The sequence below is a fragment of the Streptomyces sp. NRRL F-5755 genome (assembly GCF_001279365.1).
Lineage (GTDB): Bacteria > Actinomycetota > Actinomycetes > Streptomycetales > Streptomycetaceae > Streptomyces > Streptomyces rimosus.
The window spans coordinates 1-57671 of the sequence record NZ_LGCW01000277.1 but is presented as its reverse complement, the minus strand read 5'-3'; the positions used below and the strand labels follow the sequence as shown (position 1 = coordinate 57671).

Annotated in this window: 50 protein-coding genes and 2 pseudogenes (1 of these 52 running past the window's edge); 30 read left to right on the top strand and 22 right to left on the bottom strand. The window is 71.9% G+C overall.

Features of this window, described 5'->3' with window-relative positions; translation table 11 throughout:
* From ADK86_RS26960 to ADK86_RS43340, 10 genes and pseudogenes are all read left to right on the top strand, one after another.
* A protein-coding gene (locus tag ADK86_RS26960) for a hypothetical protein (RefSeq protein WP_053698939.1) crosses the window boundary here: on the top strand, nt 1–147 show its 3' end. It extends 684 nt beyond the left edge of the window; the window shows 147 of its 831 coding nt (coding positions 685–831); its start codon lies off the left edge, out of view; it ends in the stop codon at nt 145–147.
* Nucleotides 148–293: 146 nt separating this feature from the next.
* Nucleotides 294–1094 carry a YcnI family protein gene (locus tag ADK86_RS26955; protein ID WP_078952294.1) on the top strand — a complete coding sequence of 267 codons (801 nt, stop codon included), beginning with the start codon at nt 294–296 and terminating at the stop codon, nt 1092–1094.
* A gap of 76 nt (nt 1095–1170) precedes the next feature.
* Nucleotides 1171–1821 (top strand): SCO family protein, encoded by a 651-nt coding sequence (locus ADK86_RS26950; protein WP_053698938.1) that lies wholly within the window; start codon nt 1171–1173, stop codon nt 1819–1821.
* Nucleotides 1818–2258: pseudogene (locus ADK86_RS26945) on the top strand (copper chaperone PCu(A)C); the annotation flags it as partial. The gene ADK86_RS26950 and the pseudogene ADK86_RS26945, both read left to right, overlap by 4 nt.
* A gap of 150 nt (nt 2259–2408) precedes the next feature.
* A complete protein-coding gene (locus ADK86_RS26940; RefSeq protein ID WP_078952293.1) occupies nt 2409–4577 on the top strand; it encodes a copper resistance CopC/CopD family protein in 2169 nt (722 codons plus the stop codon).
* Nucleotides 4577–5884 (top strand): iron uptake transporter deferrochelatase/peroxidase subunit, encoded by a 1308-nt coding sequence (efeB, locus tag ADK86_RS26935; protein WP_053698936.1) that lies wholly within the window; start codon nt 4577–4579, stop codon nt 5882–5884. Before ADK86_RS26940 ends, efeB begins: the two co-directional genes overlap by 1 nt.
* A 149-nt stretch (nt 5885–6033) precedes the next feature.
* The gene (gene pheA, locus ADK86_RS26930; RefSeq protein ID WP_030598982.1) at nt 6034–6960 is read left to right on the top strand and encodes a prephenate dehydratase; all 927 of its coding nucleotides are present in this window, start codon (nt 6034–6036) and stop codon (nt 6958–6960) included.
* Between the two features lie 850 nt (nt 6961–7810).
* Nucleotides 7811–9100, top strand: coding sequence for a serine--tRNA ligase (gene serS / locus ADK86_RS26925; protein WP_078952292.1), 1290 nt, complete (start codon nt 7811–7813; stop codon nt 9098–9100).
* On the top strand, nt 9097–9945 hold the full coding sequence (locus ADK86_RS26920; RefSeq protein ID WP_053698934.1) for an HAD family hydrolase: 849 nt from the start codon (nt 9097–9099) through the stop codon (nt 9943–9945). The genes serS and ADK86_RS26920 overlap by 4 nt, the downstream gene beginning before the upstream one ends.
* A 317-nt stretch (nt 9946–10262) precedes the next feature.
* A complete protein-coding gene (locus tag ADK86_RS43340; protein ID WP_159393972.1) occupies nt 10263–10985 on the top strand; it encodes a hypothetical protein in 723 nt (240 codons plus the stop codon).
* Here the strand turns inward: ADK86_RS43340 and ADK86_RS26910 are convergent.
* The gene (locus tag ADK86_RS26910) at nt 10879–11562 is read right to left on the bottom strand and encodes a rhomboid-like protein (protein ID WP_053698932.1); all 684 of its coding nucleotides are present in this window, start codon (nt 11560–11562) and stop codon (nt 10879–10881) included. The two genes, ADK86_RS43340 and ADK86_RS26910, sit on opposite strands and share 107 nt — an antisense overlap.
* On the bottom strand, nt 11559–12611 hold the full coding sequence (locus ADK86_RS26905; RefSeq protein ID WP_030598991.1) for an Lrp/AsnC family transcriptional regulator: 1053 nt from the start codon (nt 12609–12611) through the stop codon (nt 11559–11561). Before ADK86_RS26905 ends, ADK86_RS26910 begins: the two co-directional genes overlap by 4 nt.
* 128 nt (nt 12612–12739) lie before the next feature.
* Here ADK86_RS26905 and ADK86_RS26900 point away from each other — a divergent pair, with 128 nt between their 5' ends.
* Both ADK86_RS26900 and ADK86_RS26895 read left to right on the top strand, forming a co-directional pair.
* Nucleotides 12740–14266, top strand: coding sequence for an MFS transporter (locus ADK86_RS26900; protein WP_053698931.1), 1527 nt, complete (start codon nt 12740–12742; stop codon nt 14264–14266).
* Between the two features lie 211 nt (nt 14267–14477).
* Complete coding sequence (locus ADK86_RS26895; protein ID WP_053698930.1) at nt 14478–15500, top strand: LysR family transcriptional regulator; 1023 nt, start codon at nt 14478–14480, stop codon at nt 15498–15500.
* An 88-nt stretch (nt 15501–15588) separates the two neighbouring features.
* Here the strand turns inward: ADK86_RS26895 and ADK86_RS26890 are convergent, their stop codons facing one another.
* A complete protein-coding gene (locus ADK86_RS26890) occupies nt 15589–16413 on the bottom strand; it encodes a MerR family transcriptional regulator (protein ID WP_053698929.1) in 825 nt (274 codons plus the stop codon).
* Nucleotides 16414–16761: 348 nt separating this feature from the next.
* Between ADK86_RS26890 and ADK86_RS26885 the strand changes: the two genes are divergently transcribed.
* The 8 genes from ADK86_RS26885 to ADK86_RS26850 all read left to right on the top strand — a co-directional run bounded on the left by ADK86_RS26885 (nt 16762) and on the right by ADK86_RS26850 (nt 23445).
* Entirely contained in the window at nt 16762–17079 is a 318-nt protein-coding gene (locus ADK86_RS26885; protein WP_003978970.1) for an SAV_915 family protein, read from the top strand.
* 17 nt (nt 17080–17096) lie between these two features.
* The gene (gene lysA, locus ADK86_RS26880; RefSeq protein WP_053698928.1) at nt 17097–18488 is read left to right on the top strand and encodes a diaminopimelate decarboxylase; all 1392 of its coding nucleotides are present in this window, start codon (nt 17097–17099) and stop codon (nt 18486–18488) included.
* A 157-nt stretch (nt 18489–18645) separates the two neighbouring features.
* Nucleotides 18646–19356: a FadR/GntR family transcriptional regulator gene (locus ADK86_RS26875; RefSeq protein WP_053698927.1), complete on the top strand. Its 711-nt coding sequence runs from the start codon at nt 18646–18648 to the stop codon at nt 19354–19356.
* A gap of 244 nt (nt 19357–19600) precedes the next feature.
* Nucleotides 19601–20875 (top strand): CynX/NimT family MFS transporter, encoded by a 1275-nt coding sequence (locus ADK86_RS26870; RefSeq protein WP_053698926.1) that lies wholly within the window; start codon nt 19601–19603, stop codon nt 20873–20875.
* A 189-nt stretch (nt 20876–21064) separates the two neighbouring features.
* Complete coding sequence (locus ADK86_RS26865) at nt 21065–21499, top strand: nitroreductase family deazaflavin-dependent oxidoreductase (protein WP_053698951.1); 435 nt, start codon at nt 21065–21067, stop codon at nt 21497–21499.
* 65 nt (nt 21500–21564) lie between these two features.
* Nucleotides 21565–21987, top strand: a complete 423-nt coding sequence (locus tag ADK86_RS26860; RefSeq protein WP_053698925.1) for a MerR family transcriptional regulator — start codon at nt 21565–21567, stop codon at nt 21985–21987.
* 128 nt (nt 21988–22115) lie between these two features.
* The gene (gene mltG / locus ADK86_RS26855) at nt 22116–22910 is read left to right on the top strand and encodes an endolytic transglycosylase MltG (RefSeq protein ID WP_053698924.1); all 795 of its coding nucleotides are present in this window, start codon (nt 22116–22118) and stop codon (nt 22908–22910) included.
* Nucleotides 22911–22992: 82 nt separating this feature from the next.
* Complete coding sequence (locus ADK86_RS26850; RefSeq protein WP_053698923.1) at nt 22993–23445, top strand: VOC family protein; 453 nt, start codon at nt 22993–22995, stop codon at nt 23443–23445.
* Between the two features lie 66 nt (nt 23446–23511).
* Here the strand turns inward: ADK86_RS26850 and ADK86_RS41410 are convergent.
* From ADK86_RS41410 to ADK86_RS26830, 5 genes and pseudogenes are all read right to left on the bottom strand, one after another.
* Nucleotides 23512–23739, bottom strand: a pseudogene (locus tag ADK86_RS41410) (winged helix-turn-helix domain-containing protein); the annotation flags it as partial.
* 406 nt (nt 23740–24145) lie between these two features.
* Nucleotides 24146–24937 carry an ABC transporter permease gene (locus tag ADK86_RS26845; protein WP_234346049.1) on the bottom strand — a complete coding sequence of 264 codons (792 nt, stop codon included), beginning with the start codon at nt 24935–24937 and terminating at the stop codon, nt 24146–24148.
* Nucleotides 24938–24953: 16 nt separating this feature from the next.
* Nucleotides 24954–25865, bottom strand: coding sequence for an ABC transporter ATP-binding protein (locus ADK86_RS26840; RefSeq protein WP_053698921.1), 912 nt, complete (start codon nt 25863–25865; stop codon nt 24954–24956).
* Between the two features lie 70 nt (nt 25866–25935).
* Entirely contained in the window at nt 25936–26847 is a 912-nt protein-coding gene (locus ADK86_RS26835) for an ABC transporter permease subunit (protein WP_053698920.1), read from the bottom strand.
* Complete coding sequence (locus tag ADK86_RS26830) at nt 26837–27997, bottom strand: ABC transporter ATP-binding protein (protein ID WP_234346048.1); 1161 nt, start codon at nt 27995–27997, stop codon at nt 26837–26839. Before ADK86_RS26830 ends, ADK86_RS26835 begins: the two co-directional genes overlap by 11 nt.
* 289 nt (nt 27998–28286) lie before the next feature.
* Between ADK86_RS26830 and ADK86_RS26825 the strand changes: the two genes are divergently transcribed.
* From ADK86_RS26825 to ADK86_RS26810, 4 genes are all read left to right on the top strand, one after another.
* Nucleotides 28287–29165: a M24 family metallopeptidase gene (locus ADK86_RS26825; protein WP_030599030.1), complete on the top strand. Its 879-nt coding sequence runs from the start codon at nt 28287–28289 to the stop codon at nt 29163–29165.
* On the top strand, nt 29162–30940 hold the full coding sequence (locus tag ADK86_RS26820) for an SDR family oxidoreductase (protein ID WP_053698918.1): 1779 nt from the start codon (nt 29162–29164) through the stop codon (nt 30938–30940). Before ADK86_RS26825 ends, ADK86_RS26820 begins: the two co-directional genes overlap by 4 nt.
* Before the next feature lie 68 nt (nt 30941–31008).
* Nucleotides 31009–31956, top strand: coding sequence for a metal-dependent hydrolase (locus ADK86_RS26815; protein WP_053698917.1), 948 nt, complete (start codon nt 31009–31011; stop codon nt 31954–31956).
* Nucleotides 31957–31967: 11 nt separating this feature from the next.
* On the top strand, nt 31968–33029 hold the full coding sequence (locus tag ADK86_RS26810; RefSeq protein ID WP_053698916.1) for a MerR family transcriptional regulator: 1062 nt from the start codon (nt 31968–31970) through the stop codon (nt 33027–33029).
* Here ADK86_RS26810 and ADK86_RS26805 read toward each other — a convergent pair.
* The 4 genes from ADK86_RS26805 to ADK86_RS26795 all read right to left on the bottom strand — a co-directional run bounded on the left by ADK86_RS26805 (nt 33000) and on the right by ADK86_RS26795 (nt 36241).
* A complete protein-coding gene (locus ADK86_RS26805; RefSeq protein ID WP_053698915.1) occupies nt 33000–33623 on the bottom strand; it encodes a hypothetical protein in 624 nt (207 codons plus the stop codon). The two genes, ADK86_RS26810 and ADK86_RS26805, sit on opposite strands and share 30 nt — an antisense overlap.
* Before the next feature lie 167 nt (nt 33624–33790).
* Complete coding sequence (locus ADK86_RS43335; RefSeq protein ID WP_159393971.1) at nt 33791–34153, bottom strand: hypothetical protein; 363 nt, start codon at nt 34151–34153, stop codon at nt 33791–33793.
* Between the two features lie 130 nt (nt 34154–34283).
* Nucleotides 34284–35654 (bottom strand): carotenoid oxygenase family protein, encoded by a 1371-nt coding sequence (locus ADK86_RS26800; RefSeq protein ID WP_053698914.1) that lies wholly within the window; start codon nt 35652–35654, stop codon nt 34284–34286.
* Entirely contained in the window at nt 35651–36241 is a 591-nt protein-coding gene (locus ADK86_RS26795; RefSeq protein WP_053698913.1) for a hypothetical protein, read from the bottom strand. The genes ADK86_RS26800 and ADK86_RS26795 overlap by 4 nt, the downstream gene beginning before the upstream one ends.
* A 103-nt stretch (nt 36242–36344) precedes the next feature.
* Between ADK86_RS26795 and ADK86_RS26790 the strand changes: the two genes are divergently transcribed.
* On the top strand, nt 36345–36938 hold the full coding sequence (locus ADK86_RS26790) for a PadR family transcriptional regulator (protein WP_030599050.1): 594 nt from the start codon (nt 36345–36347) through the stop codon (nt 36936–36938).
* A gap of 236 nt (nt 36939–37174) precedes the next feature.
* Here ADK86_RS26790 and ADK86_RS26785 read toward each other — a convergent pair whose 3' ends face one another.
* The 4 genes from ADK86_RS26785 to ADK86_RS26770 form a co-directional block, all read right to left on the bottom strand.
* The gene (locus ADK86_RS26785; protein ID WP_063789095.1) at nt 37175–37888 is read right to left on the bottom strand and encodes a TetR/AcrR family transcriptional regulator; all 714 of its coding nucleotides are present in this window, start codon (nt 37886–37888) and stop codon (nt 37175–37177) included.
* Between the two features lie 56 nt (nt 37889–37944).
* The gene (gene pspAB, locus ADK86_RS26780) at nt 37945–38520 is read right to left on the bottom strand and encodes a PspA-associated protein PspAB (protein ID WP_053698912.1); all 576 of its coding nucleotides are present in this window, start codon (nt 38518–38520) and stop codon (nt 37945–37947) included.
* A gap of 49 nt (nt 38521–38569) precedes the next feature.
* Nucleotides 38570–39469: a zinc metalloprotease HtpX gene (htpX, locus tag ADK86_RS26775; RefSeq protein WP_053698911.1), complete on the bottom strand. Its 900-nt coding sequence runs from the start codon at nt 39467–39469 to the stop codon at nt 38570–38572.
* Nucleotides 39470–39785: 316 nt separating this feature from the next.
* A complete protein-coding gene (locus tag ADK86_RS26770) occupies nt 39786–40679 on the bottom strand; it encodes an LLM class flavin-dependent oxidoreductase (protein WP_053698910.1) in 894 nt (297 codons plus the stop codon).
* Nucleotides 40680–41081: 402 nt separating this feature from the next.
* On the opposite strand from ADK86_RS26770, the gene ADK86_RS26765 reads away from it, so the two are divergent.
* Entirely contained in the window at nt 41082–42023 is a 942-nt protein-coding gene (locus ADK86_RS26765) for an HAD hydrolase family protein (RefSeq protein ID WP_053698909.1), read from the top strand.
* Nucleotides 42024–42083: 60 nt separating this feature from the next.
* On the opposite strand, the gene ADK86_RS26760 is transcribed toward ADK86_RS26765, so the two are convergent.
* From ADK86_RS26760 to ADK86_RS26740, 5 genes are all read right to left on the bottom strand, one after another.
* The gene (locus ADK86_RS26760) at nt 42084–43247 is read right to left on the bottom strand and encodes a M23 family metallopeptidase (protein ID WP_053698908.1); all 1164 of its coding nucleotides are present in this window, start codon (nt 43245–43247) and stop codon (nt 42084–42086) included.
* 345 nt (nt 43248–43592) lie between these two features.
* Nucleotides 43593–45272 (bottom strand): GAF domain-containing sensor histidine kinase, encoded by a 1680-nt coding sequence (locus tag ADK86_RS26755; protein WP_053698949.1) that lies wholly within the window; start codon nt 45270–45272, stop codon nt 43593–43595.
* A gap of 250 nt (nt 45273–45522) precedes the next feature.
* Entirely contained in the window at nt 45523–49161 is a 3639-nt protein-coding gene (gene cydD, locus ADK86_RS26750; RefSeq protein WP_053698907.1) for a thiol reductant ABC exporter subunit CydD, read from the bottom strand.
* Nucleotides 49162–49232: 71 nt separating this feature from the next.
* On the bottom strand, nt 49233–50234 hold the full coding sequence (gene cydB, locus ADK86_RS26745; protein WP_053698906.1) for a cytochrome d ubiquinol oxidase subunit II: 1002 nt from the start codon (nt 50232–50234) through the stop codon (nt 49233–49235).
* 9 nt (nt 50235–50243) lie between these two features.
* Entirely contained in the window at nt 50244–51752 is a 1509-nt protein-coding gene (locus ADK86_RS26740; RefSeq protein WP_053698905.1) for a cytochrome ubiquinol oxidase subunit I, read from the bottom strand.
* A 228-nt stretch (nt 51753–51980) separates the two neighbouring features.
* On the opposite strand from ADK86_RS26740, the gene ADK86_RS26735 reads away from it, so the two are divergent.
* Entirely contained in the window at nt 51981–52355 is a 375-nt protein-coding gene (locus tag ADK86_RS26735; protein WP_053698904.1) for a cyclophilin-like fold protein, read from the top strand.
* A 15-nt stretch (nt 52356–52370) separates the two neighbouring features.
* Here ADK86_RS26735 and hisC read toward each other — a convergent pair whose 3' ends face one another.
* Nucleotides 52371–53450 carry a histidinol-phosphate transaminase gene (gene hisC, locus ADK86_RS26730; RefSeq protein ID WP_053698948.1) on the bottom strand — a complete coding sequence of 360 codons (1080 nt, stop codon included), beginning with the start codon at nt 53448–53450 and terminating at the stop codon, nt 52371–52373.
* A gap of 504 nt (nt 53451–53954) precedes the next feature.
* Here hisC and ADK86_RS26725 point away from each other — a divergent pair.
* The 3 genes from ADK86_RS26725 to ADK86_RS26715 form a co-directional block, all read left to right on the top strand.
* Entirely contained in the window at nt 53955–55055 is a 1101-nt protein-coding gene (locus tag ADK86_RS26725) for a LacI family DNA-binding transcriptional regulator (protein ID WP_030178622.1), read from the top strand.
* Nucleotides 55056–55526: 471 nt separating this feature from the next.
* Nucleotides 55527–56693 (top strand): metallophosphoesterase, encoded by a 1167-nt coding sequence (locus ADK86_RS26720; RefSeq protein ID WP_053698947.1) that lies wholly within the window; start codon nt 55527–55529, stop codon nt 56691–56693.
* Nucleotides 56694–56897: 204 nt separating this feature from the next.
* Nucleotides 56898–57671: hypothetical protein (locus ADK86_RS26715; protein ID WP_053698903.1), on the top strand; the 774-nt coding region annotated here is incomplete at its 3' end.

Below are 57671 nucleotides of genomic sequence, written 5' to 3'. Positions count from 1 at the left end.
GTCCTGTGCGCCGGGCTCCTGGGCGCCGCGGACGCCCGTCCCGTGGCGCGTTTTTCGTACGGCGATGACCAAGCCCGCCCGAAGGAACTCGCCCTCCAGCACAGTGTCGTCAGGCGGGGCCCGCCCGCCCTGGCCCTCGCGGCCTGACGACACACCGCACATCCCACCGCACATCCCGCAGCAGGGCCGGGCACGCCCCGGCGCACGGGAGGAGCCGGTGTGCGCCGTCGTCGCCGCACGCGCGCCAGCCGTTTCCTTCCCTCTTTCCTCCTGCCTGTGGAGTGCTTTCCGCCATGTCCGAGTACACCGCCGTACCGTCACAGCCCACTGCCGCACCGTCACCGTCCGCCGCACGCACCGCGGACTCCGGCCGTCGCGGCCGGCTCGCCCGCCGCCTGCCCGTCGTCGGCGGCCTCGCCGCGGGCAGCGTGCTGCTGCTCGCCGTACCCGCCTTCGCGCACGTCAGCGTGCAGCCGGGCCAGGCCGAGCAGGGCGGCTACGCGACGATCAACTTCAAGGTCCCCAACGAGCGCGACAACGCCTCGACCGTGAAGCTCGAAGTGACCCTGCCGGCCGACCACCCGCTGGCGTCCGCGATGCCGCAGCCGGTGCCGGGCTGGAAGATCGACGTCACCAAGTCCAAGCTGGACAAGCCCCTGGAGACGCACGGCAAGAAGCTCACCGAGGCCGTCTCGAAGATCACCTGGACCGCGGACGGCGGCAAGATCGCGCCGGGCCAGTTCCAGCAGTTCCCGGTTTCGGTGGGCCAGCTTCCCAAGGCCGACCAGCTCGTCTTCAAGGCCCTCCAGACGTACGACAACGACGAGGTCGTACGTTGGATCGAGCCGGCCAAGGAAGGCGCGCCGGAGCCGGACAACCCGGCGCCGGTGCTCAAGCTGACCCCCGCGTCCGGTGACGGCCACGGCTCCGGCGGCGCCGACGCGAAGAACGCCGGCGGCGACGCGGGCGGCACCCGGCAGGCCGCCGCGGACGGCAGCGACACCACGGCGCGCGTCCTGGGCGGCGCCGGCATCGCCGTCGGCATCATCGGCATCGCGTTCGGCGTGCTCGCCGGCCGGCGCCGTGGCGCCTGACCCGACCCCGTGCCCGGAACGGCGCCCGCGCGGCGCCGGTCCGGCACCCCGCTCCTGACCAACGGGACACACAGCAATGCGTAGTAGGAATCTGATCGCCGCCACCGTCGCGCTGGCCTCGGCGCTGACCCTGGCCGCCTGCGACGGCGGCGGCGACAGCGACAAGCCCGCCGCCAGCGTCTCCGGGGGCACCCGCTCCCAGCCGATCGTCACGCTCGATCAGCCCATGGAGAAGCCGGACCTGGTGCTGACCGACACCGAGGGCGAGAAGTACGACCTGATCGAGAAGACCAAGGGCCACCCGACCCTGATCTACTTCGGTTACACCCACTGCCCGGACGTCTGCCCGCTGACGATGAACAACATCGACGTGGCGATGCGGCAGCTGCCCAAGGCCGAACAGGACGATCTGCGCGTCGTCTTCGTGACGTCGGACCCCGAGCGCGACACCCCGGCCGCCCTCAAGAAGTGGCTGGGCGGCATCAACAAGAAGTTCGTCGGCCTGACCGGCTCGTTCGACACCATCCAGGCCGGCGCGCGCAGCGTGAACATCGGCATCGAGAAGCCCGTCAAGAAGAAGAACGGCGACGTGGTCTCCACGCACGGCGCGCAGGTGCTGCTCAGCTCCCCCAAGGACGACAAGATCCACTGGATGGGGATGCAGGACGCCGGCGTCGACCACTACTCCAAGGCACTTCCGAAGATCATCAAGGGACAGAACCCGTGAACCGCCGCACCACCCTCGCCGCCGCCCTCGCCCTGACCGCCGGATTCGCCCTCGCGGGCTGCGGCGGGGACAGCGCGCCGAAGCTCTCCGTCTCCGGCGCCTACATGCCGCAGCCGGTCGACCAGAACATGGCCGGCGGCTTCCTCGTCATCAAGAACTCCGGCGATACGGCCGACAGGCTCACCTCCGTCACCAGCGACGTGGCCAAGAGCGTCACCATCCACACGACCAAGGACAACAAGATGGAGGAGGTCAAGTCGCTGGACATACCCGCGGGCGGCGAGCTGGAACTCGCCCGCGGCGGCAACCACCTGATGTTCATGGGCCTGAAGAAGAAGCCGGCCGAGGGCCAGCGGGTCACCGTCGAGCTGCACTTCGACAAGTCGAAGCCGCTCAAGGTCGAGGTCCCGGTCAAGTCCGGCACCTACACCCCGAAGAACGACGGGGCGAAGACGGGCTCCGGCGGCGGGGGCTCGATGGATCACGGTTCCATGGACCACGGTTCGACGCAGCACGACGGCTCGCAGCACGAGGGATCCACCGAAGGCCACTCGCAGCACGACGCCAAGAAGTAGGGGGCGCCCGTCATGACCACCACCGTCCTCTGCGCACCGGGCTCCGGCGCCCGCGCTCCGGGCGCACGCCGCAAAGGCGCCCCGCGCACCCGCCGGTCCGCGCTGCGCCTCCTGGTGCTCGCGGCGGCGCTGCTCGGTGTGCTCCTCGGAGGTGCCGCACCGGCCAGTGCGCACGCCGCGCTGACCGGCAGCACCCCCGCGCAGGGGTCGGTGGTGCAGAGCGCACCCGAGCAGGTCACGCTGACCTTCTCCGAGGGCGTCGCGATGGACGACGACTCGGTACGGGTCCTGGACCCGCAGGGCAAGCGGGTCGACCGCGGCAAGCTGCGCGACCTGTGCAGCGGCGAGACGGTCAAGTACGGCGCGGGGCTGCCGCCGGGCCTGCCGGACGGCACGTACACCGTCGCCTGGCAGGCGGTCTCCGCCGACAGCCACCCGGTCTCCGGCGCCTTCACCTTCTCGGTGGGCGCGCCGTCCGAGACCAGCGCCCCGCTGCCGCAGCAGGAGGCCGGCGGCGGTGTGGTCGGCGCGCTGTACGGCATCGCGCGCTACATCGCGTACGCGGGTTTCGTCGTCCTGGTGGGCGGCGCGGCCTTCGTCCTCGTCTGCCGCCCGGCCGCCGCGCGCGTACGGTCCGTACAGCGCCTGGTCTCCCGGGGCTGGGCCGCGCTGACCGCCGCGACGATCGCGATGCTGCTGCTGCGTACCCCATACACCACGTCCGGGGACCTCGCCGACGTCTTCGACCTCGGCGGACTCCGGCAGGTCCTGGAGACCAAGCCGGGAGCCGCGCTGGTGGCCAGGCTGCTGCTGCTCGCTGCCGCGGCCCTGTTCGTGGCCGTCCTCTTCGGCGCGTACGCCCGCGCGCAGGGGAATGAGGGGCGTACGGGGGAGATCGAGCGCGCCGGGGAGGCCGAAGAAGCCAAGGCGGCCGAGGAAGCTACTGGACAGGTCGAGAAAAGTCGGCGGACCGAGGACGCGAACGCTTCGGCCGATGCCGGCCCGGACCACGCCACCCCCTCCACCCCTGACCACGGCAACTCCTCCACCCCCAAGCACCGCAAGGACCTCACCTTCGGCCTGGCCGTCGGCGGCACCATCGTGGCCGTGGGCCTCGCCGCGACCTGGGCGATGGCCGAGCACGCTTCGACCGGCCTGCAGACGGCGGTCGCCATGCCCGTGGACGCCCTGCACCTGCTGGCCGTCGCCGCCTGGCTCGGCGGGCTGGCCGCGCTGCTGGTCTCCCTCTACAAGGGCCCGTCCGTGGCCCGCTCCGGTGTCCGGCGGTTCTCGCGGCTCGCTTTCGGGTCCGTCCTGGTGGTGGTGGCGACCGGCGTCTACCAGTCGTGGCGGCAGGTCGGTACGTGGCGGGCGCTGACCGACACCTCGTACGGGCGGCTGCTGCTGATCAAGGTCGCGCTGGTCGTCGTCCTCGTGGGCGTGGCCTGGTTCTCGCGGCGCTGGACGGCGCGGCTGGGCGAGGGTCCGGCGCCCGAGGCGGAGGCCGCCGCCGTACTGGAAAGCGTGTCGGCGCGCGCGGAAGCGAACGCGGAGTCCACTGCCGCCGCCGGGGGCACCGGTGAATCCGCCCGCGATGTCGACCCTGTACGAGCAGCCCAACTGGCCCGCCAGCGCTCGGCGCTGGCCACCGCCCGTACCAAGCGCATCCGTGACGCCGACCCGGAGCGCTCCGGGCTGCGCCGCTCCGTACTCGCCGAGGCGTCGGTCGCCGTGGTGCTGCTGGCCGTCACCACCGTGCTCACTTCGACCGAACCGGCCCGTACGGAGGAGGCCGTGAAGGCGGTCGGCGCGGCCGGGCAGTCGGCCGACGCCAACCAGCCGCAGGTGCTGAACATCCCGTTCGACACCGGCGGCGCGCGCGGCAAGGGCACCGCGCGCGTCGACCTGGACCCCGGCCGCAGCGGCAGCGCCAACGCCCTGCACCTGCGGATCGCCGACCCGGACGGCCGGACCCAGGACATCCCCGAGGTGAAGATCTCCTTCACCCTCAAGGACAAGAAGCTCGGGCCGCTGCCGGTCACCCTCGACCACGTCAGCGAAGGACACTGGAGCGCGAGCGGCGTCCAGTTGCCGGTGCCCGGACAGTGGCAGCTCTCCCTGGTCGTGCGGACCTCCGACATCGACCAGGTCACCGAGACCAGGAACGTGAAGATCAACTGATGACGACCACCGCTTCCCCCTCCGGCGACCGCACCGGGACCGGTGCCGGTCCTGAACGCCCCGAAACCCTCGAACTGTCCCGGCGCCGCCTGCTGGGCACCGTCGGCGCCGCCGGCGCGGCGGGCCTGGTCGCCGGTGCCGCGGGCGGCGCGATCGGCGTCGCCGCCGCGCAGGACGACCCGCCCGCCGCGCTCAGCAGCATCGGCTCGACCACCGTCGCCTTCCGCGACGAACACGCCAAGCACCAGGCGGGCATCACCACGCCCCTCCAGGCGCGCGGCCACCTCGTCGCCTTCGACCTGGCGCCGGGCGCCGACCGCAAAGCCGCGGCGGCACTCCTGCGCCGCTGGTCCCGTACGGCCGAGGAGCTGATGGCCGGGCGCGCGCCGGCCGCGGACACCGGTGTCGCGCTGGACGCGGGCCCGTCCTCGCTCACCGTCACCTTCGGGTTCGGCCGCACCTTCTTCGACCGTACGGGGCTGACCGCGCGCCGCCCGGTCCAGCTCGAACCGCTGCCGGACTTCTCCTCGGACGCGCTCGACGCCGGGCGCAGCAACGGCGACCTGTGGGTGCAGATCGGCTCCGACGACGCGCTGGTCGCCTTCCACGCGCTGCGCGCCCTCCAGAAGGAGGCCGGGGACACCGCGCGGCTGCGCTGGCAGATGAACGGCTTCAACCGCACACCCGGCGCCACCGCGAGCCCGATGACCGCCCGCAACCTGATGGGCCAGGTGGACGGCACCAACAACCCCAAACCCACGGACTCGGATTTCGACGAGCGGATCTTCGTCGGCCGGGACGCCGGCAGCGGCCCGTACGCCTGGATGCGCGGCGGCTCGTACGCGGTCGTCCGCCGCATCCGGATGCTGCTGGACGACTGGGAGAAGCAGCCGCTCGCCAAGCAGGAGAAGGTCATAGGCCGCCGCAAGGCCGACGGCGCGCCGCTGACCGGCGGCGATGAGCACACCAAGATGGACCTGGACAAGAACGGCCCCGACGGGCTGCCGGTCATCCCGGCCGACGCGCACGCGCGGATCGCGGCGCCGGAGTCCAACCAGGGCGCGGCCATGCTGCGGCGGCCGTACTCCTTCCACGACGGGTTCCGCGACGACGGCGCTCCGGACGCCGGGCTGCTGTTCGTCTGCTGGCAGGCCGATCCGCTGCGCTCCTTCGTCACCATCCAGCGCAAGCTGGACCGCGGCGACGCGCTCTCGCCGTTCCTGCGGCACGAGGCCAGCGGACTGTTCGCGGTGCCGCCGGCCGCGGTGGCGGGCGGGTATGTGGGGCAGCCGCTGCTGGAGGGGTGAGGGGGCCCGATGGGTCTCTGGTCCCCGGTGGGTCCTCTGAGGTCCGTGGGTCTCCGGCTTCCGGCCGGGGCGGGCGGCCGGTGCGGGTAACGTGGCGAGCGGGTGATCGGTTCGGCGGTCCCCACCGGAGCGTGAGGGAGTCAGAGGGAATGTCGGTCAGCCGCTACACGTATCTGGGGCCCGAGGGCACGTTCACCGAGGCGGCGCTGCGTACGCTCCCGGAGTCCGCCACCCGTGAACTGGTCCCGATGGTGTCCGTACCGGCCGCGCTGGACGCCGTACGGGCCGGTGAGGCGGCGGCCGCGCTGGTGCCGATCGAGAACTCCGTCGAGGGCGGGGTGACCACCACCCTGGACGAACTGGCCGCCGGCGAACCGCTGATGATCTACCGCGAGGTGCTGCTGCCGATCGCCTTCGCGCTGCTCGTACGGCCCGGCACGGAGCTGACCGGCATCAAGACGGTCACCGGGCACCCGGTCGCCCAGCCGCAGGTGCGCAAGTGGCTCGCGGAACACCTGCCGGAGGCGGTGTGGGAGTCGGCGGCCTCGAACGCGGACGGCGCGCGGCTGGTCCAGGAGGGCCGCTACGACGGTGCCTTCGCCGGGGAGTTCGCGGCGGCGACGTACGGCCTCGAACCGCTGGTCACCGACATCCACGACGCGCAGAACGCGGCCACCCGCTTCGTCCTGGTGGGCCGCCCCGCCCGGCCGGCGGCCCGCACCGGCGCCGACAAGACCTCCGTCGTGCTGTGGCTGCGCGAGGACCACCCCGGTGCGCTGCTGGAACTGCTCCAGGAGTACGCGGCCCGCGGCGTCAGCATGATGCGCATCGAGTCGCGGCCGACCGGCGAGGGCATCGGCCGCTACTGCTTCTCCGTGGACTGCGAGGGGCACCTCACGGACCGGCGGGTCGGCGAGGTCCTGATGGCGCTCAAGCGGATCTGCCGGGAGGTGCGGTTCCTCGGGTCGTACCCGCGGGCGGACCGGGTACGGGCGAACGTGCGCCCCGACACGGCGGACGACGCGTTCACGGACGCGGCGGACTGGCTGACGCGCTGCCTGGACGGGCGGGGCTGACGGCTCGGCGCCGAGCCGGGTGACGCGGTGCCGCCCTCGGTGGCGCCTCGTGCCGCGATGGTGGCCGGGAACCGGTGGGCGGGCGGTGCCGTAGCAGGCCGCCGATGTCCGCCGAGCGGCCTGCGCGGGGTTGTGTGCGGCCTGGGCTGGGGCGTTGGCGTTGTCCACAAAGTTATCCACAGGCCCTGTTCTCGACCTGGGGACAAGTCGACACGACGGCCGCTCCAACTCGGACAGAGTCGACATATTGCTCTACCGACCCCCGGAGCCCTCCACAGCGCCACAGCCTGTCCGCGTCAGCGCAATTCACGCGAACAATCCTTTAGGGCGAGGAAATGCCACACGAAAGAGCGTCGGCAAAGGGTTTCGCCGGTGAATCTCTGGCAACGGTTTCTTGAAGTGGAACCAAACCTTCCGACTTCCACAGTTCCCACACACAGCCTGTGGATAAGATTTCGGAACTCCCCCAACCCTGTGGACAACCCTGGGTACAACCTCCGTCACCCACCACCGCCCACCACCCGCCAACTCCGGCCGTCCACAAGGGAAGCGGGTCGCCGCAAGCGGCGCGAATACCCCCGTACCGGCGACGGCGCAAGATTTCCTTGACGATTTTTTCCGCCACTTTCCGGCCGCCCGCACCACATCCCGTGACTCCCTCACCCCCCGCTCCCCCCCCGCCGACTTCCCGTCCGCCCCTTATGCTCCTCTCGCACCCCGCGCCATACCGCCGTATCGCATCGCATGGCGCAGAATTCCTAAAAGTTCCAAATATCCACAAACCGGACAAAGCGCCACGCGGGGAAATATGGCGTCGAGCGCCGGCGCCGCACCCCGGTAGCCTGGTGGGGTGATTGACCTTCGCCTGCTCCGTGAGGACCCCGACCGTGTGCGCGCGTCCCAGCGCGCCCGTGGAGAGGACGTCGCGCTCGTCGACGCACTGCTCTCCGCCGACGAGCGGCGCAGGACCTCCAGCGTCCGCTTCGACGAGCTGCGTGCCGAGCAGAAGTCGCTCGGCAAGCTCATCCCCAAGGCCACCGGCGACGAGAAGGCCGCGCTGCTGAAGAAGGCCGGGGAGCTGTCCGCCGCCGTCAAGGCCGCGGACGCCGAGCAGGACGAGGCCAAGGCCGAGACGCAGCAGCTGCTGCTCCGGCTGGGCAACCTGGTCCACCCCGACGTGCCCGTCGGCGGTGAGGAGGACTTCACCGTCCTGGAGACCGTCGGCACCCCGCGCGACTTCGCCGCCGAGGGCTTCGAGCCCAAGGACCACCTGGAGCTCGGCCAGGCGCTCGGCGCCATCGACGTCGAGCGCGCCGCGAAGGTCTCCGGCTCGCGCTTCTACTACCTGACCGGCATCGGCGCGCTCCTGGAACTCGCGCTCGTCAACGCCGCCATCGCGCAGGCCACCGAGGCCGGCTTCACGCCGATGCTCACCCCGGCCCTGGTGCGCCCGCACGCCATGGAGGGCACCGGCTTCCTCGGCCAGGCCGCGGAGAACGTGTACCACCTGGAGAAGGACGACTACTACCTCGTCGGCACCTCCGAGGTACCGCTCGCCGCGTACCACATGGACGAGATCGTCGACGCGGACCAGCTGCCGCTGCGCTACGCGGGCTTCTCGCCGTGCTTCCGCCGCGAGGCCGGCACGTACGGCAAGGACACCCGGGGCATCTTCCGCGTCCACCAGTTCGACAAGGTCGAGATGTTCTCGTACGTCGACCCCGAGGACGCGCAGGCCGAGCACCAGCGCCTCCTGGACTGGGAGAAGCAGTGGCTGACCGGCCTGGAGCTGCCCTTCCAGGTGATCGACGTGGCCACCGGCGACCTGGGCGCATCGGCCTCGCGCAAGTACGACTGCGAGGCGTGGATCCCCACCCAGGGCAAGTACCGCGAGCTGACCAGCGCCTCGAACTGCGACGAGTTCCAGGCCCGCCGCCTGTCGGTCCGTATGCGCACCAACAAGGACGGCAAGCAGCAGGTCAAGCCGCTCGCCACGCTCAACGGCACGCTCTGCGCGGTGCCCCGCACCATCGTGGCGATCTTCGAGAACCACCAGCAGGCGGACGGCTCGGTGCGCGTGCCCGAGCTGCTGCGCCCGTACCTGGGCGGCCGGGAGATCCTGGAGCCCGTCAACCGGTGACCACCGCTCCCGAGCCCGCACACCGGGCCGCACCGCCGGCCCGCCCGCTGCCGTACAAGCTCGTCGCGACCGATCTCGACGGAACGTTGCTGCGGCCCGACGACACGATCTCCGAGCGCACCCGCGCCGCCCTGGCCACGGCCACGGCGGCCGGGGCCGCGCACATCGTCGTCACGGGCCGCGCGGTGCCGTGGACCCGGCACATCCTCGACGCGCTGGACTACGACGGCATAGCGGTGTGCGGGCAGGGCGCGCAGGTCTACCACGCCGGCGAACACCGCCTGCTGACCTCGGTCACCCTGGACCGGCAGCTCGCCGGACTGGCCCTCGCCAAGATCGAGGCGGAGGTCGGCCCGCTGTTCCTGGCCGCGAGCCGGGACGGCCTGGACGGCGAGGTGCTGGTCACCCCCGGATACCGCGTCCAGGAGGGCCCGCTGCCCAACCTGATGGTCCAGGACCCCGGCGACCTCTGGGCAGCGCCCATCAACAAGATCTACATACAGCACCCGACGCTGGGCGACGACGAACTGGCCCGCGCCGCACGCGAGGCCGCCGGCGACCTGGTCGGTGTGATGATGGCCGGCGAAGGCGTCGTCGAACTCCTCCCCCTCGGCCTCTCCAAGGCCACCGGCCTCTCCCTCGCCGCCCGCCGCCTGGGTGTGAAGGCCGCCGACACGATCGCCTTCGGCGACATGCCCAACGACATCCCGATGTTCGGCTGGGCAGCCCACGGCGTAGCCATGGCCAACGCCCACGAGGAACTGAAGGCCGTAGCGGACGAGACCACCGCCTCCAACGAGGAGGACGGCATCGCGGTGGTACTGGAGCGGTTGTACGAGGGCTGAGCCCCGCCCGGCCACCCTTTCGGAACGTCCGGAACGGGTGAGCGAACTCCTGCCTGCGGACGGGTAACTGTACGTTTATCCGTTCGTTGTCCACTGTGCGTGGAGGCAACTGGAGTTCGAGGCGTCGAGAGACCGTGAAGTGCTGGGGTTTGCCGGTGACGGCCGTGATGCGGTGCAGCCGTACGACTGAGAACCGGACATAGAGGTAGTGGCATCCGTGAGCAGCCTCCGCTCCTGTAGCCCTGGATACGGGCGTTCAGTTGAAAGAGGCAGCCTGCCTCTTTCAAACCGTTCCGGTTTGAGTGGAGGGCATTCCCATGCCACCCGAAGCTGTACTGCTGGAGTCGCGGGCCATGCGCGACAGTGTGATGGGCCGCACCGAGGTCCTCGACAAGGTCAAGGCGCTCGTCCTGTTGCCGGATGGAGTCCATGCGACCACGGAGGGCGTTGCGGACTACTTCGTTGTCCACAAGGAGGCCGTGAGGAAGCTCGTCCAACGGCACCGGACGGAGTTGAACGCTAACGGGCTGCGCGTTCTCCGGGGGTCTGACCTGCAAGAGTTCCAGAGGGACAACGTGTCCCTCTGGGGGCGAGGTTATCCACAGGCCAAGACGAACCTCACCCTCTACACCCGCCGAACCATCCTCAACATCGCCATGCTCCTCCGCGACAGCGAGGTCGCGCGCGCGGTGCGTACGTACCTCCTCGACATCGAGGAGCGGGGCCGCGTCGGTGTGCCCCGGCAGGACGGGAACGGCCCGACGGTGGAATCCCTCGACCACCGCCTCACCCACGTCGAGTCGTCGCTCGCCGGCATCGGGCCGGTGCTCCGCGACCTCGCACCGGTGATCGGCCGTATCTCCGTACGGCTGGACCGGCTGGACCGGCGGCTGGACGCCACGGACCGGGTCGTGTGCGCGATGAGTCTGCGGCTCAGTGATCTGGCGGAGGATGTCCGGGAGTTGCGCTACGGTCCCCGTCCGCTGCCGCGTCCGCACCGGCATCCGGGGTCAAGGGCCAGGCGGCGAGACCAAGGGTGAGTGCGATGGCGTGTCCGATGTCGGTGAAGGTGGCGCCTGACAGGAGCGGGATGCCGAAAAAGCCGATGACGGACGCCAGGTAGAGGTAGCGCCAGGGCGGCGGCAGCCGGTAGGCGAGCAGGCCGGCGGCCGCTGCCAGGCCGTACGAGACGCCGATGTCGACGACGTGCGTCATGGAGCGGGGGAGCCGGTGGCCCTCGATGGCGAGCAGGACCAGTTCCTGGCTGGCGAGGGTGGCGGTGACGTGGGCGACGCCGATCGTCAGCAGCCAGCGCCAGGTGCCCAGCCAGCGTTCGACATGGGCGTGGACCAGTTCGAAGAGGGCGGCGTACAGGACGAAGGAGGGCGGGTTCTCGATCCAGAAGCCGCTGATGAGGAGGGAGGAGAGGGGGTGCCGGTTCAGCTCGTGGATGTTGCTGCTGGTGCGGTGGAGGAGGAAGTCCCCCAGCCCTTCGGTGGCCCCCGCGATGACGAGGCTGGTGATGCCGATGACCAGCAGCCAGATGTGGGTGCCGGGCGCGGACCGTACCCAGGCCGCCACCCGGCCGGCCGGTGCGGAGGACAGCACGGGCTTCATCGTGCGCGGCCCGGCGGGGCGGGGGTGAGCGGGCCGGAGACGATCCGGCCCCGGCCGTGCGGCCCGGCTCCCTTGATCCGGCGGATCAGCGGCGAGGACTCCATGTGCCGTACGCCGGGCAGCGCCGCGATGCGGGTGGTGAGGTACGTGTACAGGGCGCGTACATCGGGGCACAGTACCGACGCGAAGAGGTTGTGCGGGCCGGTGGTCGCGCAGGCGAAGGCCACTTCGGGGTGCTGGGCCAGCGCGGCTCCGGCGGCGGCCAGTTCGCTGGGGGCGACGGAGAGCCAGAGGGAGACCATGACGCCGAAGCCGAAGTACCGGGCGTCGTAGTCGACGTCGTAATAGAGGACGCCGTCCGCGCGCAGTTCGGACAGCCGGCGGCGGACGGTGGACTGGGACCAGCCGGTGGCCGTGGCCAGATCGGCGAGGCCGGCCCGGCCGTCCTCGGCGAGCACGTCCAGGAGGCGGCGGTCGGCCGCGGTGAGCGCGACGGGCGCGGTGCGCGTGGGCGGCGCGCCGGTCCGCCGGTCGGCCGCGGCGGACGCCGGGTGGCGCAGCCGCGCCGCCTGTTCCTCGGTCAGCGCGCCGGACTTGTTGACCAGGCCCAGCGGTCCGCCGAAGAATTCGTGCAGCATGCAGTGCGCGGTGACCCCGACCACGCTCGGGGTGCGCGGCAGCTTCTGGAGCAGCAGCGCGTCGCTGTCCCGGCTGCTGGCGGCGCGGCAGACGGCGCCGATCTCGGTGCCGCCGGACATCAGGCTCACCCAGGAGGTGTCGGTGCGCCGGGCCAGCGCCTCGGCGACCGCGACGGCCGCGTCGGGCGTGCACTGGACCCGTACCAGCCATTCGATCTCGCCGAGGGCCGGCGGGTCGGTGAGCCCCATCACCTTGATCATCCCGGCGCCGCGCAGCCGCCCGTAGCGGCGGGCGACGGTCTGGTCGGAGACGCCGAGGACCTCGGCGATACGGCTGAAGGGCGCCCGGCCGTCGAGCTGGAGGGCGTGTACCAGCCCCTGGTCCAGCTCGTCGAAGCTGTCGGTTTTCACCAGGAAAGGCTAACCCGTGTCGGATTGCGCCGCACGGTACGCCGTGGCTGGGAGTGGCGGGCGTTCCGCCCGGACTCTGGTGCGGGGGACGGAACGAACGACACCACCGATGACCACAGAGGATCTCGATGCACAACGGGCGGAGCAGATGGTGGCCGCTGGCCGCCATCACCCTGGGCAACTTCATGTTGCTCGTGGACGTGACGATCGTGAACACGGCGCTGCCGCGGATAGCCGACGGCCTGCACGCCTCCTTCACCTCCTTGCAGTGGGTGATGGACATCTACGCGCTGGCGCTGGCCGCGCTCCTGATGGTGGCCGGTTCGGCGGCCGACCTGTTCGGGCGCCGCAAGCTGTACCTGGCGGGGCTCGCGCTGTTCGCGCTGTCCTCGCTGGCCTGCGGCCTGGCGCCCGACGAGGGCGTGCTGATCGCCGCGCGGGCGGTGCAGGGCGTGGGCGCGGCGGCGATGTTCGCCACCAACACGCCGCTGCTGATGGCCGCGTACCAGGGCCGTGACCGGGGGGTCGCCTTCGGCATCTGGGGCGGTACGGGCGGTGCCGCGGCGGCGGTCGGCCCGCTGCTGGGCGGTGTGCTGACCCAGTACGTGGACTGGCGCGCGATCTTCCTGGTCAACCTGCCGCTGACGGCGGTGGCGATGTGGATCACCCTGCGGTCGGTACCGGAGTCGCACGGCGACCGTGCGGGGCGCATCGACTGGCCGGGCGCCGGCGCGTTCACGCTGTGCGCGGGCGCACTGACGTACGGGCTGATGCGTGGTGGCGAGGAGGGCTGGACGGAGTCCGGCACGCTCCTGTCGCTGGCGGTGGCCCTGCTGGCGCTGGCCGTCTTCGTGGCCGTGGAACGCCGCACGGCGCAGCCGCTGCTGGACCTGAAGCTGATGCGGCGCCCGGCCTTCGCCGTCCTGATGGCGGCGGCGCTGCTGCTCCAGGCCGCGGCGTTCCCGTACCTGACGTACGTGGGCCTGTGGGTGCAGAACATCCTGGGCCTGAGCCCGGTGATGGGCGGTCTCGCGGTGCTGCCGATGGCGGCGGCGTCGATGGCCGTCGGCATGTTCGGCGGACGGTTCCTGCACCGGCTGGCGCCGCAGGTGCCCATCGGCGTCGGCCTGCTGCTGATCGGCGCCGGACCGCTGCTGCACGTCCTGCTGCTGAACGACGACTCCGGCTGGGCGGTCCTCACGCCGGGCCTGCTCATCAGCGGCGTCGGCATCGGCATGGCCATGCCGGTACTGGTCTCGGCGGCGCTGGGCGCGGCCCCGCCGCAGCGCGCCGGCATGGCGAGCGGCGCGGTGAACACCTTCCGCCAGCTCGGCTACGCGCTCGGCATCGCCATCCTCGGCACGGTCTTCACCCAGGGCGTGCAGTCCGCGGGCGCGCACGCCGGACCGGGCGTCGGTTACGTCCACGGCCTGACCCGGGTGTCCCTGGTCGCGGGCATCGTGGCGGTGGCGACGAGCCTGCTGGTCCTGGCCGTCGTACGCAACCGCTCCGCGGACCGGGACCGACCCGCGGGCCGTACTGCTCCGGCTGCCGCGGGGACGACGGGCTCGAATTCCGGCACGGTCGGCACCACCGGTACGGCCGACCCCGCAACGGCCGCCGCTGGAACGGCGGTCGGCGCGGACCGGGGGTGACGGCAGCGTCGTACGACGGCGGCACCACGCGGCCGGCCCACGGCGGGCCGGCCGCGTGGTGCCGCCTCCAACGGGTCGGCCCCCGGAACCGTCCGGCGCCATGGCCGGTTCCGGGTGGCCGCCTGGCGCCGTGCCCCGATCCTCCTCGCGCCCGCACACCCAAGTCAATCCTCGGGTTTTCTTCCAAACCCCTTAGCTGTAGCTTGGGTTGGTGACTCTGGACGACCTCCGCGTCTTCGTCGCCGTCTGCGACGCGGGCAGCCTCAGCGCCGTCGCCCGCGACCTGGGCTGTACGCAGTCGGCGGTGAGCCAGCGCGTCAAGCGGCTCGAACGCGAGGCGGACATCGGCCTGTTGGAGCGACGGCCGCGCGGCGTGGCGCCCACCCGGGCGGGCCGCATCCTGCACCGCGCCGCGAGCGGTTCCCTCGGCGAACTCGACCTGGCGCTGCGCCGCCTGGCCGATCTCCGCCAGGGCGACGTCGGCACGCTCCGGATCACCACCGGAGCGACGACCGTACGGCACTTCATGTCGGCCGCCGTGGTGGCCTTCCGCGCCCGCCACCCGCACGTCGACCTGGAGTTCCAGACCGAGAACTCCGGCCGCCGCTGCTGCGAGGCGGTCGCCGACGGCACCGCCGAGCTGGCCTGGATCACCATCGGCCCGCCCGTACGCGGCATCGAGCAGCACCCGGTGCTGGAGCTGCCCTGGGTGCTGGCCGTACGCTCCGACGACCCGCTCGCCGCGCGCGACCACATCGAGCCGGACGAACTGGCCGGTGGCCTGAACGGCATCCGGCTCATCCGGCTCCCGGAGAACTCCGTGTCCCGGATGCGGCTCGACGGCCACCTGGCGCGGCCGGAGACCGGCCCCGCACCCGCCAGCTCCGCCAGCGTCGCCGACTGGGACACCGCGATGCTGCTGGCCGAACTGGGCGTCGGCCACGCCGTGGTGCCGGATCTGCCGGGGCGGCGCGGCGTCGACCACCCGGACCTGCGGCTGATCCCGGTCCCGGGGCTGCCGCCGCTGGCGACCGGCTGGGCGGTACGGCAGTGGGCCACGCTGAGCCCGGTCGCGGTGGAGTTCGCCGAGACGGTGAACGCCTCGCTCGCCGGGTGCGGGAACACGTACGGCTCTGACCACGAGTGCGGAAACCGGCCGGGACCCGCGCTCGCTCATGAGTCCACCCCCGCCCAGGAGTGCAAGAGCGAGTCCAGCCCCGTTCACAGGCGCTGAAGCACACACGCTCCCATGCGCCCCTCGCGCGCCCGGCGCACAAGAGGCGCGCACACCCCCGCCTCCGTACGGCCCGCGTCTCCCGCATTCACCCCTCGACAACCGGCTCCTGCAGCTCGGTCACCCACCGCTCCGGGTCCTCCGGGCACTCCAGCGTGAGTTCCCGCGGGTACCCGGCGGAGCGGTACGGGCTGTCGGCGAGCCAGCGGGCCAGGGTCTGCGCGGTGGGCAGCACCCGCTCCATCGGGCCACGGTGCACCACCGTGGCCGCCCGCTCGACGGCCGGCAGGTCCACGATCGCGAAGTCGTGGGACGGCCGCGGGGCGGCCGCGACCGGGACCGCCGCGTGCACCGTGATCCGGTCCCCGCCTTCCGGCGCGTCCTCGTAGTACGCGATCGCCGGGCCGGCCGGCTCGACGCCCGCCGCGGCCAGCCGCCGGAACAGCTCCGCGTACAGCGGACGGATCACCGGCCCGATGTCCTCGGGCCCGAAGCTCGCCGCGGTGCCGGTCAGTTCGGCGACCCGGACCGCCTCGACGTGCTTGACCACCACGTCCTCCACGGCCATCCGCCCCTCCTCCTCGATCGTCCGCAGCCGTGCCTCGACCCGGGCCAGCCGGGCTCCCGCCGCCGTGACCGCCGCCGCCAGCTCGGCCCGGCGCAGCCGCAGCATGCCGCGCAGTTCCGCCGCGCTCACCTGCTCGTCCAGGACGGCCGCGATCTGCTGGAGGGTGAAGCCGAGGTCCTTGAGGGCGATGATGCGGTTGAGGCGGGCGAGCTGCGCGGCCTCGTAGTAGCGGTATCCGGTGACCGGGTCCGTACGGGCCGGGCGCAGCAGCCCGATGGCGTCGTAGTGCCGCAGCATGCGGGCCGACACCCGTCCATGGCCGGCGAAGTCTCCGATGGTGAACATGACGTCTCCCAGTGCAGGGCTTGCCACAGTGTGAAGGTCAAGGGGGCGGCCGGCGGCCGGGACGGTCCCCGCGCGGCCCGGCCGCAACGATCCTCGCGGAAGTCCGGCCGGGGCGTCCCGGGGAATCGGGGTACGCGCGGGCCCGCGCCGGGCCGTGCGTCCCCGCCGTGCACCGGAGCGTGCGCCGGGGCACCAGCATTGCGTCAAGGGGCGTCCACGGGCCGTCAATGATGCGTCAGTACGCCGCCGACCTCCTGCCGGTACGGGCATAGCGTCGAGGAGGAGCCCCGGCACTTCCCCTTTCACCGGTCCGGGGCCGGTCCTGTGCGAGCAGCGAGGAGCGACGCCGTGTCCCAGCAGCATCTGTACGAGGAAGATCCCGAACCTGCCGAACGCATCCCGGCCGGGCTGCTGTTCGTCCCGGTCCGGCCGGGCCCCGCGGGCTGTACGGCCCGCCTGTTCCGCACCCCGCTCGGCGGCCGTACCGCCGTCGGCTTCACCTCCCCGCAGCGGCTCGCCGCGGCGCTCGGCGCCGACCAGCCGTGGATCCGGCTCGCCGAGCCCGCGCTGCGCGCCCTCGCCGAGCCGCTCGGCGCCGGCGTCCTGACCGTGGACCCGCGTCTCGCCCCGGGTAGCCGCCGTACGCCGCTGCTGCGGGCCGTCTGAGAAGGGCGAACGACACCATGACCGTGACGACCACGACACCGCAGCGCACCACCGGACAGCCGGCCGGCCCGGACCGCCCCGGCCTCCCGGGCAGCCCGCCCGACGACCTCCCCGACGACCTCTCCGTATGGCCCGCCTCGACGGCCGAACTGCCGCACGCCGACCTCTCCGTGGGCGGCGTCCCGCTCACCGAGCTGGCCGAGCGCTTCGGCACCCCCACGTACGTCCTGGACGAGGCCGAGGTACGCGCCCGCTGCCGCGCCTACCTGCGTGCCTTCCCCGACGCCGACGTCCTGTACGCGGCCAAGGCGTTCCTGTGCCGCGCCATGGCCCACTGGGTGCGGGAAGAGGGCCTGGGCCTGGACGTCTGCTCCGCCGGTGAGCTGGAACTCGCCGTCACCACCGGCTTCCCGCCCTCCCGCATCGTGCTGCACGGCAACGCCAAGAGCCCGGACGACCTGAGCGCCGCGCTGCGCCTGGGCGTCGGCCGGATCGTCATCGACAGCACCTCCGAGATCGCCCGGCTCGCCGCCGCGGTCCCCCCGGGTTCCCGGCAGCAGGTACTCGTACGAGTGGTTCCGGGCATCGCGGCCGGCGGCCACACCAAGATCCGTACCGGTACCGACGACCAGAAATTCGGCCTCTCTCTGGCCGACGGCTCGGCACAGCACGCCATCACCCGCATCCTGGGCCAGCCGCGGCTGCACCTGGTGGGGCTGCACTGTCACCTGGGCTCCCAGATCACCACCGTCAAACCGTTCCTGTCGGCCGTCCGGCGGCTGGTGGGCCTGCTGGCCCGTATCCAGGAGCAGCACGGCGTCACGCTGTCGCAGCTGGACATCGGCGGCGGCCACGGCGTCGCCTACCGGCCCGGCGAGGCCGCCATGGACATCGCGGCGCTCGGCGCCAAGGTACGGGCCGAACTGACCGGCGGCTGTGCGGCGGCCGGGCTGCCGGTGCCCCGCCTGACCGTCGAGCCGGGCCGCGCCATCGCGGGCCCGTCCGGCGTCGCCCTGTACCGGGTGCTGTCCGTCAAGCGGACCGGTGAGCACACCTTCGTGGCCGTCGACGGCGGGATGAGCGACAACCCGCGGCCCGCGCTGTACGGGGTGCGGTACGCGCCCCGGCTGGTCGGGCGCCGGTCGAGCGCCGCGCCCGCGCCGGTGAGCGTGGTGGGGCGGCACTGCGAGGCGGGCGATGTGCTCGCCGCCGGGGTACGGCTGCCCGGTGACGTACGGCCCGGCGACCTGATCGCCGTACCGGTGGCGGGCGCGTACCACCTGTCCATGGCCTCGGGCTACAACCTGGTGGGCCGCCCGCCGGTGGTCGCCGTCGCGGACGGGCAGGCGCGCACGCTCGTACGGCGGGAGTCGCTGGCCGACATCCAGGAGCGCGATATCGGGCTGTGAGACCGGGCTGCTTCCGGTTCGGCCCCCGCGATATGCACGGAGCGAAAGTACTCCGTGCATATTGCAGCGATTATTTGTAGGATGACTGGGCAACAGGGTGACCGGGCGCATGCCGGTTGCCCACGCCTCCGGCCGGAATCGAAGCGAGGGTGTGCGCATGGCATTGCAGGCAGCGGGACGACAGTCCCTCGTGGACACCGTCGTCGAGGCCCTGCGCGCCCAGCTGGCCGCCGGCACCTGGCCGGTGGGCGAGCGCATCCCCACCGAACACGCGCTGGCCGAACAGCTCCAGGTCGGACGCAACACCGTCCGCGAGGCCGTACGGGTCCTGGTGCACGCCGGCATGCTGCGCTCCCGGCAGGGCGAGGGCACCTTCGTCGTCTCCCGGACCGACCCGGGCGACATCATGCGCGGCGTGCAGCGGGCCGGTATCCGCGACGTACTGGAGCTGCGCATCGCCCTGGAGGCGGAGGCCGCCCGTCTGGCGGCCCAGCGGCACCGGCCGGACGACCTGGAGCGGATGCGGGCCGCGCTGGACGCACAGGCCGCCCTGGAGGCCGCCAACGGGCAGCCTTTCGGCGGCGACCTGGAGCTGTACGCCGATCACGACGTGGCCTTCCACCGGGCCGTCGTGGAGGCCGCGCACAACACCGCCCTGACCGCGACGTACGCCTGGTTCAGCAGCTCCGTGCGCGAAGCGCTGCTCACCTCGCTCGGCGACGAACAGATGCCGCGCATGGTGCACGGCGATCACCGGGCCGTCCTGGACGCCATCGCGTCCGGCGACCCGGAGGCGGCGGAGAAAGCCGCCCGCGCACTGCTGGAGCCCCCGAAACGGGCGGTGGAGAAGCTGCTCGCTGAGCGGTGAGAGGGCGGGCCGGCGGTCCGTGATCACGTGGCGCTGGAGTGCCGGCGTACCGGGGACGGTCACGCCGAACGGACACGGTCGCTCCGTACCGCCACAGTCGGCCTCTGCCTGTCGGACGCCGTCGCCCCGTACCGGACGCGAGCACGCCGTACAGCCGCCGCAGAAACGTTCCTCCTCCCTCGCCGCTCCCGCCCCACACGCCCGTACGACCACCCCCGCCCCCACGCAAGGAGAGTCACGACCCATGTCAGGGACCCGGTCCGAAGCACCACTGATCGACGCCGAGGAGGACCTGACCCCGGCCCCGCCGGTCGCCGCGGCCCGCCGCCGGCTGCGCGCGCACCCGGCCCTGCTCCTGCTCGGCATCGTGCTCGCCTCGCTCAACATGCGCGCCGCGCTGGCCGGCGTCTCGCCGCTGGTGAGCGAGATCGGCACGCACTACCACCTGGCCGCCACCGCGAGCAGCCTGGTGACGACGATCCCGCTGGTCTTCATGGGCCTCGGCTCGATCGCCGCGCCGAAACTGGCCCGCCGCTGGGGCACCGAGACGGTGCTGTGCGGCGCGCTGGTCCTGCTGTGCGGCGGCATCCTGCTGCGCATCGCGCCGCCGGTCGTCGCGCTGTTCGTGGGCTGCGCGGTGGTCGGTACGTCCATCGCCCTGCTGAACGTCCTGATGCCCGGCCTGATCAAGCGGGACTTCCCGGAGAAGGCCGCGGGCATGACCGCCCTGTACTCGACGGCGATGATCCTCGGCGCCACCGTCTCGGCCGCCTCCGCCGTGCCGCTGGAGAACGCGCTGGGCGGCTGGCAGGGTTCGCTGGCCTCGTGGGCGCTGCTGGCCGCGGTCGCCGCCGTCGTCTGGATTCCGCAGGCGCTGATCGCGCGGCGCGGTACCCGCCACGGCCAGGCCGCCGCGACACCGGCGCACACCACCGAGGACGGGCCGAAGCTGACCCGCTCCCCGCTGGCCTGGCAGGTCACGCTCTTCATGGGCTCGCAGTCGCTGATCGCGTACGTGATGATCGCCTGGATGCCGACAATCTTCACCGACCACGGCATGAGCAAGGCCACGGCCGGGCTGGTCTTCGCCTTCAGCACGCTGGTGCAGATGGCCGGTTCCTTCGTGGTGCCGATGCTGGCCGGACGGATGCGGCGGCAGCGGCTGCTGGCCGTCGCCGTCACCGCCCTGATGGCCTGCGGCATCGTCGGCCTCCTCGTGGCCCCGGTGGCCGGCGCCTGGGTCTGGGCGATCCTCCTGGGCATCGGCCAGGGCGGCGCGCTCGGCCTGGCCCTGACGATGATGGTGCTGCGCTCCGGCGACGCCCACACCGCCGCCCGCCTCTCGGGCATGGCACAGACCTGGGGCTACCTGCTCGCCGCCGCCGGCCCGCTGCTGCTCGGCGCGGTGCACCAGGCGACGCACGGCTGGACGGTACCGATCGTGCTGCTGCTGGCGGTCTGCGCGGGTCTGGTGCTGCTGGGGATGGGTGCGGGGCGCGACCGGAAGATCGGGGCCTGAGGCTCTGGCGATGCGCTGCTGATGGCAGGCCCCTGGATCGCTTGTTGTGGGCGCGATCCAGGGGCCCCGTCTGTAGCGGTACGGCTTGCTCTTTAGCGGCACGGCGTGACCTTCACGGACGGAGTGGGTTGCCCCTTACGAACGGCCTGGCTTGACCTTCACGCCGACGTGAAGGTCGAGGGTGCCTCCATGGACAGTCACCGGGTGAACCCCTTCAACCAGCGCGTCATCGAAGAGTTCCGGGCCAACGGGGGCCACGTGGGCGGTGAGTTCGCCGGGCAGTCGCTGCTCCTCCTGACCACCACAGGGGCGCGGTCCGGCCTGCCGCGGACCACTCCCGCCCTCTACCTGCCGGACGGCCCGGACCGGCTCGCCGTGTTCGCCTCCAACGGAGGCTCGCCCACCGCCCCTGCCTGGTACCACAACCTGACCGCCCACCCCCTGGCGACGGTCGAGGTCGGCACCCGTACGTACCGGTCCCGTGCTGTCGAAGTCACAGGCGAGGACAGAGACCGGCTATGGGCCCTCCAGGTGGCGGCCCATCCGCAGTTCGCTGCCTTTCAGGAGCGCGCCGGGCGGCGCATCCCGGTCATGGTGCTCACTCCGTGGAGCGCCCGCGCTTAACCTCCACGTCCACGGCGCGGAATATGCTCCCTCCCGTAGGCGCGCGTCGAAAGGGAGCACGCACCATGCGCATCGGGGAGCTGGCCCGCGCGACCGGCACGACGACCCGGGCCCTGCGCTACTACGAGGAGCAGGGCCTGCTGCGCCCCGACCGGTCGGCGAACGGCTACCGAAGCTACGGAGACGGCGCGGTGCGCGCCGTGGCGAACATCCGGCTGCTGCTGGCCTGCGGCCTCACCACCGACGACCTGCGTCTCATCGACGGCTGCCTGCGCGACGAGCTGACCGGGGACCACGCCTGCGCCGATCCCGCACCGAAGACCGAGGTCTTCGAACAGCGGCTCGCCCTGATCCAGCAGCGCATCGACGACCTCAGCGTTGTACGCGACCGACTTCTCGACCGGGTCTCCGAGCTGCGCCGACCGCCCGGAGCGAGCGACCGAGAGCGTTGCGCGGCGGTCTCCGGTCCGGGTACGGCCAAGCGCTGAGCAGCCATTCCCCAACCGGCCGACGCGGACGCGTACGCGGGCACGCGCTGCCGGTGATCCGGTGATTTACCGCGGTGCCCGCCGCGCACTGCCGCCTCCGCGGGCGGGCGCTGCCTTACCGTGCCCCCATGAGCGATGTGCTGCACACCGGCCACGGCCCCCGATCGCGGCTCACGCGCAGGGGCCGGCTCCTCCTGGCCGTCGGTCTCTGCGCCGTACTGGCGCTCATCGCGGTGCTGGTCACGCGCCTGCTCGGCGGTCCCGGCCACCCGCCGCTCACCATTCCGGAGGGGTGGCGCGCCACCCAGGTGTACGCGGCGGTCGACAAGGCCCTCGGTGTCGCGTCCGGCACCACGGAGAAGGCCGCGAAGAAGGCCCGGCTGAAGCTGCCGGAGGCGGCGAAGGGCAATCCGGAGGGGTTCCTCTACCCCGCGACGTATCCGGTGGACGACGACACCACGCCCGAGTCGCTGCTCTCGTTCATGACCGACACCGCCGCCGAGAAGCAGGCCGCCGACGGCATCCGTGCGTACGAAACGGTGATCATCGCCTCCGTCGTGCAGGCCGAGGCCGACCGGACCGCCGACATGGGCAAGGTCGCCCGGGTCATCGAGAACCGGCTCGACCGGGGCATGCCCCTCCAGATGGACTCGACCATCAACTACGCGCTCGGACGCAGCTCCCTCAACATCAGCCACGCGGACACCAGGCTCAACAGCCCGTACAACACCTACCGGCACAAGGGCCTGCCGCCGACCCCGATCGACAACCCCGGCCAGGACGCGCTCCGGGCCGCGGCCCGGCCGCCCGCAGGCGACTGGCTGTACTTCGTGACGGTCGCCCCCGGCGACACCCGCTTCACGGCCGATTACGCACAGCACCGCGCGAACGTACGGGAGTTCAACGAGCGGCAGGGACGGTAGCGGGCAGCACCGCCGCACCGGCCTCCGTACGCGGTAATGCGGTGCGGGGCCGTTGTCAGTGCTGCCCGGTATAACTCCTCGCATGGCACTGACGTGGAAGTTGGTCATCGACAGCACGAACGCGTCCGCCCTGGCGGACTTCTGGGCCGCGGCCCTGGAGTACGAGGTGGAGGACCCCACCGCTCTCATCGAACAGCTGCTGGCCGCCGGCCACCTCAAGGAGGAAGCGGTCGTCGCACACCACGGCCGCAAGACCTTCCGCGGTTATGCCGCGATACGCCACCCCGACGACCCGTACGACGAAACCAGCGGCATCGGCCGCGGACGCCGCCTGCTCTTCCAGGAAGTCCCCGAGGCCAAAACGTGCAAGAACCGCCTCCACATCGACGTCCACAGCGGCCCCGGCGGCTTGGAGGCACTGGTGACCCGGCTGGAGGGCCTGGGTGCGATACGCGTCCGGGAGGTGGATCAGGGACCTGCCGGGCACTGGTGGCTGATGCAGGACCCTGAGGGGAACGAGTTCTGCGCGGCGTAGGGCGGGGCGTGGTGGTCGCGCCGCTTCGGCAGACCGCTGGTTGGCACCCTCCGCAACGAAATAGCCCCGCCCACTCACCACACGCACAAGTCCCTCAGGGCGAAGACTGGCCACGGCACGAGTAGCTGTCGACTGAGACACGTCGAACTCGGCGGCAATTGCCACTGTGCCCGGCAAGCGTTCCCCAGGGCGATAGGTGCCGTTCTGGATTCGCCGCCGGATCTCCGCTGCGACTTGCGGCCCATGCGGTAGGGCTCTGTCGATCTTCACCTGGTCAGCGTGCGATGGCTTCATCCAGTTCGGTACCGAGGTATCTGCCGAGCCAGCTTGGCCATCCGGTGCGCGCCGGAACGAGAGCGCCCCAGGGCGACCGGGCAAGGGCCGGCACCTGGGGCTGAGCCGACTGACCAGGAGTCGGCATGAGCGACGCGACCGAAGGGGGCTTGACCGAGTCGGCGGCCGGCGTCCTGGGACTCGTGCGGGTACTGCTGGACGGGCCGCAGCTCACCGCCGATGAATCGAGGTGCACGCTGCAATGCCTGACAGGCCCCTGCATGTCGCTGAGCTTCGAGGCGAACGGTTGGCTGCGGCGGACAAAGAGCGACTCAGGACGCAGAACGTCCCCACCCCACCGGCGACCACCCCGACACGCTCGGCCGGAACCCCGGCCGAGCGCCCGCCTCCCAGACCGAACCGCCCCCTACTCCTCCCCCGCCACCGTCAACGACCGCAGCTTGCGACCCGCGTACCAGGTCGCCGATCCCGTGACCGCCACCAGAAGGACGACCGCCAACGGCAGCCCCACCTCGGAGGTGATCGCGCCTTCCGCGCCGATCTTCTGGCCGATCGCCAGGGCCCACTGCTGCACGCTCAGGGTGCGTGCGCCCGGGACCAGGTTGCCGACCAGGGTTTCCCATACCAGGGCGTAGACCAGGCCGAAGACGACCGCGTGCCGGCTGACCGTGCCGAAGAACAGGAACAGCGCGCTGTACGCGACGGAGGCGACGGCCGCGGCGACCGCGTACGCCACCGCGATCTGCTGGCTGTTGCCGTTGAGGACGAACCCGGCGATCAGGACCGGGACCGCCGAGAACGCGGCCGTCACGCCGATCGCCACGAGGAGTTTGGTGAAGATGACCGAGGACCGGCGCAGCGGCTTGGCCAGCAGGTAGACGACCGAGCCGTCGTCGATCTCCGGGCCGATCGCGCCCGTACCGGCGATGACGCCGATCAGCGGGACCATCGTGGCGAGCGCGAAGGTGCCGAGGACGCCGTTGGCGGTGGAGTCGTCGGCGCCGGCCAGGGCCCGTACCGCGACGGAGATGACGATCAGCAGGGCGGGCAGCGCGAACAGGATGAGCGCGCGGCGCCGCCCGAGCAGGGCCCGGTAGGTGAGCCGGGCGACGGTGGGGTTGAAGACCGAGGGCACCGGCGAGGGGCCCGCAGCGGGGGCCGGGGACGGGTCCGGCCGGACCGATGAGGTCGCAGACATCGCTTCGAGGCTCCTTTCAGGCCGCTACGAGGTAGGAGAAGACCGATTCCAGGGACTCGTCGGAGGGCGAGACCGTCAGGAGGCGGATGCCGTGGTCGCGGGCGACCCGCGGCAGCAGGGCGGTGAAGCGCGGGAAATCGACGGCCTGGATGCGCAGCGCGCCCTCCTGGAGGTCGACCTCGATCCCGGCCGTCGACGGGTCGGCGATCAGGGCGGCGGCCAGCGCCCGGTCGTCGGTGGAGCGCACGAGGTAGCGGTGCGGCCGGTCCGTCATCAGTCGGCGGATCTTGCGGAAGTCGCCGGACGCCGCGTGCCGCCCGGCCACCACGACCTCGACGTGCGAGGCCAGTTGCTCGACCTCTTCGAGGATGTGGGAGGAGAACAGGACCGTACGGCCCTCGGCGCCCATCCGCCGCAGCAGGTCCATCAGCTGCATCCGCTGCCGCGGGTCCATGCCGTTGAACGGCTCGTCCAGCAGGAGCACGGACGGGTCGTGGACCAGCGCCGACGCCATCTTCACGCGCTGGCGCATGCCCTTGCTGTAGGTGGAGATCCGGCGGTCCTGCGCGTACTCCATCTCGACGGTGGCCAGCGCCCGCCGCGCGGCATCCTTGCCCAGGCCGTGCAGTTCGGCGTTGGCGACGACGAACTCGCGGCCGGTCAGGAAGTCGTACATGGCCTCGCGCTCGGGCACGATGCCGATGTCGCGGTAGACGCTCTCGTCGCGCCAGACGGGGCGGCCGTCGAGGGTGACGGCCCCGCCGGACGGCGCCAGGAAGCCGCCCATCATGTTGATCAGCGTGGACTTGCCCGCGCCGTTGGGGCCGAGGAGGCCGGTGACGCCGGGGCCGATGGTCATGGTGATGTCGTTGACGGCAACGACATTGCCGAACCAGCGGGATACGTGGTCGATCTGGATGGTCGTCATGGGCGCGGCCCATTCTTTCGGGGGCTGGTGGCGGGCGTCGGGTGCGCCGTACGGGGCGCGGGGCGGGCGGTCACAGGCCGGCCTTCCGGTAGCGGCGCATCAGCAGCGCGTAGGAGCCCGCGACGGCGCACAGGGTGACCAGGAGCGCCACCAGTCCGGCGGCGGTGGTCGGCTGGACCTCGTCGGGGAACGACGCGGTGCCGCCCAGGAACGTCGCCTGCACGCTGTCGATGAGCGTGATGGGCGAGCACAGGGCGAGCCATCCGACGACGCCCTCCTGGCCCTGTACGGCGGCGATGCCCTGGACGGCGCTCACCGCGGCGTACGGGATGGTCAGCGCGGCGATGACGGCGGCGACGCCGAAACCGCGGCGCGGGGTGAGCGCCGAGATCACCAGGCCGAGGCCGGCGAACAGCAGCGAAAGCAGCGCCACCGAGACCAGGCCCTGGGCCAGCCCCCGGGTCTGGTCGACGAAGTCCATCTTGGCGAGCAGGGCGCCCACGTACAGGATCAGCAGCGGCGCGGCGGTCAGGATGAACAGCGCGCTCGCCATCGCGGCGAACTTCGCCGCCACGTAGTCGACGCGCTCGATGGGGCGCGAGAAGTACAGCGGCACCGTCTTGAAGCGCAGGTCGCGGGAGACGGACTGGGGTGCCTGGGCGGCCAGGTAGAGGCCGATGACCGCCTGGAGGTAGATCGCGTACCTGGTGTACGCCACCGGCAGATCGTTCATCTTCGTGAAGACCGCGACCGCCACCATGATGCCGGCGGGCAGGCACATCACGGCGAACAGCAGCATCGGCAGGACCTTGGACTTCGCGGAGCGGCCCAGCCCGTAGGCGCCGCGCAGGCTCTGCGAGAACAGCGACCGGCGGGCGTAGGCGCGGCCGAGGCGCGGGCCGTCGAAGTGGCGGTAGCCGATGTCGTGGATGACGTCCTGCGCCGCTCCGGAGGGCGCGGGGGTCCTGGTCTCAGGCGGCATCGGGGGCGCCTCCGTCCTTGGGGGCTCGGTGGGCGGTCGTCGCGGGGGCCTTCGCCGCGGGGGCGGCCGGACGGGCGGGCGCGTCCGGGGTGTGCGCGTCCTGGGCGCCCGGCGCGCTCGCCGCGTCCTCACTCCGAGAGACGCCCTCGCTCCGGGAAACGTCGCCACTCCGGGAACCCTCGTCGCTCTGGAAGACCTCGGATATGCGGTGCCGGCGCTGTTCCATCCGGACCAGGCCGAGCCCCAGGTCGGCGACGGTGTCGCGCAGCAGGTCGTACGTCTCCTCGCCGGTGGCCTCCACATACAGCAGGTGGGCGGCGGGGGCGGTGCCCTGCGAGCCGGGGACCGCGGTGGTCACCGCGACACCGGCGCGGGCCAGGGCCGCGCGCAGTGCCTCCGTACCGTCCGGGTGCTCGTCGGTGTCCGTGACCTCGACGGCCAGGGAGGCGGTGAGCTGGGTGAAGTCGTCGGTGGCGGAGGAGCGCAGCAGCTTGCCGCCATCGATGACGACGACGTGGTCGCAGGTGCGCTCCAGCTCGCCCAGGAGGTGCGAGGTGACCAGGACCGATATGCCGAACTCCGTGTACACGCGGCGGATCAGCCCGAGCATCTCGTCGCGGCCGACCGGGTCCAGGCCGTTGGTCGGCTCGTCCAGGAACACCAGCTGCGGGTCGTGGACGAGCGCCTGGGCCAGCTTGACCCGCTGCTTCATGCCCGTGGAGTAGCCGCCGATGGGGCGGTAGCGCTCCTCGTAGAGGCCGACGTGCCGCAGCGTGTCGGCGGTGCGCTCGCGGGCGGCGGTCGGCGGCAGGCCCGACATGCGCGCCATGTGGACGACGAACTCGGTGGCCGAGACGTCGGGCGGCAGGCAGTCGTGCTCCGGCATGTAGCCGACGCGCTCCCGGATGGCGCCGCCTTCCGTGGCCACGTCCAGGCCGAGGACGGCCGCGGACCCCTCGCTGGCCGGGGCGAGCCCCAGCAGCAGCTTGATCAGGGTGGACTTGCCGGCGCCGTTGGCACCCACCAGGCCGGTCACCCCGGGGCCGATGTCCACGGTGAGCCGGTCCAGCGCGGTCACCCTTGGGTACCGCTTGCTCAGGCTTTCGGTCACGATCACAGTCACGTCATCGACGGTAGTGGCGGGGACCACACCGGTCGTCAGACCAGGCGGCTGGATCAGCGTCCGACCACAGGTGTAGGGGCCCGTAGGGGAGGTCGTGCTTTGGTTCGTCCCGGTGTGGTGGCGAAGCGGCGTATGCGGTCTCTCCCGGTGCGGTGGCGGAGCGGCGCGGGGGCGCGATGCCGGGTGCCCTGCCGCGGGTTTTCCACAGGCTCGGCCGACCCCTTGACGTCGCCGCCGAGCATTGTCACATTCATCAGTGTCAAGTTACGGGCACGTACCGCGATGATCGGCTCACGGACGGGACGGACGGTTGGCGATGACCTCAGCGACAGGGGCCACGACGGCCCGCAGGGGCGGCGGGCCACGCGAACTCACCGCCGAGCTGCGGGGGTTCAAAGAGGTGCAGCGGCTGGCGTATGCCTGCGCCGAGGCCGTCGCCGCGCAGCTCAGGCCGGGGGTGACGGAGCGGGAGGCGGCGCGGATGCAGCGCCGGTGGCTGCGCGAGCGCGGGGTGCGGGACTGGTTCCACCTCCCCTTCGCCTGGTTCGGCGACCGCACGGCGTTCACGAACTTCCGCATACCGCTGCAGTTCTTCCCCACCGACCGGCGCCTGGAGCCCGGGATGGCCTTCATCCTCGACATGGCACCGGTGCACCAGGGGTTCACGGCCGACATCGGCTATTCCGGCTGCCTGGGGCTCAACCCGATCCACGACCGGCTGCTGGCCGACCTCGCGGCGCACCGCGAGCTGATCCTGCGCGAGGTGCGCGAGCGCCGTCCGCTGCGGGAGATCTACGAGGACGTCGAGCGCCTCATGATCCGCCAGGGGTACGCCAACCGCCACCGCGCCTATCCCTTCGGTGTCATCGCCCACAAGATCGACCGCGTACGGCCCCGCCGCTGGTCGCCGACGCTCTTCGGATTCGGCACACAGTCGCTCAAGGGCCTGGCCTCCGACGCGCTGCACGGCCACCGCGACGGCTGGTCTCCTCTGTGGAGCCCGTACAAGTTCTCCGACCACCCGCCGCAGCCGGGCCTGTGGGCGGTCGAGCCACACCTCGGATTCCGGGGCACGGGCGCGAAGTTCGAGGAGATCCTCGTCGTGACGGACTCCGCGGACCCTGAGGAGAGCGCTTTCTGGCTGGACGACGATCTGCCGCACGTGCGGCGCTGGCAGGAGGAGGGGGCCGCATGAGCGGGCAGGGGCAGACGGGTCTCGAAGGCGCGCGGGAGCGCTGGGTCCGTACGGGCGGGGTGGAGCTGTGCGTCGCCGAGCTGGGCGACGCCGCGCACCCCACGGTGGTGCTGGTGCACGGCTATCCGGACAGCAAGGAGGTGTGGTCGGAGGTGGCCCGCGGCCTGGCCGACCGCTTCCACGTGGTGCTCTACGACGTACGCGGCTGCGGCCGGTCCAGCGCGCCCAAGCCGCTGCGCGGCGGCTTCACCCTGGAGAAGCTGACCGACGACTTCCTGGCGGTCGCCGACGCGGTCAGCCCGGACCGGCCGGTGCATGTGGTCGGCCACGACTGGGGCTCGGTGCAGGCGTGGGAGTTCGCGACGGTCCGGCGCACGGAAGGCCGGATCGCCTCCTTCACCTCGATGTCCGGCCCGTCGCTGGACCACTTCGGCCACTGGATCAAGAAGCGCGCTTCCCGGCCCACCCCGCGCCGTGCCGCCCAGCTCCTCAATCAGGGCGTCAAGTCGTGGTACGTCTACATGCTGCACACCCCGGTCCTGCCGGAACTGGCCTGGAAGGGGCCGCTCGGCAAACGCTGGCCCAAGATCCTCCAGCGGGTGGAGAAGGTGCCCCAGGGTGCCTACCCGACCCCGTCCCTGCCCACGGACGCCGCGCACGGCGCCTGGCTCTACCGCGACAACGTCCGGGCCCGGCTGCGCCGCCCGCGCGCCGACGCCTACGCCCACTGCCCGGTCCAGCTGATCATGCCCACCGGCGACGCCTTCCTGTCCCAGCGGCTCTACGACGACCTCGACCACTGGGCTCCCCAGCTGGTGCGCCGCACCCTCCCGGCCAAGCACTGGGTGCCGCGCACCCGGCCGGACCAGTTGGCCGCCTGGATCGGCGAGTTCGTCACGTCGAAGGAGGAGGGCGCCCCCGCCAAGGAGATCGTCGCCTCCGGCCCGTACGCCGACCGGTTCGGCGGGCAGCTCGTGCTGGTCACCGGTGCGGCCAGCGGCATCGGGCGGGCCACCGCCTTCGCCTTCGCCGAGGCCGGCGCGCGCGTCATAGCCGTGGACCGGGACGCCGAGGGAGCCGCCCGTACGGCCGACCTGGCGCGGCTGGTCGGCGCCCCGCAGGCATGGGCCGAGACGGTGGACGTGTCGGACGAGGCCACCATGGAGAAGCTGGCCGACAAGGTCGCCGCCGAGTACGGCACCGTCGACGTGCTGATCAACAACGCCGGCATCGCCGTGTCCGGCCCCTTCCTCCACACCACCACCGAGGACTGGAAGAAGGTCCTGGACGTCAACCTCTGGGGCGTCATCCACGGCTGCCGCCTCTTCGGCAAGCAGATGGCGGAGCGCGGCCAGGGCGGCCATATCGTCAACACGGCGTCGGCCGCGGCCTTCCAGCCGTCCCGCGTCCTGTCCGCCTACGGTGCCTCGAAGGCGGCGGTGCTCATGCTCAGCGAGTGCCTGCGTGCCGAACTGGCCGGTCAGGGCATCGGCGTCACCGCCGTCTGCCCCGGCATCGTCAACACGAACATCACCTCGACGACCCATTTCACCGGCGTCTCGGCGGACGGGGAGAAGCGCCGCCAGGCCAAGGTGTCCCGGCTGTACGGGATACGCAACTACCCGCCGGAGAAGGTCGCCGCGGCGATACTGCGGGCCGTGGCGCGCAACGAGGCGGTGGTGCCCGTCACCCCCGAAGCCCGCGGCGCCCAGCTGATGTCCCGCATCGCCCCGCGCGCCCTGCGCGCCCTCGCCCGCGTCGAGCCTCCGTCGTAGAGCCCGCTCGGCACGGTGTCGGCAGGCCGGGGCAGGCGCACCGCCGCGCCGCCCCGGCGCCCTCCCTCATGTCCCACGTCAGGAGCCCCAGCGTGAGTACGCACCCCGAAGGACCGGAGGAACACCACACGATCGCACCCCGCCGCGTCTCGTTCGACTGGCGCGACACCCCGCTGCACTGGATACCGGACGAACCCACCGCCACCCACGTCATCAACGTGCTGCATCTGCTGCTGCCCGCGGGCGAGCGGTGGTTCGTCAAGGTCTTCAAGGAAGCCCTGCCGCTGGTCCGCGACCCCGCGCTGCTCAAGGACGTCAAGGGCTTCATGGGCCAGGAGGCCACACACAGCGTCCAGCACGCCCACGCCCTGGAGCACCTCGCCCACCAGGGCCTGGACACCGCTCCGTACACCAAGCACGTCGACTTCCTCTTCGAATACCTCCTCGGCGAACGCCCCCCGTTCGCGGCCCCCATATCCACCCAGGAATGGCTGCGCTTCCGGCTCTCCCTCATAGCCGCCATCGAGCAGTTCACGGCCGTCCTCGGCAACTGGGTGCTGCACGCCGACGGCCTGGACCGGGCCCGCCCCGACCCGGTCATGCTCGACCTGCTGCGCTGGCACGGCGCGGAGGAGGTGGAGCACCGCGCGGTGGCCTTCGACATGTACGAGCACACGGGCGGCGAGGGCCTGCCCCGCTACGCCCGCCGCGTCCTGGGCATGGCCGTCACCGCGCCCGTCCTCCTCTACCTGTGGGCCTGGGGCGCCGCCTACCTCATATGCCACGACCCGCAGCTGGCCGGCCGCCTGCGCTACTCCCTGCGCGAGCACAACCGGGCCGTACGGAAACAGCTCCTGCCGACCTGGCGCGAGCTGGGCGCCGCCGTACCGCGCTACCTGAAGCGGTCGTACCATCCCTCGCAGGAAGGGTCGCTGCGCAAGGCCGTCGCATACCTGGCGTCCTCACCGGCAGCCCGCGCCGCGGCGGGTGCGGTGGGCCGCGCGGCCATCTCGTAAGGAGCACCGCATTGACCGACCAGCCGCCGCCGGCCGAGTACCGCATCGAGGACCTGGCCCACATCAGCGGCACCTCGGTCCGCACCATCCGCGCCTACCAGGACCGCGGCCTCCTCCCCAAGCCGGAGCGCCGCGGCCGGGCCAACGTCTACGGCGACGAGCATCTGGAACGGCTGCGCCGTACCTCCGACCTGCTCGACCGCGGCTACACCCTCGCCAGCATCAAGGAACTCCTCGAAGCCTGGGACACCGGCCGCGGCCTCGGAGGCGTCCTGGGCCTGGTCGCCGAGATCGACGGCCCCTGGAGCGACGAGGAGGCGGCCCGCATCACGCGCGCCGAGCTGGACGCGGCGTTCGGCGGCACCCCGGACGAAGCGGCCCTGGCGGACGCCGTCGAACTGGGCGTCCTGGAACGCCTCCCCGGCAGCGACGACGCCTTCCGCGTCCCCAGCCCCCAGGAGCTGGCCGTCGCGGCCGAGCTGCACTCCGCGGGCGTCCCCCTCACCGCCATCTCGGGCCACCTGCGCGAACTGCGCGGCCAGGTCGAACACATCGCGGCCCGCTTCCTCGACTTCACCACCGAGTACGTCTTCCACCCCTACCTGGACCACCAGCCCACCGAAGCCGAGGCCACCGAGGCCGCCGACCTGGTACGCCGCCTCCGTCCCCTGGCCCAGCAAACCGTCGACGCCGAACTGGCCCGCGCGATGCGCACGTTGGCCACCCGGTACATCCATCGCCACCTCGGGGATTTGAGCGGGCAGGGGGTGGATACGAGCCCGGGCACCGGTACGAGCCCGGGTGCGACCGGTTCGCGCGCTGCGGATGCCGGTGGCGATGCCGGCCTCGGCGCCGATGTCGGGGTCATCACCGATGTCGACGCCGATATCGACGCCGGTACGCGTACAGACTCCGAGCCGATCATGGTCGCGCTGCCCGCCGACACCGTCCGGGCCGTACGTGAACTCGTCGGCCGGGAGAACGCGGCGGCCTTCATCACCGCGGCCACCCAACGCGAGGTCCACGCCCGCACCATGGACGAACTAGCCGCCCGCCGTACCCCACCCGGCTGACCGTACGGCCCCGGCCTTCCCCACGGGAACAAGCCGCCCCAGCGGGGCCAGGGCCAGGAGAAACAGCAGGCCGGCCACCGGCAGCAGGTCGAGCGTGGCGGTCATGGCCACCGCGCCCGCCACGACGACCAAGGGCCGCCAGACACTGATCACCCGCAGGACGGCCAACTGTCCGAGAAGCAGGAGCAGACCGACGTAGAACAACAGCGGCACCACCGTGTAGATGACGGGCATCACCCCCGGCACGCCCTGAATCCTGGCGAACAGCTCCCTCATGGCTTCGTGATCCGCCGATACGTACGCGACGAGCAGGTCGATGCCCGACTGCGCCGCCAAGGCCGCCACCCCGACCAGCCCCAGCGCCGCCGCCCCGGTACCCACCGCCCGCTGCGTCCCGCCCTGCCTCGCCGCCAGGCGCCGCAGCCCCAGCAACACCGGAACGAAGAGCAGGACACCCGCCAGCAGGAAGAGATGCCCGATCGACCAGGCCGGCCCCGGCCCCCGTTCCGTGTCCATCAGCCGGACCAGCCCGTACACCGCCATGCACCCCGGCCCGGCGACAAACGCCGACCGCCCCCACGTCGTAGCTGTCATGGTCGTAGTTGTCATGCACCGAGCTTCGGGGACCGACACGTGCCCCAACCTCCGGGAACACCCGGACACGCCCCTGAGCGACCCCCGATGCGTCCCGGGCCCTGGCCGATGCCCAGGGCCCCTGGCCGGAGCTTCCGTCGGCCTCTGGCCATCACTCGGCTGGTGGCTCAGTCGAGCTTCATATCGCCGAAGACCACCTTGCTGTTCCAGTTCCCCCCTCCCCAGTTGTGCGCGGCGGTGGACGGTGCGGAGTTCCCACGACCAACCTGCTTGCGGTCACCGTGCTTCCAGTCATCGGGGGTGCCGACTCCCCGGCCGTGCCGCCCAGGGTGGTCGAGGTGCCCCACCCCGGCCGGGCGGCCAAGATCAACTACATGGCCGGTCTTGGCAGGCTGACCAAGGTGGCCGTGGCGGTCGTCCTTGCCCGCCCTGCCGTGCTGGCTGTCGGCGGTGGCCGTACCGGCAGCGAACAGGACTGCCGTGGCGGCCACGGTGAGCGCCCCGACTGCGGCACCAATGCCTCTGCGCATATGACTTCTCCCCTCGTCAGGAGCCGTCCGGAGTGGACACCCTCATCCGATACCGGTGCGCCCCCGGCCGCCATTCGGTCGCGTGCACTCGGGGGACCGGGGGCGGTCCGGCTCATCCGCTACGCGGCAGCTAGGAGGCGGGCTCCGGGTCCGGAAGCCAGTTTCCGTGGAAGCCGTGGGGCACCCGCCGGGGTAGGTGGACCGTGGCCACCGGGTCCTTGGATATGTCCTCCGCGTCGAGGATGACCAGGTCACTGGTGTCCGTGGCGGCGTTGTAGACGTAGGTGAGCAGCCACCCCGGTCCGTCGGGCCGGTCGTCCGCCGGGGCGAAGGACGCCTCGTCCGGTACGCGGCCGGGGCCGAAGTCGTGCCGGGTGCTGGTGCCGGCGTGCAGGTCGTAGCGGATCAGCGCGCCGGGAAGCGGGTCGGAACCGGGCCCACCGGCCCGTGTGATGTGTCCGAACCGGGCGTCCAGCCCCGCCATCCGGTCGTCGATGCGCGGGAACTCGCCTGCCTGGTCGTCCAACTGCTCCTCGGCGACCTTGCCCGAGCCCAGGTCGATGGTCCACTTCCATAGGGTGGGCGGCGACTTGAACTCCATTGTCGGGTAGCGGGACACGTGGAGCACGATGCGTCCCTGCCCGTCGTCGTGCGCGTTGAGCGAGTGGAACACGTAGCAGGGGTCGATGGCGAACCAGCGGACCTGGCCGTGCGGGTCGTCGCACCGCAGGACGCCGAGCCGGGCACCGTATTCCGGGTCCCATACGAACGGCATGCCGGGCGACCGCCGGTCGAAGACCATCGGGAGATCCATGAAGACGACGTGCTCCGCCGTCAGGTGGAAGTCGTGCATCATCGTCGGCGCCGGTACCTCGATGGGGCGGCTCACCGCCAACTGGCCGTCGGCATCGGCCCGGTGATAGGTCAGGTAGGGCGCGGCCCTGGTGGCGTAGCCGAAGAAATGCAGCTCTCCCGTGGTCGGGCAGGTCTTCGGGTGCGCGGTCATGGCGGTGGTCAGCCGGCCGCCGAAGTCGTACGGACCGACGGTCTCCAGTTCATGCCCCGGTCGGCAGTCGATCTCGTACGGGAAGGACGACTCGACCAGGGCGAAGGTGCGGCCGGCGTGCCGGACCACATGGGTGTTGGCGACCCCGGCGGCCAGACCGTGGCCCCCTCGCTCGTCTCCGACCCGTATGCCGTCGGTGAAGGTCACCGTGCGGACCCAGCGGTTGCGGTACGAGACGGCCTTGCCGCCTTCCAGGCGGACGCCGTGGACCATGCCGTCGCCGAAGAACCAGTGGGCCGACGCGGCGTCCCGCGGGTTGGGGCCGTTGCGGAGGTACCAGCCCGTCAGCTCGGGTGGCACCGCGCCGGTGACGGGCAGTTCGTACGCAGTGAGTTCCTCCATCACCGGGGCGAAGTTGCCCGCGAGGTGTGGGGGCGGAGCGGAAGCGGAGCCGGCCGCCCGGGTGGCGGAGCCGGGAGTGTTCGTCGTTGTCATGCGGAACGAGCCTCCTGAGCGTAGGAGCGTTCGCCGGCCTTCTCCAGATAGCGCGCCTTGGCGCGCTGCGGGTAGGACGCGGTGAAACGCAGCGGGATGACGAAGGCACTGACGTGGACGACGATCAGGACGGCCGGGCCCAGCCCGTAGGCCGTGACCAGGACCTGCCCCACCGCGGCGAGCGTGAAGGACGCCGCCCAGGCCGCGCTGAGCACTTGGTTGATCCGCAGGAAGAGCGGGGTCTGCCAGACCTCGGGCGGCGCGTGGTGCCGGGCTATGGCGAGGGTGAAGGGACGGCGGACCGCTAGGGAGCCCCAGGTGATCAGCGCCAGCCAACCCGACGACAGGGCTCCGTCGTAAGCCCGTAGTCCGCTGTCCGGGCGGAGGAACGCGAGCGCGGTGACGCCCGCGAAGAACACGAGAGTGCCGTACTCAAGGACCCGCATCGATGGGGACAGGCTCTCGGCGCGGTCCAGGTAGAGCAGTACGCCGCCGAGCAGCAGGGCCGCCAGCGCTGCCCACTGCCACGTCGCCCAGGCGACGGCTCCGTAAGCGATCCATGGGATGAACCCCCGCAAGTAGGTCATGAAACCCGACTCCCCCGACCATCCAGCGACATTCCAACTTCGACATGTCAAAGCTAGAAGGTTCTGCGTTGACGTGTCAATAGTGGAAGGTAAAGTGGCGGCCATGAGCCTCCGCCATGCCGTTCTGGGCCTGCTGGCCGAAGCCCCTGCCAGCGGCTACGACTTGATGAAGACGTTCGACGTGTCGCTCGCGCACGTCTGGCCGGCCACCCAGAGCCAGGTCTACGGGGAGCTGAACAAGCTCACCGACGCGCAGCTCATCGAGGTGGTGGCCCACGGCCCCCGCGGCCGCAAGGAGTACGCGATCACCAAGGCCGGGCGGGCCGAACTGCATCGCTGGCTCATCGAGGTGGAACCCACCGGCCCGCAGCGCCACGACGGCCTGCTGCGCGTCTTCTTCCTCGGCGTGCTCACGCCACTGGAAGCCCGTACGTTCCTCCTGCAACAGGCCGAGCGGGCCGCCCGGGCGCACGCCCTCTACCAGGAGGTCGCGGACAGCAGCGACTGGGACGAGGAAATGGTCGCGGTATACGGGCGCATCGCCCTGGAATTCGGCCTGCGGCAGACCGCCATGGTGGAGGGCTGGGCCAAGTGGGCCGCCGAAGAGATCAACTCCGACCGGGCACGCCGGGCCCGGGATGCGGTCAAGGAGCAGGAGGAGAAAGCCGAGGAACGGCGGCGGGAGAAGCAGGAGTAGAGGAGGGGAAGGGGAGGAGGGGGGACGGGGCAGGGGAAGAAGAAGGAGCCGGGGCGGGTGGATCTCGGCTTGGGTCCAACCCGGCTCGGGTGATTCTCGAACCGGTCCCAACCCGGCCCGGGATGGATTCTCGAACCGATCCCGATCCGACCCGGGGTGCCTCGGTTTCGGCTTACTTCGGTGGTAGTGGCCCCTGGGCCCAGCCCGGCTCGGGCCCCAATTCAGCCCCCCGGACCTCAGCCCCCACGCACCCCGTCGAACGCCCCGTACAAGAAGAGCTCCACCAACTCCCGCGCGTCGACGCCCTCCTGCCCCGCGGACGACGTCTCCGCCTGCCCCAGCGCAACAAACACCCTGGCCAGCGCCTCCGGCGTCATCCTCAGCCGGTCCCGTTCCGGCTCGAAGAGGGCGGTGACCGCGGCCAGTGGTGCTGCCATCGCCTCCTCCCGGCTGCCGGGCACCGGCGCCGCGCTCGCATCCGTGCGTGCGTCCGGTCCCGTGCGTGCATCCGGTCCCGTACGTGCGCCCGTACCCGTACCCTCGCCCTTCGGCGCCTCCCGCCCCCGCAGATGCCCCGTCGCGTGCAGCGCGCCGATCACCGCGCCGATACGCGCCAAATGCTCCCGCATCGCGTCCAGCGCCTCGGTCAGCCGGTCGGCGAGCGGCTGGTCCAGGGAGATGGCGGCCAGCGATGTGAGCAGGGCGTCGGGGCGGAGGGCCTCGGCCACGCAGGCCGCCAGCAGCGCGTCCTTGTCCTCGAACACACGGAAGATCGTCGCCTCGCCGATGCCCGCGGCACGCGCCACCTTCGCGGTGGTCACGGCCGCCCCGTACTCGGCCACCAGAGGCAGCGCGGCCGTAACGATCATCGCCCGGCGCTCGTCGGCGCTCATCCCCGGCGCGCGGCGGCGCCGGCCCGGCGCGCCCGTCGCCTCCACTGCCTCAGCCATGCCGCCAAGTTACGCGAGCCAGGCGCTCGTGCCGGAACCGGCCGCCACCGGCCCCTTCACAGCCCCGGCGCGCCCCAGACCGGGAACCACCGGCTCAGGTCCGCCTCGATCTCCAGGTCGTCGGCGAGCAGCGCGCGCATCTCCAGTTCGAGGGCGCTGTCACGCTTCTCGGCGGGCGCGCTTTCCGGTCCGGTTTGCGGGGCGAAGGGGTAGAACGTACCGCGCTTGTAGAGGTAGACCAGCGCCAGCGAGCGTTCCCGGTCGTCCCGGAAGCCCATCAGGGAACACAGCAGTTGCGGGCCGAAACCCGCGCCCTCCAAGGAGCTGTTGACCGCGTGCAGGTCGTTCACCAGGGACGCGGTGTCGTCGGGGGCGTGCCGTGCGAGCATCCAGGTGTAGCCGTACTCGTCCTGGCTGAACTCGGCCGGGCTGCCCAGGAGGCCGCGTACCTCCTCCTGGATGCCGCGGAACGCGCCGCCCTCGACGCTCGCGAAACACACCGAGCCGAGGCCGGTGGGCCGGAACCCGGCCGCGGCCTGGAGGGTGACGGCCGCGGAGGGAAGCGCGAAGAGCCGGTCGAGGTCGGGGCTTACCGGTTTGCTGCGTCCGAGGATGGCGTCCAGGAAACCCATGCGGGCTCTCTCCTTGATCGGTCGGGTCACGCCGTCTTGATCGGTCGATTCACGGCCGTCCCAGCTGCGCCGAGATCCGGCCCAGCTGTTCCAGCCGCTGCTCCAGCGTCGGGTGCGAGGACAGCAGCCGCCCGAAGCTCTCCTTCGAGAACGCCGGCACGAAGAAGAACGCGTTGAACGGTTCGGCCTTGCGCAGGTCCCGCGTCGGGATCCGCGCCATCTGCCCGGTGACCTTGGTCAGCGCGGCGGCCAGCGCGGACGGCCGCCCCGTCAGGAGCGCGGCGGCCCGGTCGGCGGACAGCTCGCGGTAGCGCGACAGCAGCCGGGTCAGCAGGAAGCTGACGGCGTAGACGACGGCGCTGACCAGCGTGACGATCAGTACGGCGATCGCCGCGTTGTTGTCGCGGTTGTTGCGGCCGACGCCGCTCCACAGGGCCGCCCGCGTGATGATCCCGGCCAGTACGCCCAGGAACGACGCGATCGTCATGACCGCGACATCGCGGTGGGCGACGTGCGACAGCTCGTGCGCGAGGACACCTTCGAGCTCCTCCGGCTCCAGCCGCCGCAGCAGGCCGGTCGTCGCGCACACCATCGCGTTCTTCTGGTTGCGGCCGGTCGCGAAGGCGTTCGGTACGTCCGACTCGGCGACCGCGACGCGCGGCTTGGGCATGTCGGCCAGCGCACACAGCCGGTCGACGGCGCCGTGCAGCTCGGGCGCCTGTTCAGGAGAGACCTCGCGGGCGCCCATGCTGAAGGCCGCGATCCGGTCGCTGAACCAGAACTGCGCGATGAACAGGGCGCCCGAGATGAGCAGCACCACCAGCCACGCGCCCTTGAGGAGCACCACCAGGACACCCACCACGACCACGTACAGCAGGCCGATGAAGAACATCGTCGTGACCATGCGCGAGGTCAGGCCGCGGTCGGGGGCGAATCGGGTTCGTGCCATGCCTCTCAGTCCTCCAAACCGCAGAGTCCGTAGAGCTCACCCGAGGAACCGCGCTTCATCCGAGGAACCGCGCGGGTGCCTTAGACCCGATTCTCCCTCTTGCCGGGTTTTTACGGCGTAAAGCGGAGGCCATGGATTACGGCGGGGTGGTGGGCCTGGGGGATCGGCCGGTAGGCCGGGGAGGCCGACCGGTGGGCCAGGAGCCCGATAGGAGCTGGGGCGCCCGCCCCGACCGGCCCACGCGGCGCCACGTGGCACCTGCGGCTACCGCGGTGCCCCCTGCTCCCCATGGCGCGCCATCACACCCCGCAGCCCCCTACCCCCCGAGCTGCGCCACCCCCTCCGCAGCGATCCGCTCGAACACCGTGAGATCGGCCTCGAAGACCGAGTCGGCGATCGGCCAGTGCAGCACGATCTCGTCGATGCCCGCCTCGGCGTGTGCGCCCGCGAAGTCCACGAAGGCGTCCAGGGAGGCGAGCGGGCGGTCCGGCGAGAAGCCGGTGAGCATGATCTTCGTCAGCTCCCCGGCATCCCGCCCGGCCTCGGCGCATGCCTTCTCCAGACGGCCGACCTGCCCGCGTACCGCCTCCAGCGACTCGGCCGCGCTGCCGGTCGCGGACACCTTCGGATCACCGGTCGTCACCCACGCCTGCCCGTGGCCGGCCGCCAGCTTCATCCCGCGCGGCCCGGTCGCCGCGATCGCGAACGGCAACCTGGGCCGCTGCACACAACCGGGGATGTTGCGCACCTCGTGGGCACGGTAGTGCTCGCCCTCATAGCTGACCACGTCGTTCGTGAGCAGCCGGTCCAGCAGCGGCACGAACTCGGCGAAGTGGTCGGCGCGTTCCCGGGGCGTCCACGGCTCCTGGCCGAGCGCCGTGGCGTCGAAGCCGGAGCCGCCGGCGCCGATGCCCAGGGTGATCCGCCCGTCGCTGATGTCGTCCAGCGAAATCAGTTCCTTGGCGAGAGTCACGGGGTGCCGGAAGTTCGGCGAGGTCACGAGCGTGCCCAGGCGCATCCGGGACGTCGCGGCGGCGGCCGCGGTCAGCGTCGGCACCGCGCCGAACCACGGCTCGTCGCGAAAGCTCCGCCAGGACAGGTGGTCATAGGTGTACGCGGTGTGGAAGCCCAGTTCCTCGGCACGCTGCCACACCTCCCGGCCACCCTCGGACCAGCGGCGGACGGGGAGGATCACGGTGCTCAGTCGCATGGGTACGAGCCTACGGCCGCACGAGAAACCCCCCGTGAGCCCCGTGGCGCTCCAACGCGCCGGGGGCGCACGCCGTAGGCACGGGCACGGCGCTGAACGTACATTCGATCCGGCGCGGCACCCGTTCACCCCGCCCGCCGTCGCCGTACGGTGCCACGCCCCGGCGTCCGGACAGCCGCCCGGACAGCCCTCCATCCACGACCAGACGCCCCACTGCCTGCGCCCAGCCACCACGCCTCCAATCCCGGATACCTCGCCGTCCCCCGCCCGGGCGCCCCGCTGTCCGCGTACGGACGGCCCGACACCCGCACACAGACGGCCCCCACCCCTGGACAGGCCGTTCGTCCCCGTAAAGCTCATGCGCGCAACCCGCCGCACGCCTGTGCGCGCATATGCGCGAAGATGGACTCCGTGACTGATGCCTCCGCCGAGCCGCCGCAGGCTCCCCGGTCCGCCGAAAAAACGATCCGCCTGATCGCCACGGATCTCGACGGCACCCTGCTGCGTGACGACAAGACGGTCTCCAGCCGGACGATCGCGGCGCTGGCCGCCGCCGAGCGGGCAGGCATCGAGGTCTTCTTCGTGACCGGGCGCCCGGCCCGCTGGATGGATGTGGTCAGCGATCACGTACACGGGCACGGGCTGGCCATCTGCGCGAACGGCGCGGCCGTCGTCGATCTCCACCACGGCCGCCGCATCGTGGAGATCAGCCCGCTGGAGCGGCCCGCGGCGCTCGCGGTGGTGCACGCGCTGCGTGCCGCCGCTCCCGGTACGTCGTTCGCGGTCGAGCGGACCGGCGGGATCAACTACGAGCCGGAGTACCCGCCCTTCCAGCTCGACCCGGCCGCCGTCATCGCGCCCGCGGAAAAGCTCCTCGCCGAGCTGAGCCCGGAGCACTCGCGCTCCCCGCTGGAGCAGGAGGGCGCGGGCGCCGAGGTGCCGCCGGCCTCCGAGGACATCGGCGCCGACCAGCCCGTACTGAAGCTGCTCGCCCACCACCCCGACCTGGACCCGGACGCCTTCCTGGAGCTGGCCCGCGCGCGGGCGGGCGCGCACGCCTCCTTCACCCGGTCCAGCCCGACCGCGCTCCTGGAGATCAGCGGGCCGGGCGTGAGCAAGGCCGGCACCCTGGCGCGCTGCTGTGCCCAGCGCGGCATCGGCCCGGACCAGGTCGTCGCCTTCGGGGACATGCCCAACGACCTCGAAATGCTGGCCTGGGCAGGCACTTCGTACGCCATGGCCAACGCCCACCCCGACGTGCTCGCCGCGACCGCCCTGCACACCCACGGCAACAACGAGGACGGCGTCGCGGCCGTCATCGAACGCATCCTGGACGGCCGCTGACCCCTCCCTCCTCTCGCCGCACAACAAGCCGCCCCCGTACGGAACGCAACCCGGCTCCCCTCACACCCGCACCCCCCGCCCCCTCAACCACGGCACCGGATCGACCCCCGACCCCATCTGCGGCGTACGGCGTACCTCGAAGTGCACGTGCGGCCCCGTGGAGTTGCCGGTCGAGCCCGACAGCGCGATCTGCTGGCCCGTCCGTACCTGCTGCCCGGCGCGTACCACCACGGCCGACAGGTGCGCGTACTGCGTGAACGTTCCTGCACCGTGCTGTACGACCATGCTGATGCCGAAGTTGTCGCCGCAGGTCAGGCTGAGGACGCGGCCCCGGCCCACGGACCGTACGGGCGTGCCGACCGGCACCGCGAAGTCCTGGCCCGTGTGGCGGTGCGCCCAGCGGCTGCCCGCACCGCCGAAACCCGCCGACAACTGGTAGCGCTCCACCGGCCGGGCCCACTTCCCGCCCGGCGCCGGCACCGGTGGCACCTCCGTGGCGGAACGTTTCGCCACCGCGGACACCGTGCCGGGCAGCCTGCCGCACCGGCCGCTCCGAGCGGCCTGCCTGGACGCCTTGTGCAGCAGCCCGCGGGCCGCGCCCAGGCGGCGGCCGATGCGCCGGCGCTCCGCGTCGAGCCTGGTCCGGCGGGTGTCGAGCTCGGCGGTACGGATGTACGTGGCCACGCTGTCCACCGCCAGGGACCGGCTCGCACGCAACGCGTCCCGCGCGTGCGCGGCCAGCAGGCGCTGGCGGCGCTCGGCCTTCCGGTAGGCCCTCAGCACCGCCTGCGGGGCGCCGGAAGCCCGGGCGGACCGCGGGACCGGGAGCCGGCGGCCGGTGCGGTACTGCGCGACGGCGATCCGGCCCGCCCGCCGGCGCAGCTCGCCGGCTGTGCGCTGTTCGCGCCGCAGCTCCGTGTGCAGCCGGGAGATCCGGGCGTGGCCGACCCGTGCCGCGCGCAGGACCGCCGCGTACGACCGTCCCGTCCGGCCCGCGTCCCGGCCCAGCCGGATCACCTCCAGGCTCGCCGCGGTCAGACGGTCCGCGACCTGGTCGCGCGCCTCAGGGGGGCGCAGGGGCGCGAAGGACGGCGGCAGGTGCTCGACGGCGCCCGGTTCGGCAGCGGCCGTCATGGCGGCCGCTGCCTCGGCGAAGGCCGCCCCGGTGGCGGCCGGTGCCGTCCCTGCCGTCGCCGACAGCGCCACCACCAGCGACAATGTCATCCGTGTCGTACGCAGCGCAGCTCCGTGGCACCGGTGAGCCGGTCGTGCGGCCCGCTCGCCGGCACGCCGGTCGGGGCCCTGTGGCCCCCGGACCGCTCTGCGCAACCAATCCGGCATACCTGGACACATGGCCAGATGGTTGCCCGTATCGCTCGGTCCCTCACAAAAACGTTTCGCCTGCTCCGTCCGCGACGCTCCGAACGGAGTAACCCGGCACCCGCGAAATGGCCGGAATCAACCGCTCCCGCATTCCTGACACATCACTCGAATACCGACCGAGGTACGGACGTACCCCGCCACCACCGCCCCGTGCCGTACCGAAGCGCCCCGCACAGGACCGCCGCCTCAGAGCGGCGCTTCCCACGTCACCATCGTCCCGCCCCCGTCCTCGCCCAGCCCCGGCCCGTACGTACTGGAGCCGCCCAGCGACTCGGCCCGCTTCGCGAGGTTGCGCAGACCGCTGCGCCGGCCGCCCTCGGGGATGCCCACGCCGTCGTCGGCGACCGTCAGCCGTACGCCGTCGCGGCCGTCCGGCAGTTTGACTGTCGAGTCGACAACGACCTCGATGCGCGAGGCGTCGGCGTGCCGGAAGGCGTTGGACAGCGCCTCACGGAGCGCGGCGATCAGGTTCTTGCCGGTCAGCTCGCCGACGCGGGCGTCCACCGGGCCGACGAAGCTCGCGGACGGCTGGAAGCCGAGCGGTACGGCGGCCGTGCCGATCTCGCGCAGGACGCGGGTCCGCAGGCCGGACGGGGCCTCGGCCGGGCCCTGTTGCAGCGCGAAGATCGCGGTACGGATCTCCTGGATGGTGACGTCGAGTTCGTCGACGGCCTTGCCGATGCCCTCCTGCACCTCGGGCACGACCGCCCTGCGCTGGGCGCTCTCCAGCATCATCCCGGTCGCGAAGAGCCGCTGGATGACCAGGTCGTGCAGGTCGCGGGCGATCCGGTCGCGGTCCTCGTAGACGGCCAGCCGCTCGCGGTCGCGCTGCGCGTCGGCCAGGACGAGCGCCAGGGCGGCCTGGGCGGCGAACTGGGTGGCCAGCGTGCGTTCGGCGGCACTGAAGGGCCGCGCCCCACGGGCGCGCGGCGTCGCGAGCGTGCCCAGCACCCGGCCGCCGCTCTTGAGCGGGAGCATCATGCTGGGGCCGAAGCGCGGCGCGACGTCCGTGACCATACGGTCATCGGTCGCCGAGTCCTCCACGAAGACCGGCTCTCCGGCGAGCAGTTGCGCGGCCACCGGGCTCTCGGGCGGCATCTGGGTGCCGACGAGACCGGCCGGATCGTCGGCCGACGCCGCGACGATCTCCAGCCCGCCGTCGTCCGTGGGCAGCAGCACGATTCCGGCCGCGGACTCCGCGAGCTTGCGGGCCTGTTCCGCGACGACCGCCAGCGCGTCGTCCACGTCGCTGCCGGCCAGCAGCGCGGTGGTCACGGCCACCGACCCGTCGATCCACCGTTCCCGCTGCCGGGTCGCTGCGTACATCCGCGCGTTGCCGATCGCGATGCCGGCCTCGGTGGCGAGCACCCGCACCATGTGCAGGTCGCCCTCGCTGAACTCGCCGCCGCCGCGCTTCTCGGTCAGGTAGAGATTGCCGAAGATCTCCCCCTGGACGCGGATCGGCACCCCGAGGAACGTCCGCATCGGCGGGTGCCCCGGCGGAAAGCCCGCCGACCGCACGTCCCGGGTCAGATCAGCCAGCCGCAGCGCCTTCGGGTCGTGGATGAGCGCGCCGAGCAGGCCCTTGTGCCCGTCCGGCAGCGCGCCGATCCGCGCCCGGTCCTCGGCGCCGACCCCGTACGTGACGAAGTCCGACAGGCCCTCGCGCGACTCGTCGATGATCCCGATCGCGGCGTAGCGGGCGTCGGCCAGCTCGGCCGCGGTCTCCACGATCCGGTCCAGCGTGATGTGCAGGTCGAGGCCCGCGCCGACGGTACGCATGGCCTCCAGCAGCTGCGGCACGCGCGCGGTCAGCTCGGTCGACAGGCCCTGGAGGCTGCGGGTCGCCTCGGTGGCCGCTTCCATGGGGTCGGTGCCGGAGGCGGCCGTACCGTCGGAATCAGTACGGGCCCCGGTGCCCATGGGGTCTGAGGGTCCTGTCGTGACTGCCATGGCACGAGCCTAAGGGGCGCTTTTCTGAAGAATGCCCCCAATACGGCAATTCGGACGCCGGACCGGTCCACCCCGGACCGCCCCGGGCTGCCACGTCACCCCGGTCCGGGCGTCCGCCGCAACGGTACGCAGCGGCCGCCCGCACCCGTCGTTCTTCAGCCGTTCACCGGACCGCCACCGCGCCCGCCAAACGGTCCTCCGCCACGTCCGCCGACCGCGCGTCCACCGCCCGCTCACGCTCCAGCATCCGCCGGAACGGGCCGTCGGCCACCGCCAGCTCCGCGTACGTACCGCGCTGGACGGGCCTCCCCTCGTCCAGGACCAGTACCTCGTCGACCGCCGCCAGCCCCTCCAGCCGGTGGGTGATCAGCACGGTCGTCCGGCCCTCGGTGGCGGCCAGCAGATCCGCGGTCAGCGCGTCGGCCGTGGCCAGGTCGAGGTGTTCGGCGGGCTCGTCCAGCACCAGGACGGGGAAGTCGGCCAGCAGCGCGCGGGCCAGCGCGAGGCGCTGCCGCTGGCCGCCGGAGAGCCGTGCGCCGTGCTCGCCGACCATCGCGTCCAGCCCGTCGGGCAGCGACCGCACCCAGCCGTCCAGCCGGGCCTGCGCGAGCGCGGCCCACAGCTCGTCCTCGTCCACACCGGTACGGGCGAGGCGCAGGTTCTCCCGTATGGAGCTGTCGAAGATGTGGGCGTCCTGCGCGCACAGCCCGACCCTGCGCCGTACGTCGTCGCCGTCGGCCGCCGCCGCGTCCACACCGTTGAGCGTGTACGCGCCCGACTCCCGGTCCAGGAAGCGCAGCAGCACCTGCGCGAGCGTCGTCTTCCCGGAGCCGGACGGGCCGACGACGGCCAGGCGCCGCCCGGCGGTCAGGGTGAATCCGACGCCGTCCAGCGCGGGCTTGCGCTGTCCGGGGTACCGGGCCGTCAGGTCTGACACGACCAGCGGGAACGGCGTCTCCGGTACGTCCGCTGCGGTCGCACCGGCCGGTTCGCCGACCGGCTCCGGTGCGTCCAGCACCTCGAAGACCCGCTCCGCCGCCCGGCGCGTGCGCTGCCGGTACTGCACGGCGAGCGGCAGCCCCGCGACCGCCTCGAACGCGGCGAGCGGGACGAGGACGACGACCGCCAGGCACACGCCCGTCAGCCGCCCGGCGTGTACGGCCTGGACGCCGACGACGGCCGCCGCGGCCACCGTCAGCCCGCACAGCAGCGCGGACAGCCCGGCCCCGGCACCGGCCGCGGCCGCCGAACGGGACGCGATCCGGGTCAGATCGCGGTCGGCCCGCCGGGTCCGGTCGATACGGGAGCCGAGCGCGCCCGCCACCGTCAGTTCGGCCGCCCCGGTGAGCAGATCGACGACATGCGCGGAGAGCACGCCCCGCGCGGGGGAGAGCTGCCGCTCGGCACGGCGGGCCAGTACGGCGGACAGCGCCGGCACCCCGGCCCCCGCCAGCAGCAGCCCGGCCGCGAGAACGGCACCCGCCTCGGGCAGCAGCCAGGCGGTGAACCCGACGGAGCCCAGCCCGACCACCACGGCCGCCCCCACCGGCAGCAGCCACCGCAGGAAGTAGTCCTGCACCGCGTCCACGTCCGCCACCAGCCGCGACAGCAGGTCGCCCCGGCTGCGCTCCCGCAGCCCGGCGGGCGCCAGCCGCTCCAGCCGCCGGAAGACGGCCACCCGTACGTCCGCGAGCATCCGGAACACGGCGTCGTGCGCCACCAGCCGCTCCGCGTACCGGAACACCGCCCGGCCGATGCCGAAGGCCCGGGTCGCGGTGACCGCCACCATCAGGTACAGCACCGGCGGGTGCTGCGCGGCGCGGGAGATCAGCCAGCCGGACGTGGCCATCAGGCCCACGGCGCTGCCCAGCGCCAGGCTGCCCAGCAGCAACGCCAGGCCGAGCCGGCCCCAACGGGCCCGCGCCAGGCCCCGGAGCCGCGTCAGCGCGGAGCCCCGGGTGGCGAGTACGGCATCCGGCTCCTCGTCGGGTGCGGCGCCTGGGCCTTCGGTCGGTTCGGCGGTAGCGGAGTCCCGTACAGTGCCCGGTCCGTCGACCGGTTGGGCTGTGGAGGCACCGTCCCGTACGGCGTCCGCCCGTACCGTCTCCGCGCCGCCGCTCCCGGCCTGCGCGGCGGCTTCCGGTACGGCGGTGCCCTCCTCGGTCTCCGGGGGCGCCAGTCGCACCACGCGGTCCGCCACCGCCAGCAGCGCCGGCCGGTGGACCACCAGGAGCACCGTGCGCCCGGCCGCCAGGCGGCGTACCGCGTCGACGATGCCGGCCTCCGTCTCGCCGTCCAGGTTCGCGGTCGGCTCGTCGAGCAGCAGAATCGGGCGGTCGGCGAGGAACGCGCGGGCCAGGGCCAGCCGTTGGCGCTGGCCCGCCGACAGGCCGGAGCCGCTCTCGCCGAGCACGGTCGCCGCTCCGTCGGGCAGCGCGGAGACGAAGTCCAGGGCACCGGCGTCGCGGAGCGCGGCGTGCACGGCCGCGTCGTCGGCGTCGGGGCGGGCCAGCCGTACGTTCTCGGCGATGGTGCCCGCGAAGAGGTACGGGCGCTGGGCCACCCAGGCGATCCGCCGCCGCCAGTCCTCCGGGTCGATGCCCGCCAGGTCCCGGCCGCCGACCCGTACCCGGCCCGCGGCGGGCTCCGCGAAGCCGAGCAGGACGTTGAGCAAGGTCGTCTTGCCCGCGCCGGAGGGCCCGACGAGGGCCACCGTCTCCCCCGGGGCGACATCGAACGAGGTCCGGGGCAGCGAGGGTTCGGTCCGGCCCGGGTGGCGTACGACGAGGTCCTCGACGGACAGCGCCGTGCTGTCGGGCGCCGGCGCGTTCCCCGTCGCGCGCTGCGGCGTCTCCAGCACCGCGAAGATCTCCTCGGCCGCTGCCAGGCCCTCCGCCGCGGCGTGGTACTGCGCGCCGACCTGCCGCAGCGGCAGGTACGCCTCGGGCGCCAGGATCAGCACCAGCAGGCCCGTGTAGAGATCCAAGCTGCCGTGGACGAGCCGCATGCCGATGCCGACGGCGACGAGCGCGACCGAGATCGTGGCGAGCAGTTCCAGGGCGAAGGAGGACAGGAAGGCGATCCGCAGGGTGCGCAGCGTGGCCCGGCGGTAGGCGCCGGTGATGGCGCGGATGGACGCCGCCTGGGCCTTGGCCCGGCCGAAGACCTTGAGCGTCGGCAGCCCGGCGACGACGTCCAGGAAGTGGCCCGACAGCCGCGCCAGCAGCTGCCACTGGCGCTCCATGCGGTTCTGCGTGGCCCAGCCGATCAGGACCATGAACAGCGGGATCAGCGGCAGCGTCACGACGATCGTCGCGGCCGAGATCCAGTCGCCGGTGACGATGCGCGCCAGCACCGCGACGGGCACGACGACCGCCAGGCCCAACTGCGGCAGATAGCGCGCGAAGTAGTCGTCGAGGGCGTCGATGCCGCGGGTGGCGAGGGTGGTCAGCTCGCCGGAACGCTGGGTGCTCAGCCACCCGGGACCGAGATCGGCGGCCGCCCGCGTCAGCAGCCGCGTCCGCAGTTCGGACTTGACCGCCGCGCTCGCCCGGTGCGCGGCCAGCTCCGTCAGCCAGGACACCAGGCCCCGGCCGACGGAGACCAGCGCGAGCAGCAGCACCGGTGTGCTCAGGTCACCAAGACCGAGATCGCGTTGGAAGGCGCCGACGACGACTTCGGCGATGAGCATGGCCTGGCCGATGACCAGACCGGCGCCGGCCAGGCCGAGCAGCACGACCGCGGCGAGGAAGAAACGGGTGGCACGGGCGTAGCGGAGCAGGCGCGGGTCGACCGGTTTCACGTGAAACAACCCTTCCTCGACGGAAGTTGATCAGTGGGGCCCCATCCGGGGCCCCACCGGGTGGAGCCGCCCTAGTGGGCGTCGGCGATGTGCTGCGTACCGATGCGCTTGCGGAAGACCCAGTACGTCCAGCCCTGGTACAGCAGGACGACCGGGGTGGCGATACCGGCACACCACGTCATGATCTTCAACGTGTACGCGCTGGACGAGGCGTTGGAGACCGTGAGGCTCCAGCTGTCGTTCAGCGAGGAGGGCATCACGTTCGGGAAGAGCGTCAGGAACAGCATCGCGACCGCGGCCACGATGGTGACGCCGGAGAACGCGAACGACCAGCCCTCACGCCCGAGCCGGTTCATCACCAGCCCCGCGACCAGCGCCAGCACCGCGACGATCATCGCGACCAGGCTGCTGGTGTCGCCCTTGTCGAGCTGCGTCCAGCCCAGGAAGCCGACCGCGAGCACCGCGGTGATCAGGCCGAGCACGGTGGCCGTGCGACGGGCCCGCTCCCGGATGTCGCCCAGCGTCTTGAGCGAGGCGAACACCGCGCCGTGGAAGGTGAACAGGCTGAGCGTGACCAGGCCGCCGAGCAGGGCGTACGGGTTCAGCAGGTCCAGGACGCTGCCCACGTACTCCTTGTGCGCGTCGATCTGCACACCGCGCACGATGTTGCCGAAGGCCACGCCCCACAGGAACGCGGGCAGCAGCGAGCACCAGAAGATCGCGTGCTCCCAGTTGCGCTGCCAGCGCTCCTCGTCCCGCTTGACGCGGTACTCGAAGGCGACGCCGCGCACGATCAGGCAGACCAGGATGAGCAGCAGCGGCAGGTAGAAGCCGGAGAAGAGGGTGGCGTACCACTCGGGGAAGGCGGCGAAGGTGGCGCCGCCCGCGCTGAGCAGCCACACCTCGTTGCCGTCCCAGACCGGGCCGATCGTGTTGATCAGGACCCGCCGCTCGCGCCGGTCCCGGGCGAGCAGCTTGGTCAGGACGCCGATGCCGAAGTCGAAGCCTTCGAGGAAGAAGTACCCGGTCCACAGCACGGCGATGAGGATGAACCAGATGTCATGGAGTTCCACGGTCGCCTCCTAGTACGAGAAGGCCATCGGCCGGTCGGCGTCCGTGTGGTCGCCGCCGATCTTGGTGGGCGGGTTGAGGTCGTCGTCCGTCAGCTCCGGCGGCCCGGCCTTGACGTACTTGACCAGCAGGCGGACCTCGATGACCGCGAGGATCGCGTACAGCAGCGTGAAGACGGTCATCGACGTGAGCACCTCGCCCTGCGAGACGCCGGGGGAGACCGCCGAGGAGGTCTTCAGCACGCCGTAGACGACCCACGGCTGGCGGCCCATCTCGGTGAAGATCCAGCCCCAGGAGTTGGCGATGAGCGGGAAGCCGAGGGTGACGAAGGCCAGCGACCAGTACGCCTTGCTCAGCCGTACACCGAGCACCTTGTTCTTGGTCAGCGCCAGGTTGGGTGGTTCCTCGTCGCCCGTCCGCAGTCCCGGCGCGAGCCAGAACTTCTTGCGGGTGAGCCAGAGCCCGGCCAGGCCGATGGCGAACGAGGCCATGCCGAAGCCGATCATCCAGCGGAAGCCCCAGTAGGCGACGGGGATGTTGGGCCGGTAGTCGCCGGGCCCGTACTTCTGCTGCTCGGACTTGTTGACGTCGTTGATGCCGGGGACCGGCGAGGAGAAGTCGTCGTGGGCGAGGAAGGACAGCAGGCCGGGGATCTCGACGGCGACCTTGTTGTGGCCCTTGTCCACGTCCCCGTAGGCGAAGACGGAGAACGGGGCGGGGGCCTCCTTGTCCCACAGGGCCTCGGCGGCGGCCATCTTCATCGGCTGCTGCCGGAACATGACCTTGCCGAGCTGATCACCGCTGAGCGCGGTGAGCGCGCCGGCGATCACCAGGGTGATCAGGCCGAGCCGCAGCGAGGTGCGCATCACCTTGACGTGCTTCTTGCGCATCAGGTGGTACGCGGCGATGCCGACCATGAACGCGGCGCCGGTCAGGAAGGCGGCGGTCAGCGTGTGGAAGACGACGACGAGCGTGGTGTCCTGGGTCAGCACCTTCCAGAAGTCGGTCAGCTCGGCACGGCCGGTGGCGGCGTTGTACTTGTAGCCGACCGGGTGCTGCATCCAGGAGTTGGCGGCGAGGATGAAGTACGCCGACAGGATCGTGCCGATCGAGACCATCCACATGCAGAAGCAGTGGATCTTTTTCGGCAGCTTGTCCCAGCCGAAGATCCACAGTCCGATGAAGGTGGATTCGAAGAAGAAGGCGATGAGCGCTTCGAACGCGAGCGGAGCGCCGAAGACGTCACCGACGAACCGCGAGTAGTCGGACCAGTTCATGCCGAACTGGAACTCCTGGACGATGCCGGTGACGACACCCATCGCGATGTTGATCAGGAAGAGCTTGCCCCAGAACTTGGTGGCCTTGAGGTACTTCTCCTTGCCCGTCCGTACCCAGGCGGTCTCCAGTCCGGCCACCAGGGCGGCAAGGGAGATCGTCAGGGGGACGAACAGGAAGTGGTAGACGGTCGTGATGCCGAATTGCCATCGCGCCAGAGTCTCTGGCGCCAACGCCAGGTCCACGTCGAGTCTCTCCTTACGTCGCCGTGTGCTGACTACGGCTGTTCCGCCCCGTTTGCCCCGATAGAAGCGGGACATAAGGGACGCTTGTGAACGCGTTCACATTCACAAGCAATTATCACCCATGGCTTGTTTCGATTCTTGACTGGGGGTGCGTGACTACGGTCACGCAGGGAAAAGGCGTGCGGGACCCCTTCCCGCACGCCTCAACAAGTTGTTGAATTCGGCGCCATGGACATCCGCATCCGTCTGTCATGGCCGGCCGGACAGCTGACTGCCACCCTCGGCGAGACCCCGTCCGCCACGGCTCTCGCCGCCGCCCTGCCCCTGGTCGCGACCGCCCGTACCTGGGGCGAAGAGGTCTACTTCGACACCGGGCTCACCCTCGCCCTGGAGGACGGCGCCCAACAGGTCGTCGAACCCGGCACCGTCGCCTTCTGGACCGAGGGCAGCGCGCTGGCTCTGCCCTACGGCCCCACACCCATATCGAGGGGGACGGAGTCCCGCCTGGCCTCCCCCTGCAACGTGCTCGGCCGCCTCGACGGCGACCCGCGCGCGCTGGACACGGTGCGGGACGGCGATCCCCTGCGTGTCGAACGCGCGTGATCGCGACCGATCAGGTCACAGCTCCTTGCGGAACCGCTCGGCCGCCTGGAGGAACATGTCCATCGCCGCCGTCTCGCCGATCGTCACGCGCACCCCTTCGCCCGGGAAGGGCCGTACGACCACGCCCGCCTTCTCGCACGCCGCCGCGAAGTCGAGCGTACGGTCGCCCAGCCGCAGCCAGACGAAGTTCGCGTGCGTCTCGGGGACCGTCCAGCCCTGCGCGGTCAGCGCCTCGCAGACCCGGGCCCGCTCCGTGACCAGCGCGTCGACCCGCTCCATCAGCGCGCCCTCGCTGCGCAGCGACGCGATCGCCGCTTCCTGCGCGAGCTGGCTCACGCCGAACGGCACGGCCGTCTTGCGCAGCGCCGCCGCCACCGGCTCGCGGGCCACCGCGAAGCCGATCCGCAGGCCGGCGAGCCCGTACGCCTTGGAGAAGGTCCGCAGCACGCAGACGTTGGGGCGGTCCCGGTACAGGTCCAGGCCGTTCGGCACGTCCGCGTCGCGGATGAACTCCTGGTACGCCTCGTCCAGGACGATCAGGATGTCGCTCGGCACCCGGTCGAGGAACGCCTCCAGCTCCGCCCGGCGCACGATGGTACCGGTGGGGTTGTTGGGGTTGCAGACGAAGATCAGCCGGGTGCGGTCGGTTATCGCCGCGTACATGGCGTCCAGGTCGTGCACCTCACCGGAGGTCAGCGGGACCTGCACGGAGGTGGCACCGGCGACCTGGGTGACGATCGGGTACGCCTCGAAGGACCGCCACGCGAAGATCACTTCGTCCCCGGGCCCGGCCGTCGACTGCACCAGCTGCTGGGCCACACCCACCGAGCCGGTGCCCGTCGCCAGGTGCTCGACGGGCACCGAGAAGTGCTCCGACAGCTCCGCCATCAGGCTCGTACAGGCCATGTCCGGGTAACGGTTGAAGGCCCCGGCGGCTGCCACCGCGCTCTCCAGGACGCCGGGCAGCGGCGGATAGGGGTTCTCGTTCGAGGACAGCTTGTACGTGACGGGACCGCCCGTCGCAGCTGGCTTGCCGGGCTTGTAGGTGGGGATGCCGTCCAGCGCAGCGCGCAGCTTCGGGCTCTTCTCGCTCACCGCAGGTTCCTCCTCGACCATGCCGTCCGTCGCCAATACTGCACACCTTATGAGGATTGACCCGCCAGGCGTAGGCCCTGTCCGATACGGAAGGGGAGATACCGGGCGGGAGGGGCGGCGGGCCGGTGGCGCGGGCCGGTCCCCGGGCGGGGCGTGCGGTGGCACGAGCCGGCCGCCTTCGTGATCCCGTACCGCACCCGCCGGAAGATCATCCCGCCCCCGAGCCCGGCCCTCCGGGTCCTTGGGGAGCGCTCCTCCCTGCGTTACGCGCCGGTGGCTCGCGCCGTGGCGCGCATCCCTCGTGAAGGTGACTTGAGACCTCTTCGAGACCTGGACCAATCGGCAGGGGACTCCCGACGATGCTCAACCAGGAACTGGCAGATCAGGCCAAACCCCTTCGTTTCCCAGGGCATTCGGACCACAACGCCATGCAGAAACGTGCCTTTCCACTCCTGTACGCACCGCCCCGCGAAAGGACCGCCCGAGCCCTACTATCGGCTCGCCATGACAGCAGCAGGGAAGCACCAGGTGAGCCGGTCTACCGGTCGCCGGCTTGGGCGGGCAGGCATCCGGGACGTGGCCGCCGCAGCCGGGGTATCCATCACGACTGTCTCCGACGCGCTCAACGGCAAGGGCCGGCTTCCGGATGCCACCCGTCGCCACGTCCGCGAGGTGGCCGACCGGTTGGGCTACCGCCCTTCCGCCGCCGCCCGCACGCTCCGTACCGGCAAGTCAGGACTCATCGGCCTGACCGTCACCACGTACGGGGATGAACCTTTCACCTTCACCGAATTCGCGTACTTCGCGGAAATGGCCAGAGCCGCCACCTCGGCGGCGCTCGCCCGCGGCTACGCACTCGTCATCCTGCCCGCGACCTCCCGCCACGACGTCTGGTCGAACGTCGCCCTGGACGGCACCGTCGTCATCGATCCGGCCGACGGCGATCCCGTCGTCACGGAACTCGTCCGGCACGGCATCCCCGTCGTATCCGACGGCCGCCCTGGCGGCACCCTCCCCGTGATGGGCTGGGTGGACAACGACCACGAGGCGGCCGTCCTGGGCCTCCTCGACCACCTCGCCGACGCCGGCGCCCGCCGGATCGGCCTGCTCACCGGCACCACCACCGACACCTACACCCGGCTCTCCACCACCGCGTACCTGCGCTGGTGCGAGCGGGTCGGGCAGGACCCGGTGTACGAGTCCTACCCCGCCCACGACCCGTGCGCGGGCGCGGTGGCCGCCGACCGGCTGCTGGCCCGCCCGGACCGCCCGGACGCGGTGTACGGCCTCTTCGACCCGAACGGCACCGACCTGCTCGCGGCGGCCAGACGCTACGGGCTGCGCGTCCCCGAGGACCTGCTGCTGGTCTGCTGCAGCGAGTCCACGGTCTACGCGACGACCGAGCCGCCGATCACCACGCTCTCCCTCAAACCGCGCCGGATCGGCACCGCCGTCGTCCAGCTCCTCATCGACGCCATCGAAGGGCTGGACAGCGGACGGCCGGTCGAGCAGGTGATACCGACGGATCTGATCGTGCGGACCTCGTCCCAGCGCAGGTCCACACGTACGACCGTCAGCCCGCCGCGGGGGCCCTCCGGGGCTTGACCGTCACACGTTCGAGCGGCCGTGCGGACGCGATCACCGTGTCCGTACGGCCGGAGGTTTGTGTGCCGCGGGCGAAACCGTGCCCGACCGATGGCCGGTCCGGTTCCCGGCCGATGATCATCATCCCGACGCACCGGCGTACCGCCACCTGCCGCGCCCCTGAGACATACGGAGGCGGCGCGCCCACCTTGCGCCACCCCACGCGCCCCCACCCCGCCCCACGCGCCGCTCCGGCGCGTTGCCCGGCCACTTCGCCGTGTCGTACCACCGGCCGGACGCTCCGCCGACCGGGATAAAATCGGCAGGAACCCGGAGGAATCGGCAGCGAACACCGGGTGTCGAGCGATTGACCACCCCCGGGTGCGTCACAAGCCGCGAGCGGCATTCCTATGATGGGCGCACGACACCACGGACCGCCGTCGACCAGGCAAGGTCCGCGAGGTGCACGGCGGCGCGACGGTGGAGGGGTCGATGACTCAGGGGGCCAGTGTGGGACCCATGGTGCGGACCATGCCGGCACAACCTCCGGCTCCGGCACAACCGCCTGCCCCGCCGGTCCCCCCGGCGCCCGCGGTCCCTCCTCTCCCGGGGATGCCGCTGGCCGCGCCCGAAGCGCCGCACGGCATGCCGCCCGAGTACACGCCCACCGAGCGCTCCCTCCCGGTGATCGGCGCCGGCGCCCCGGCCGGGCACGGACAGGCGACGGGCCGTACGGACCTGCCGCCCGTCACCCGTACGGACACCCTCATCGACCGCCCGACCGTCGACCTGACGGCCGTCCCCGAGTCGGCCGCACCGGCCGAGCAGCACAAGGAGGGCGGCGGCCCGCTGTACGTCGTCGGTGACGTGCACGGCTACTACGACGAGCTGCGCGAGGCGCTCGCCGCCGAAGGACTCATCGACGCCGACGGCCAGTGGGCCGCGGGCAACGCCCGCCTGTGGTTCCTCGGCGACTTCACCGACCGCGGCCCGGACGGCATCGGCGTCATCGACCTCGTCATGCAGCTGTCCGCCGAGGCCGCGGCAGCCGGCGGCTACTGCAAGGCCCTGATGGGCAACCACGAGCTGCTGCTGCTGGGCGCCAAGCGGTTCGGCGACACCCCGGTGCAGTCCGGCGCCGGCACCGCGTCCTTCCAGGCCGCCTGGCTCCTCAACGGCGGCCAGAAGAGCGACATGGACCGTCTCCAGGACCACCACCTGCAGTGGATGGCCCGCCTGGACGCCGTGATGGAGGAGGACGGGCACCTGCTCGTGCACTCCGACACCACCGCCTACCTGGAGTACGGCGACTCCATCGAGGACGTCAACGACACCGTCCACGACGTCCTCACGCGCAGCGACGCCGACGAGGTCTGGGACCTGTTCCGCAAGTTCACCAAGCGGTTCGCCTTCCGGGACGAGGACGCGGGCCCGATGGCCGTACGCGAACTCCTCGACACCTACGGCGGCGAGCGCGTGGTGCACGGCCACAGCCCGATCCCGTACCTCCTCGGCGAGGTCGGCGGCGAGGACGACGAAGGTGAGGGCGTCGCCGTCGAAGGACCGCACGTCTACGCCGACGGACTGGCCATCGCCATGGACGGCGGGGTCACCATGGCCGGAAAACTACTGGTCGTACAACTTCCCCTGACTGGCTGACCGTTATCCGGGCAGGGGTAGCGGCAGGTAGGGAAGTGGCGCAGCGGGGTCCGAGCTGGACAGGAGCGGTCCCTATTTCCGCAAACACCCTGTCACCCCGTGCCGGAGGCGCTCTACCATCGGTCTATCCGTAGCAGGCTCTCCTCCGTTTCCGCCCACTGCCCGGCCCACGCCGGCCTGTACGGCCCTACGGAGCATCGGGGGATGCACATGAACAGCGCTCCGCACCTGCTGAGCGAGGACCGCGCGGAATTCGCGCGGCTCCTCGACGAGGCGCTGCGCACCGCGGAATACCGACCGGAAATGGTCTCCGCGGCGGGCAAGCACCTCAACACCGAGCAGTTGCGCACCATGGCGCTCAGCGCCACGTCCGCCATCGCCGCATGCGCGACGGCCGAATACCGACACTACGTACGGCTCCGCGACGAGCTGCACGCTCCGGAACCCGCACCGGACGCCGGCGGCGTGGAAGGCCGCGAGGAGAAAGGCACAACGGCGGGCTCCACGGGGATGGACCTCGCCACCTCCGTCGGCGAGGCGGCGGAATCCGCCGGTGCCGGGCTGGCCGCGATGCTCGCGGTCCTCGCGCCGGTACTGGCGGGGATCGCCGCCCTGCTCTTCCTGATCATCGGGTACGTCCTGCGGACGATCGGGACCGATCCGGCCGCCGCCCAGCCGATGATCAGCGTGGGCTGGGTCTTCGCGGCGCTCACCGCGGCGGGCGCCCTGATCGCCATGGCGAGTCTGGTCCACGCGGCCTGGCGCAACGGCTCGACCTCCCTGCGCGCACCACGCGGGGACGGCCGGGGTGGCCGCGCCAGGGAGGTGGACGCCGCCCGGGACGCCTGGCGGCAGGCCCTCCTGGAGCGCGGCATACTGCCGTTCCTGCGCGAGGCCCTGACCGACCCGGCGACCGTCAACGGCCGCGACACGGCCCCGTACGTACCGCGCCGCGGCGTCGACGGCGGCAGCCGTATC

Excerpts from the sequence above, each read along its gene's own strand:
- ADK86_RS26955 (WP_078952294.1), top strand. The coding sequence starts at position 294 with ATGTCCGAGTACACCGCCGTACCGTCACAGCCCACTGCCGCACCGTCA.
- ADK86_RS26950 (WP_053698938.1), top strand. The coding sequence starts at position 1,171 with ATGCGTAGTAGGAATCTGATCGCCGCCACCGTCGCGCTGGCCTCGGCG.
- ADK86_RS26940 (WP_078952293.1), top strand. The coding sequence starts at position 2,409 with ATGACCACCACCGTCCTCTGCGCACCGGGCTCCGGCGCCCGCGCTCCG.
- efeB (WP_053698936.1), top strand. The coding sequence starts at position 4,577 with ATGACGACCACCGCTTCCCCCTCCGGCGACCGCACCGGGACCGGTGCC.
- pheA (WP_030598982.1), top strand. The coding sequence starts at position 6,034 with ATGTCGGTCAGCCGCTACACGTATCTGGGGCCCGAGGGCACGTTCACC.
- ADK86_RS43340 (WP_159393972.1), top strand. The coding sequence starts at position 10,263 with ATGCCACCCGAAGCTGTACTGCTGGAGTCGCGGGCCATGCGCGACAGT.
- ADK86_RS26910 (WP_053698932.1), bottom strand. The coding sequence starts at position 11,562 with ATGAAGCCCGTGCTGTCCTCCGCACCGGCCGGCCGGGTGGCGGCCTGG.
- ADK86_RS26900 (WP_053698931.1), top strand. The coding sequence starts at position 12,740 with ATGCACAACGGGCGGAGCAGATGGTGGCCGCTGGCCGCCATCACCCTG.
- ADK86_RS26890 (WP_053698929.1), bottom strand. The coding sequence starts at position 16,413 with ATGTTCACCATCGGAGACTTCGCCGGCCATGGACGGGTGTCGGCCCGC.
- lysA (WP_053698928.1), top strand. The coding sequence starts at position 17,097 with ATGACCGTGACGACCACGACACCGCAGCGCACCACCGGACAGCCGGCC.
- ADK86_RS26875 (WP_053698927.1), top strand. The coding sequence starts at position 18,646 with ATGGCATTGCAGGCAGCGGGACGACAGTCCCTCGTGGACACCGTCGTC.
- ADK86_RS26870 (WP_053698926.1), top strand. The coding sequence starts at position 19,601 with ATGTCAGGGACCCGGTCCGAAGCACCACTGATCGACGCCGAGGAGGAC.
- ADK86_RS26865 (WP_053698951.1), top strand. The coding sequence starts at position 21,065 with ATGGACAGTCACCGGGTGAACCCCTTCAACCAGCGCGTCATCGAAGAG.
- ADK86_RS26860 (WP_053698925.1), top strand. The coding sequence starts at position 21,565 with ATGCGCATCGGGGAGCTGGCCCGCGCGACCGGCACGACGACCCGGGCC.
- mltG (WP_053698924.1), top strand. The coding sequence starts at position 22,116 with ATGAGCGATGTGCTGCACACCGGCCACGGCCCCCGATCGCGGCTCACG.
- ADK86_RS26850 (WP_053698923.1), top strand. The coding sequence starts at position 22,993 with ATGGCACTGACGTGGAAGTTGGTCATCGACAGCACGAACGCGTCCGCC.
- ADK86_RS26845 (WP_234346049.1), bottom strand. The coding sequence starts at position 24,937 with ATGTCTGCGACCTCATCGGTCCGGCCGGACCCGTCCCCGGCCCCCGCT.
- ADK86_RS26840 (WP_053698921.1), bottom strand. The coding sequence starts at position 25,865 with ATGACGACCATCCAGATCGACCACGTATCCCGCTGGTTCGGCAATGTC.
- ADK86_RS26835 (WP_053698920.1), bottom strand. The coding sequence starts at position 26,847 with ATGCCGCCTGAGACCAGGACCCCCGCGCCCTCCGGAGCGGCGCAGGAC.
- ADK86_RS26825 (WP_030599030.1), top strand. The coding sequence starts at position 28,287 with ATGACCTCAGCGACAGGGGCCACGACGGCCCGCAGGGGCGGCGGGCCA.
- ADK86_RS26820 (WP_053698918.1), top strand. The coding sequence starts at position 29,162 with ATGAGCGGGCAGGGGCAGACGGGTCTCGAAGGCGCGCGGGAGCGCTGG.
- ADK86_RS26815 (WP_053698917.1), top strand. The coding sequence starts at position 31,009 with ATGTCCCACGTCAGGAGCCCCAGCGTGAGTACGCACCCCGAAGGACCG.
- ADK86_RS26805 (WP_053698915.1), bottom strand. The coding sequence starts at position 33,623 with ATGACAGCTACGACGTGGGGGCGGTCGGCGTTTGTCGCCGGGCCGGGG.
- ADK86_RS43335 (WP_159393971.1), bottom strand. The coding sequence starts at position 34,153 with ATGCGCAGAGGCATTGGTGCCGCAGTCGGGGCGCTCACCGTGGCCGCC.
- ADK86_RS26800 (WP_053698914.1), bottom strand. The coding sequence starts at position 35,654 with ATGACAACGACGAACACTCCCGGCTCCGCCACCCGGGCGGCCGGCTCC.
- ADK86_RS26795 (WP_053698913.1), bottom strand. The coding sequence starts at position 36,241 with ATGACCTACTTGCGGGGGTTCATCCCATGGATCGCTTACGGAGCCGTC.
- ADK86_RS26790 (WP_030599050.1), top strand. The coding sequence starts at position 36,345 with ATGAGCCTCCGCCATGCCGTTCTGGGCCTGCTGGCCGAAGCCCCTGCC.
- ADK86_RS26785 (WP_063789095.1), bottom strand. The coding sequence starts at position 37,888 with ATGGCTGAGGCAGTGGAGGCGACGGGCGCGCCGGGCCGGCGCCGCCGC.
- pspAB (WP_053698912.1), bottom strand. The coding sequence starts at position 38,520 with ATGGGTTTCCTGGACGCCATCCTCGGACGCAGCAAACCGGTAAGCCCC.
- htpX (WP_053698911.1), bottom strand. The coding sequence starts at position 39,469 with ATGGCACGAACCCGATTCGCCCCCGACCGCGGCCTGACCTCGCGCATG.
- ADK86_RS26770 (WP_053698910.1), bottom strand. The coding sequence starts at position 40,679 with ATGCGACTGAGCACCGTGATCCTCCCCGTCCGCCGCTGGTCCGAGGGT.
- ADK86_RS26765 (WP_053698909.1), top strand. The coding sequence starts at position 41,082 with ATGGACTCCGTGACTGATGCCTCCGCCGAGCCGCCGCAGGCTCCCCGG.
- ADK86_RS26760 (WP_053698908.1), bottom strand. The coding sequence starts at position 43,247 with ATGACATTGTCGCTGGTGGTGGCGCTGTCGGCGACGGCAGGGACGGCA.
- ADK86_RS26755 (WP_053698949.1), bottom strand. The coding sequence starts at position 45,272 with ATGGAAGCGGCCACCGAGGCGACCCGCAGCCTCCAGGGCCTGTCGACC.
- ADK86_RS26735 (WP_053698904.1), top strand. The coding sequence starts at position 51,981 with ATGGACATCCGCATCCGTCTGTCATGGCCGGCCGGACAGCTGACTGCC.
- ADK86_RS26725 (WP_030178622.1), top strand. The coding sequence starts at position 53,955 with ATGACAGCAGCAGGGAAGCACCAGGTGAGCCGGTCTACCGGTCGCCGG.
- ADK86_RS26720 (WP_053698947.1), top strand. The coding sequence starts at position 55,527 with ATGACTCAGGGGGCCAGTGTGGGACCCATGGTGCGGACCATGCCGGCA.